General features: G+C 63.3%; 53 protein-coding genes and 2 tRNA genes (1 of these 55 only partly in view). 26 read left to right on the forward strand and 29 right to left on the reverse strand.

All coding sequences use genetic code 11. The features are described 5' to 3' along the window. Nucleotides 1-189: 189 nt before the first annotated feature. The 12 genes from ATJ78_RS02865 to dnaA form a co-directional block, all read right to left on the reverse strand. A complete protein-coding gene (locus ATJ78_RS02865) occupies nt 190-858 on the reverse strand; it encodes a hypothetical protein (protein WP_143741363.1) in 669 nt (222 codons plus the stop codon). Nucleotides 859-919: 61 nt separating this feature from the next. Then, nucleotides 920-1,573 carry a ribonuclease FAU-1 family protein gene (locus ATJ78_RS02870; protein WP_098406222.1) on the reverse strand — a complete coding sequence of 218 codons (654 nt, stop codon included), beginning with the start codon at nt 1,571-1,573 and terminating at the stop codon, nt 920-922. Nucleotides 1,574-2,107: 534 nt separating this feature from the next. Next, nucleotides 2,108-2,180: transfer RNA gene (locus tag ATJ78_RS02875), tRNA-Ala, on the reverse strand. A gap of 36 nt (nt 2,181-2,216) precedes the next feature. Beyond that, nucleotides 2,217-2,290: transfer RNA gene (locus ATJ78_RS02880), tRNA-Ile, on the reverse strand. 84 nt (nt 2,291-2,374) lie between these two features. Further along, complete coding sequence (locus ATJ78_RS02885) at nt 2,375-2,779, reverse strand: DUF3566 domain-containing protein (RefSeq protein ID WP_098406223.1); 405 nt, start codon at nt 2,777-2,779, stop codon at nt 2,375-2,377. A gap of 2 nt (nt 2,780-2,781) precedes the next feature. After that, a complete protein-coding gene (gyrA, locus tag ATJ78_RS02890; RefSeq protein ID WP_245836372.1) occupies nt 2,782-5,367 on the reverse strand; it encodes a DNA gyrase subunit A in 2,586 nt (861 codons plus the stop codon). Nucleotides 5,368-5,374: 7 nt separating this feature from the next. Next, a complete protein-coding gene (gene gyrB, locus ATJ78_RS02895) occupies nt 5,375-7,435 on the reverse strand; it encodes a DNA topoisomerase (ATP-hydrolyzing) subunit B (protein ID WP_098406225.1) in 2,061 nt (686 codons plus the stop codon). A 120-nt stretch (nt 7,436-7,555) separates the two neighbouring features. After that, nucleotides 7,556-8,044, reverse strand: a complete 489-nt coding sequence (locus ATJ78_RS02900; protein ID WP_098406226.1) for a DciA family protein — start codon at nt 8,042-8,044, stop codon at nt 7,556-7,558. Then, complete coding sequence (gene recF, locus ATJ78_RS02905) at nt 8,037-9,197, reverse strand: DNA replication/repair protein RecF (RefSeq protein WP_098409170.1); 1,161 nt, start codon at nt 9,195-9,197, stop codon at nt 8,037-8,039. The genes ATJ78_RS02900 and recF overlap by 8 nt, the downstream gene beginning before the upstream one ends. Nucleotides 9,198-9,256: 59 nt before the next feature. Next, on the reverse strand, nt 9,257-10,147 hold the full coding sequence (gene gnd, locus ATJ78_RS02910) for a phosphogluconate dehydrogenase (NAD(+)-dependent, decarboxylating) (RefSeq protein ID WP_098406227.1): 891 nt from the start codon (nt 10,145-10,147) through the stop codon (nt 9,257-9,259). A gap of 31 nt (nt 10,148-10,178) precedes the next feature. Further along, nucleotides 10,179-11,327, reverse strand: a complete 1,149-nt coding sequence (gene dnaN / locus ATJ78_RS02915; RefSeq protein WP_098406228.1) for a DNA polymerase III subunit beta — start codon at nt 11,325-11,327, stop codon at nt 10,179-10,181. A gap of 372 nt (nt 11,328-11,699) precedes the next feature. Next, nucleotides 11,700-13,124: a chromosomal replication initiator protein DnaA gene (gene dnaA / locus ATJ78_RS02920; protein ID WP_098406229.1), complete on the reverse strand. Its 1,425-nt coding sequence runs from the start codon at nt 13,122-13,124 to the stop codon at nt 11,700-11,702. Nucleotides 13,125-13,462: 338 nt separating this feature from the next. On the opposite strand from dnaA, the gene rpmH reads away from it, so the two are divergent. From rpmH to ATJ78_RS02960, 8 genes are all read left to right on the forward strand, one after another. Continuing rightward, on the forward strand, nt 13,463-13,600 hold the full coding sequence (rpmH, locus tag ATJ78_RS02925) for a 50S ribosomal protein L34 (RefSeq protein WP_098406230.1): 138 nt from the start codon (nt 13,463-13,465) through the stop codon (nt 13,598-13,600). Between the two features lie 17 nt (nt 13,601-13,617). Next, the gene (gene rnpA / locus ATJ78_RS02930) at nt 13,618-13,974 is read left to right on the forward strand and encodes a ribonuclease P protein component (protein WP_098406231.1); all 357 of its coding nucleotides are present in this window, start codon (nt 13,618-13,620) and stop codon (nt 13,972-13,974) included. Then, entirely contained in the window at nt 13,971-14,285 is a 315-nt protein-coding gene (gene yidD / locus ATJ78_RS02935) for a membrane protein insertion efficiency factor YidD (protein ID WP_434061481.1), read from the forward strand. Before rnpA ends, yidD begins: the two co-directional genes overlap by 4 nt. Nucleotides 14,286-14,292: 7 nt before the next feature. Continuing rightward, on the forward strand, nt 14,293-15,330 hold the full coding sequence (gene yidC / locus ATJ78_RS02940; RefSeq protein ID WP_098406232.1) for a membrane protein insertase YidC: 1,038 nt from the start codon (nt 14,293-14,295) through the stop codon (nt 15,328-15,330). A gap of 2 nt (nt 15,331-15,332) precedes the next feature. Further along, nucleotides 15,333-15,818 (forward strand): Jag family protein, encoded by a 486-nt coding sequence (locus ATJ78_RS02945; RefSeq protein ID WP_098406233.1) that lies wholly within the window; start codon nt 15,333-15,335, stop codon nt 15,816-15,818. Between the two features lie 19 nt (nt 15,819-15,837). Continuing rightward, a complete protein-coding gene (gene rsmG, locus ATJ78_RS02950) occupies nt 15,838-16,491 on the forward strand; it encodes a 16S rRNA (guanine(527)-N(7))-methyltransferase RsmG (protein WP_098406234.1) in 654 nt (217 codons plus the stop codon). Between the two features lie 751 nt (nt 16,492-17,242). Further along, nucleotides 17,243-18,157, forward strand: coding sequence for a ParA family protein (locus ATJ78_RS02955; protein ID WP_098406235.1), 915 nt, complete (start codon nt 17,243-17,245; stop codon nt 18,155-18,157). Continuing rightward, a complete protein-coding gene (locus tag ATJ78_RS02960) occupies nt 18,157-19,137 on the forward strand; it encodes a ParB/RepB/Spo0J family partition protein (RefSeq protein WP_098406236.1) in 981 nt (326 codons plus the stop codon). Before ATJ78_RS02955 ends, ATJ78_RS02960 begins: the two co-directional genes overlap by 1 nt. A gap of 81 nt (nt 19,138-19,218) precedes the next feature. Here ATJ78_RS02960 and ATJ78_RS02965 read toward each other — a convergent pair whose 3' ends face one another. The 7 genes from ATJ78_RS02965 to ATJ78_RS02995 form a co-directional block, all read right to left on the reverse strand. Then, a complete protein-coding gene (locus tag ATJ78_RS02965) occupies nt 19,219-20,172 on the reverse strand; it encodes a D-alanine--D-alanine ligase family protein (protein WP_098409172.1) in 954 nt (317 codons plus the stop codon). A gap of 26 nt (nt 20,173-20,198) precedes the next feature. Beyond that, nucleotides 20,199-21,521, reverse strand: coding sequence for an aminotransferase-like domain-containing protein (locus tag ATJ78_RS02970; protein ID WP_098409173.1), 1,323 nt, complete (start codon nt 21,519-21,521; stop codon nt 20,199-20,201). A 128-nt stretch (nt 21,522-21,649) separates the two neighbouring features. Continuing rightward, entirely contained in the window at nt 21,650-21,973 is a 324-nt protein-coding gene (trxA, locus tag ATJ78_RS02975; RefSeq protein WP_098406237.1) for a thioredoxin, read from the reverse strand. A 44-nt stretch (nt 21,974-22,017) separates the two neighbouring features. After that, nucleotides 22,018-22,992, reverse strand: a complete 975-nt coding sequence (gene trxB, locus ATJ78_RS02980; RefSeq protein ID WP_098406238.1) for a thioredoxin-disulfide reductase — start codon at nt 22,990-22,992, stop codon at nt 22,018-22,020. A gap of 146 nt (nt 22,993-23,138) precedes the next feature. Further along, nucleotides 23,139-24,779, reverse strand: coding sequence for a murein biosynthesis integral membrane protein MurJ (murJ, locus tag ATJ78_RS02985; RefSeq protein WP_245836180.1), 1,641 nt, complete (start codon nt 24,777-24,779; stop codon nt 23,139-23,141). Then, complete coding sequence (locus tag ATJ78_RS02990; protein WP_098406240.1) at nt 24,772-26,997, reverse strand: DUF6049 family protein; 2,226 nt, start codon at nt 26,995-26,997, stop codon at nt 24,772-24,774. Before ATJ78_RS02990 ends, murJ begins: the two co-directional genes overlap by 8 nt. 87 nt (nt 26,998-27,084) lie before the next feature. Beyond that, nucleotides 27,085-27,474: a hypothetical protein gene (locus ATJ78_RS02995; protein ID WP_098406241.1), complete on the reverse strand. Its 390-nt coding sequence runs from the start codon at nt 27,472-27,474 to the stop codon at nt 27,085-27,087. A 115-nt stretch (nt 27,475-27,589) separates the two neighbouring features. Here ATJ78_RS02995 and ATJ78_RS03000 point away from each other — a divergent pair, with 115 nt between their 5' ends. Then, nucleotides 27,590-27,970: a TraR/DksA family transcriptional regulator gene (locus ATJ78_RS03000; protein WP_169923369.1), complete on the forward strand. Its 381-nt coding sequence runs from the start codon at nt 27,590-27,592 to the stop codon at nt 27,968-27,970. A gap of 39 nt (nt 27,971-28,009) precedes the next feature. On the opposite strand, the gene ATJ78_RS03005 is transcribed toward ATJ78_RS03000, so the two are convergent. After that, nucleotides 28,010-30,121: a RecQ family ATP-dependent DNA helicase gene (locus tag ATJ78_RS03005; protein ID WP_245836181.1), complete on the reverse strand. Its 2,112-nt coding sequence runs from the start codon at nt 30,119-30,121 to the stop codon at nt 28,010-28,012. A 127-nt stretch (nt 30,122-30,248) separates the two neighbouring features. Here ATJ78_RS03005 and ATJ78_RS03010 point away from each other — a divergent pair, with 127 nt between their 5' ends. The 5 genes from ATJ78_RS03010 (at nt 30,249) to ATJ78_RS03030 (ending at nt 36,659) form a co-directional block, all read left to right on the forward strand. Then, nucleotides 30,249-30,683, forward strand: a complete 435-nt coding sequence (locus ATJ78_RS03010; RefSeq protein WP_098406242.1) for a hypothetical protein — start codon at nt 30,249-30,251, stop codon at nt 30,681-30,683. Nucleotides 30,684-30,744: 61 nt separating this feature from the next. Then, complete coding sequence (locus tag ATJ78_RS03015) at nt 30,745-32,331, forward strand: DUF7059 domain-containing protein (RefSeq protein ID WP_245836182.1); 1,587 nt, start codon at nt 30,745-30,747, stop codon at nt 32,329-32,331. A gap of 76 nt (nt 32,332-32,407) precedes the next feature. Beyond that, nucleotides 32,408-32,704, forward strand: a complete 297-nt coding sequence (locus tag ATJ78_RS03020) for a hypothetical protein (protein WP_143741364.1) — start codon at nt 32,408-32,410, stop codon at nt 32,702-32,704. A gap of 43 nt (nt 32,705-32,747) precedes the next feature. Next, nucleotides 32,748-35,633, forward strand: coding sequence for an ATP-binding protein (locus ATJ78_RS16185; protein ID WP_169923370.1), 2,886 nt, complete (start codon nt 32,748-32,750; stop codon nt 35,631-35,633). A gap of 84 nt (nt 35,634-35,717) precedes the next feature. Further along, on the forward strand, nt 35,718-36,659 hold the full coding sequence (locus ATJ78_RS03030) for a phosphodiesterase (protein WP_098406246.1): 942 nt from the start codon (nt 35,718-35,720) through the stop codon (nt 36,657-36,659). Nucleotides 36,660-36,824: 165 nt separating this feature from the next. On the opposite strand, the gene ATJ78_RS03035 is transcribed toward ATJ78_RS03030, so the two are convergent. The 3 genes from ATJ78_RS03035 to ATJ78_RS03045 form a co-directional block, all read right to left on the reverse strand. After that, nucleotides 36,825-38,336, reverse strand: coding sequence for an HNH endonuclease signature motif containing protein (locus ATJ78_RS03035; protein ID WP_169923371.1), 1,512 nt, complete (start codon nt 38,334-38,336; stop codon nt 36,825-36,827). 279 nt (nt 38,337-38,615) lie between these two features. Beyond that, nucleotides 38,616-40,325, reverse strand: coding sequence for a stealth family protein (locus tag ATJ78_RS03040; RefSeq protein ID WP_098406248.1), 1,710 nt, complete (start codon nt 40,323-40,325; stop codon nt 38,616-38,618). A gap of 107 nt (nt 40,326-40,432) precedes the next feature. After that, a complete protein-coding gene (locus ATJ78_RS03045; protein ID WP_098406249.1) occupies nt 40,433-41,047 on the reverse strand; it encodes an NADPH-dependent F420 reductase in 615 nt (204 codons plus the stop codon). 119 nt (nt 41,048-41,166) lie between these two features. On the opposite strand from ATJ78_RS03045, the gene ATJ78_RS03050 reads away from it, so the two are divergent. Continuing rightward, a complete protein-coding gene (locus ATJ78_RS03050; protein WP_098406250.1) occupies nt 41,167-41,655 on the forward strand; it encodes a MarR family winged helix-turn-helix transcriptional regulator in 489 nt (162 codons plus the stop codon). Between the two features lie 2 nt (nt 41,656-41,657). Here the strand turns inward: ATJ78_RS03050 and ATJ78_RS03055 are convergent, their stop codons facing one another. Continuing rightward, nucleotides 41,658-42,230, reverse strand: a complete 573-nt coding sequence (locus ATJ78_RS03055; protein WP_098406251.1) for an NADPH-dependent FMN reductase — start codon at nt 42,228-42,230, stop codon at nt 41,658-41,660. After that, entirely contained in the window at nt 42,230-43,027 is a 798-nt protein-coding gene (locus ATJ78_RS03060; protein ID WP_098406252.1) for an IclR family transcriptional regulator domain-containing protein, read from the reverse strand. The genes ATJ78_RS03055 and ATJ78_RS03060 overlap by 1 nt, the downstream gene beginning before the upstream one ends. A 160-nt stretch (nt 43,028-43,187) precedes the next feature. On the opposite strand from ATJ78_RS03060, the gene ATJ78_RS03065 reads away from it, so the two are divergent. The 8 genes from ATJ78_RS03065 to ATJ78_RS03100 all read left to right on the forward strand — a co-directional run bounded on the left by ATJ78_RS03065 (nt 43,188) and on the right by ATJ78_RS03100 (nt 49,998). After that, nucleotides 43,188-44,426, forward strand: coding sequence for a CaiB/BaiF CoA transferase family protein (locus ATJ78_RS03065; RefSeq protein ID WP_098406253.1), 1,239 nt, complete (start codon nt 43,188-43,190; stop codon nt 44,424-44,426). Then, nucleotides 44,419-45,222 (forward strand): citryl-CoA lyase, encoded by an 804-nt coding sequence (locus ATJ78_RS03070; RefSeq protein WP_098406254.1) that lies wholly within the window; start codon nt 44,419-44,421, stop codon nt 45,220-45,222. Before ATJ78_RS03065 ends, ATJ78_RS03070 begins: the two co-directional genes overlap by 8 nt. Before the next feature lie 35 nt (nt 45,223-45,257). Further along, nucleotides 45,258-46,121: a DODA-type extradiol aromatic ring-opening family dioxygenase gene (locus tag ATJ78_RS03075; protein WP_098406255.1), complete on the forward strand. Its 864-nt coding sequence runs from the start codon at nt 45,258-45,260 to the stop codon at nt 46,119-46,121. After that, on the forward strand, nt 46,118-46,492 hold the full coding sequence (locus ATJ78_RS03080) for a hypothetical protein (protein ID WP_098406256.1): 375 nt from the start codon (nt 46,118-46,120) through the stop codon (nt 46,490-46,492). The genes ATJ78_RS03075 and ATJ78_RS03080 overlap by 4 nt, the downstream gene beginning before the upstream one ends. 48 nt (nt 46,493-46,540) lie before the next feature. After that, nucleotides 46,541-48,028, forward strand: coding sequence for an amidohydrolase family protein (locus ATJ78_RS03085; protein WP_098406257.1), 1,488 nt, complete (start codon nt 46,541-46,543; stop codon nt 48,026-48,028). Between the two features lie 117 nt (nt 48,029-48,145). Then, nucleotides 48,146-48,586: an Hsp20/alpha crystallin family protein gene (locus tag ATJ78_RS03090; RefSeq protein WP_098406258.1), complete on the forward strand. Its 441-nt coding sequence runs from the start codon at nt 48,146-48,148 to the stop codon at nt 48,584-48,586. 117 nt (nt 48,587-48,703) lie between these two features. Continuing rightward, nucleotides 48,704-49,687: a J domain-containing protein gene (locus ATJ78_RS03095; RefSeq protein ID WP_098406259.1), complete on the forward strand. Its 984-nt coding sequence runs from the start codon at nt 48,704-48,706 to the stop codon at nt 49,685-49,687. 89 nt (nt 49,688-49,776) lie between these two features. Further along, entirely contained in the window at nt 49,777-49,998 is a 222-nt protein-coding gene (locus tag ATJ78_RS03100; protein ID WP_098406260.1) for a glycine zipper domain-containing protein, read from the forward strand. 15 nt (nt 49,999-50,013) lie between these two features. Here ATJ78_RS03100 and ATJ78_RS03105 read toward each other — a convergent pair whose 3' ends face one another. From ATJ78_RS03105 to betC, 4 genes are read right to left on the reverse strand one after another with little or no spacing between them, the layout of a single operon-like run. Then, entirely contained in the window at nt 50,014-50,619 is a 606-nt protein-coding gene (locus ATJ78_RS03105; protein WP_098406261.1) for a YdcF family protein, read from the reverse strand. A gap of 6 nt (nt 50,620-50,625) precedes the next feature. Further along, a complete protein-coding gene (locus tag ATJ78_RS03110; RefSeq protein ID WP_098406262.1) occupies nt 50,626-51,564 on the reverse strand; it encodes a Ppx/GppA phosphatase family protein in 939 nt (312 codons plus the stop codon). Between the two features lie 58 nt (nt 51,565-51,622). Further along, nucleotides 51,623-51,835, reverse strand: coding sequence for a KTSC domain-containing protein (locus ATJ78_RS03115; RefSeq protein ID WP_169923372.1), 213 nt, complete (start codon nt 51,833-51,835; stop codon nt 51,623-51,625). A 34-nt stretch (nt 51,836-51,869) separates the two neighbouring features. Further along, nucleotides 51,870-53,324 (reverse strand): choline-sulfatase, encoded by a 1,455-nt coding sequence (gene betC / locus ATJ78_RS03120; RefSeq protein ID WP_098406264.1) that lies wholly within the window; start codon nt 53,322-53,324, stop codon nt 51,870-51,872. 158 nt (nt 53,325-53,482) lie between these two features. On the opposite strand from betC, the gene iolC reads away from it, so the two are divergent. The 3 genes in view from iolC to ATJ78_RS03135 are tightly spaced (at most 20 nt apart) and all read left to right on the forward strand, a layout consistent with a single transcriptional unit that may run on beyond the window. Then, on the forward strand, nt 53,483-54,451 hold the full coding sequence (gene iolC, locus ATJ78_RS03125; protein WP_098406265.1) for a 5-dehydro-2-deoxygluconokinase: 969 nt from the start codon (nt 53,483-53,485) through the stop codon (nt 54,449-54,451). Beyond that, nucleotides 54,438-55,358 (forward strand): Cgl0159 family (beta/alpha)8-fold protein, encoded by a 921-nt coding sequence (locus tag ATJ78_RS03130; RefSeq protein WP_098406266.1) that lies wholly within the window; start codon nt 54,438-54,440, stop codon nt 55,356-55,358. Before iolC ends, ATJ78_RS03130 begins: the two co-directional genes overlap by 14 nt. Before the next feature lie 20 nt (nt 55,359-55,378). Next, nucleotides 55,379-56,874: the 5' portion of a CoA-acylating methylmalonate-semialdehyde dehydrogenase gene (locus ATJ78_RS03135; protein ID WP_098406267.1), read on the forward strand. Its footprint extends 16 nt past the window's final position; only the first 1,496 of its 1,512 coding nucleotides appear in the window; it begins with the start codon at nt 55,379-55,381; its stop codon lies beyond the right edge, outside the window.

Consider the following 56,874-nt stretch of genomic DNA (forward strand, 5'->3'; position numbering starts at 1 on the left):
ACTCTCAGCTGCCATTTGCGGCCAGACTAGGTATCGCTTTCGAGCATCCTCAACCCGTTGACGGTGATCGTTACCGCATGTGAATGCAACGCCAAGGTCGCGCAGAGGCTCGCATCGCGATCTCGCGCCGGCAAGCGGTCGTTGACGTGGCGCGGAATCCATCGCCGTTTCGGCTGTCCGAGACGGAATTCAGCCGGTACACGCGAGCTTCGGCTCGACTTCAGACCAGGATGCTGGTTGGCTCTCAGTGGCCCACAGGTCGATCTCTGCGCGATTACCGTCCCACTCAAGTGAGTACGTGCCAGCAGAGAACGGCATATAAGCGTCTTTGGCCGAATACTGGCCGCGCCAGTCAACGATCATGGAGCCCGGCTCGAGGATTCCGACGTCTCCCCACGACGTGACAACGAATGTGCTTTCGCGAACGACGACGCGGCACCCGTCGGCGCTCTCGCCGGGGAGCACCGAATATCGCGAGCTGGTGCTGAGCGCGACGCAAACAAGGCTCGCGGGTACTGCGAGTATGAGCGCAGCGGCGAGCACGACACGAGATGCGCGCCATGGCCGTGGGCTCATGGGACCTGCCAGAAGTATGGCTGCCAAAAGCGCGACGTATCCAACGATGGCGAGCACAATGTCAACGAGTAACCACGTCGGTACCCAGTCACCGAACGCGATCGTCAGCGATGTGAGGGAATCGGGAGACCCCGGCCGAATCAGCATGGCGATGAGAGCCACACAGCTCATGGCGATCGGGGTCACCTCGGCAATTAAGAGTGCCGCGCGCTGCCCCTTCTTCCGCACACGATCGTCCCCGTCACCTTGTGCGTCCTGATGTCGACGGGATGGATCAGTCACCAACACGGTGTGACCTCCTCCATCTCGTCGAATTTACGGATAACAATACGAGCAGTCGCCGCTATGGAGTCCATTCCTGAACAGCGGGCTTGCTCGCCCAATCTGCCCCAAAGAACGGAAAGGGCCACGAACCGTCCGGCACCCATTGATCCCATTCATCATCGGTAAAGATCGGCGTCCGTGCATCGAGGTCCGCCACTGCCTGCCATCCCGCGTTCCGAATCCACTGTGCTTGTGCCGAGGAGAGAATGCGTTGTTCGACCGACCATGCGAGGTGGTCCTCATCCTTCCAGCGCCAGGTCGAAAGGTCGCGCTCGGCGACAATGTCGAGGACCAGGTCGCGCGAGTCGAAACCGGCAACGGAGCGCTGCCACGCAAGCTCGAGGTTCACGTACCACCCGTCGAAGCGTTGTGCTGAGGAGTCCCATTGACGAATGACCGCGTAGTGCCGGCCTCGCGGGTGTACCCGAACGCTCGGGCCTCCGTTCCACGGAAGTTCTTGATGCCCTCCGTCCCAACCTCCCCTGAGGATTGACCCCCGTGGTCCTCCACGTGCTCCGGTGCGGAGCCGGATCGGTGCACCATGTGGCTGGTACAGGGCAACGTGGCGGTCGTTAGCTTCGATCACGTTCGCCGCGAAACAGTAGGAAACGGCGTCGTCAGGAACAGAGCGCCAGAGCACGGCCTCACCCCTGAACGGCTCATTTCCCTGCATCGAGTGCCCTCCCGATCCTGCTCAGCGCTGGCGGCTGCGACCTTGCGCCCGACGCTAGCACGCCCCGAAGCCGCGACCAGTCGTTGCGAAAGATCCACCTCGCGCGGATTGCCGACGAAAGAGCATCGGTCTCTCACGCCAGACACGGTGGGCCTGCTGGTCTTGAGATTTCCAGTACTCCGTCACGAGCCTTCTCTGGCGGAGGTAGACGTCCCGCAGCGAGGTCCTCCGTCAAATGGACCGATCCATGCAGCGATAAAGCGTTTCGTGCTCCGCATTCTCCGACCGTTTCGATCGGTATCGTGCGTAGTGCACCGATTGAGGCGTGAGATCGATTCCTCGTAATCACGGGGCCAGCCTGGACACACTGGAGCCAACACGACTACTACCGAACGAGGCCAGATTACTACCGCTAAGTTGATTGCGGATCTCTAGCGCGCGCAAACAGCGGCTTCTGTCGATACCTGCTCTGAACTGGGAGAGAGTCCCAATCTCAATCACAAGCGATTAGCGAGATTAGTGGCAATCGTAGTGTGGAGCCTAGGGGAATCGAACCCCTGACCTCCTGCTTGCAAAGCAGGCGCTCTACCAATTGAGCTAAGGCCCCGAAAAGGGATGAACAGTTTAACGCGTCATCCACAAGTGGGGCTACCAGGACTTGAACCTGGGACCTCTTCGTTATCAGCGAAGCGCTCTAACCGCCTGAGCTATAGCCCCGTTTTTGACCAGATTAGAGATTACCCGAAATGGTCGCGAATTCCCAATCGAAAACCGCCCTCCGGCATGCCGGGAGTGTCACGATCAGTTGTTCGTGAAACCGACGAGCAACCCGCCCGTGATCTTGACAGCCAAGTTGTACAAACCGGCAGCAAGAGCACCAAGGACCGTCACGATCACGAGGTTGAGAATCGCCACAATGAGCGCAAAGCCCATCACGCGACCCAGGCCGATGATCGCTTCGAGGCCCTCCTTCGATCCCGTGACCTCCTTGTAGAGACTCGACACCTGGTCGAAGACACCCGTCGCATCGAGAACTGTGAATACCAGAAAGAAGAAGACCACGGTGATGATGGCGACCGCGATCGCGATCAGGAACGACAGCTTCAACGCCGACCAGAAGTCAATGTAGACGAGCTTCAGTCGCACCTGCTTACTCGACGGCTTTCGCGCTGACTTCTTAGCCAGTTTGTCGGCAACGCTTGTCATTCTTACTCTTCCTGTTTCGGAGCATCAGGAGCCTTGGCTCCGTCAGACTCGACCGTCTCCGCTTCAGCGGATTCGGCGTCGTCTTCTGACTCCTCATTCTCAAGCTGTCTATCGCTGTTCTTGGCCAACGCGAGGATGCGGTCATTGTCGGCGAATCGCGCAAAGACCACTCCCATAGTGTCGCGTCCCTTTGCAGGAACCTCGGCCACGGCAGAGCGTACCACCTTGCCGCTGGCAAGAACCACCAAAACCTCGTCGTCTTCTGCGACGATCAGAGCACCCGCAAGATCGCCCCGATCCTCGTGCAATTTGGCCACCTTGATGCCCAGCCCACCGCGGTTCTGCAGGCGGTACTGGTCGACGTGCGTGCGCTTGGCGTAGCCGCCTTCGGTCGCGACGAACATGAACCAATCGGTGTCATCTTCAACCCAGGATGCTGACAGAAGCTCGTCGCCTTCACGGAACGACATGCCTTTAACACCCGACGTGGAACGACCCATCGGCCGCAGCGCTTCGTCACTCGCGGTGAAGCGGAGTGACATTCCCTGACGCGACACGAGCATGATGTCGGTGTCGGAGTTGACGAGCAGCGCCGACACGAGCTCGTCGCCCTCGCGCAAGTTGATCGCGATGATGCCGCCCGTGCGGTTCGTGTCGTAGTCGGTGAGCTTCGTCTTCTTGACGAGGCCCGAGCGCGTCGCGAGCACAAGGTACTCCGCCGCCTCGTAGTCGGGGATGTCGAGGATCTGCGCGATCTCCTCGTCGGGCTGCAGCGCCAGGAAGTTGGCGACGTGCTGACCCTTGGCGTCGCGGCCGCCCTCTTGAAGCTCGTAGGTCTTCGCGCGGTACACCCGACCCTTGTTCGTGAAGAACAGCAGCCAGTGGTGCGTCGTCGTCACGAAGAAGTGCTCGACGATATCGTCTGCCCGCAACTGGGCTCCGCGAACACCCTTGCCACCGCGGTGCTGCGAGCGATAGTTATCGCTGCGCGTGCGCTTGACGTAACCGCCGCGTGTCACCGAGACCACCATCTCCTCTTCGGGAATGAGGTCTTCGATCGACATGTCGCCGTCGTAGCCGTAGAGAATCTCGGTGCGACGGTCGTCGCCGAAGCGGCCGACGATTTCGTTGAGCTCCTCAGACACGATGGAGCGCTGGCGCCCTTCATCGGCCAAGATCGCCTTGTACTCCGCGATCTCACGCTCGATCTCGGCGAGCCGATCGATGATCTTCTGGCGCTCGAGCGCAGCGAGACGACGCAGCTGCATCGCGAGAATCGCGTCGGCCTGAAGCTGGTCGACGTCGAGCAGCTCAATGAGCCCCTCACGCGCCTCATCGACGGTCGGCGAACGGCGAATGAGCGCAATGACCTCGTCAAGAGCGTCGAGTGCCTTCACGTAGCCGCGCTGAATGTGCGCGTCGGCTTCGGCCTTCTTCAGCCGGTACTGGGTGCGCCGCACGATCACTTCGATCTGGTGCGCGACCCATGCAGAGATGAACCCGTCGAGCGCGAGAGTGCGCGGCACTCCGTCGACGATCGCGAGCATGTTGGCGCCGAAGTTCTCTTGCAGAGGCGTGTGCTTGTACAGGTTGTTCAGCACAACCTTCGCGACAGCATCCCGCTTGAGAACGATCACGAGTCGCTGACCCGTACGACCCGACGTCTCATCGCGCAGGTCGGCGATGCCGCTCAGCCGACCGTCCTTGATCATCTCCGCGATCTTGATCGCAAGGTTGTCGGGGTTCACCTGATAGGGCAGCTCGGTGACGACGAGGCAGGTTCGGCCCTGGATCTCCTCGACGTTGACGACAGCGCGCATCGTGATCGATCCGCGACCGGTTCGGTAGGCGTCACGGATTCCCTTAACGCCGAGAATCTGAGCGCCGGTCGGGAAGTCAGGACCCTTGATGCGCTGCATCAGTGCCTCAAGCAGCTCCTCGCGGGAGGCATCCGGGTTCTCAAGAGACCACAGCGCACCGGCCGCGACCTCGCGAAGGTTGTGCGGCGGAATGTTCGTCGCCATACCGACGGCGATACCGACCGACCCGTTGACGAGAAGGTTCGGAAAACGTGACGGCAGGATCGCAGGCTCTTGCGTGCGACCGTCGTAGTTGTCTTGAAAGTCGACGGTGTCTTCGTCGATGTCCCGCACCATCTCGAGCGCGAGCGGAGCCATCTTGGTCTCGGTGTAACGCGGGGCCGCCGCGCCATCGTTTCCGGGAGACCCGAAGTTGCCCTGCCCCAGCGCGAGCGGGTAGCGCATGCTCCACGGCTGCACCAGACGAACGAGTGCGTCGTAAATGGCGGAGTCGCCGTGCGGGTGAAAGTTTCCCATGACGTCGCCGACCACACGGGCGCACTTCGAGAACGCCTTGTCGGGGCGGTACCCGCCGTCGAACATCGCGTAGATCACACGTCGGTGTACGGGCTTCAATCCGTCGCGCACCTCGGGAAGGGCTCGCCCGACAATGACGCTCATGGCGTAGTCGAGATACGACCTCTGCATCTCGAGTTGAAGGTCTACCTGGTCGATGCGACCGTGCAACCCGAAGGACTCGCCCTCGCTCGCTTCGTTCTCTGGAGTCACGTCGTCGTTAGATGTCAAGGAAGCGCACGTCCTTCGCGTTCTTCTGGATGAAGTTGCGGCGAGACTCGACGTCCTCGCCCATCAGAATGGAGAAAATCTCGTCAGCTGCTGCTGCATCGTCGAGGGTGACCTGGCGAAGCGTTCTCGTCTCCGGGTTCATCGTGGTGTCCCAGAGCTCCTTGTAATCCATCTCGCCGAGACCCTTGTACCGCTGAATCCCATTGTCTTTAGGGATGCGCTTGCCGTTGGCCTGGCCATCGGCCAGCAGAGCGTCACGTTCGGGGTCGGAGTACACGTAGTCGTGCGGAGCGTTCGACCACTTCAGTCGGAACAGCGGCGGCTGCGCGAGATACACGTAGCCCATCTCGATGAGCGGGCGCATGTACCGGAACAGCAGCGTGAGCAGGAGCGTCGTGATGTGCTGTCCGTCGACATCAGCATCCGCCATCAGCACGATCTTGTGGTACCGCGCCTTGTCGCCGTCGAAGTCCTCGCCGATCCCTGTGCCGAACGCGGTGATCATCGCCTGGATCTCGGCGTTGCCGAGTGCACGGTCGAGCCGCGCCTTCTCGACGTTGAGCACCTTTCCGCGCAACGCAAGAATCGCCTGCGTGTCGGGGTTGCGGCCCTGCGTCGCCGAGCCGCCGGCCGAGTCTCCCTCGACGAGGAAGATCTCGCTGACCGTCGGGTCCTTCGACTGGCAGTCCTTGAGCTTGCCCGGCATGCCGCCGCCCTCGAGAAGCCCCTTGCGCCGCGCCGTCTCACGCGCCTTGCGAGCAGCAAGACGAGCGGATGCTGCCTGAATGGCCTTTCGAATGATCTCTTTCGCCGAGATCGGGTTGCGGTCGAGCCAGTCACCGAGCTCGTCCCAGACGACCTTCTGCACGAAAGCCTTTGCCTCGGTGTTGCCGAGCTTCGTCTTCGTCTGGCCCTCGAACTGCGGCTCACCAAGCTTCACCGAGAGCACGGCGGTGAGCCCCTCGCGCACGTCGTCGCCCGAGAGGTTCTCGTCTTTGTCTTTGAGGATGCCCTTGTCGCGCGCGTACCGGTTGATGAGCGTCGTCAACGCGGCACGGAAACCCTCTTCGTGGGTTCCGCCCTCGTGCGTGTTGATGGTGTTCGCGTAGGTATGCACGCTCTCGGTGTACGCCGTGGTCCACTGCATCGCGACCTCAAGCGCGATCTTGCGCTCGCTGTCTTCGCTCTCGAACGAGATGATGTCGTCGTTGACGAGGTCACCGCGCTTCGCCTTGTTGAGAAATTCGACGTAGTCGACCAGACCACGCTCGTAGTAGAAGACCTCGTGCGGAACCTTGCGCTCTTGCGTCGACTCCGACGCAGAATCAACGCCTTCGGCATCATCGTCGGCAACAGAGAAGACGCCGGTGTCGGGATCCGGATCGTCGAGCTCCCTACTCGGTCGCTCATCGCGCAAGCTGATGCGAAGTCCCTTGTTGAGAAACGCCATCTGCTGAAAGCGCGTGCGCAGGGTGTCGTAGTCAAAGTCGGTCGTCTCGAAGATCTCGGCGCTCGGCCAGAACGTGATCGACGTGCCGGTCTCGTCTGTCGCCTCCCCCTTCTCAAGCGGTCCCTGCGGAGCACCATCGTTGTAGGTCTGGCGGTAGACGTTCCCCAGCTGGCTCACAGCGACATCGAGCTGCGTGGACAGCGCGTTCACAACGGAGCTGCCGACACCGTGCAGACCGCCCGAGACCGCGTATGCCCCGCCGCCGAACTTTCCGCCGGCGTGCAGAACGGTCAGAACAAGCTGAACCGTTGAGATGCCTTCGCGTTCGTGGATGCCGACAGGAATGCCGCGCCCATTGTCGACGACGCGCACGCCGCCGTCCTTGAGAATCGTGACATTAATCGTGTCGCAGTACCCGGCGAGTGCCTCGTCAACGGAGTTGTCGACGATCTCGTACACCAGGTGGTGCAGGCCGCGCGGGCCCGTCGATCCGATGTACATTCCCGGACGTTTGCGAACTGCTTCGAGCCCCTCAAGAACCTGAATGGCGTCAGCGCCGTAATCGTTCGTGCCCTCGCCGCTCTTCGGTTCTGATGACATAGAAAATGGACTCCAAACCGTCGCGAATTCGACGTCTGAGTCTACCAAATGAGACTGAGAAAAAGGCGCTCAACGCCCGTTTGAGCGCCTTTCTCGTCAATATCCACCAGATTTGTCACCTTAACCGTAGGTATCGCGCACACCGCGGCCCTGAACCGATCTAGGGCCGCGTTTGAACGATGGGACGTTGGGGCCTTGAAAACGGATGCTGTCGATACCCGCATCGGGAAACGACGTCGCGATGCGATTCATGATCTCGACCCGCATGAGTCGCAGTTGCGTCGCCCACGCCGTCGAATCGCATTTCACCGTGAGCATCCCGCCCTCGATCCCGACCGGCTCGGAGTGTGCTGCAGTGCTCTCTCCAGCCACTTCGGCCCACCTGTTGATGAGCTCTGCTTGAGACAGCGTCGAGTCCCACCCGAGCCTGTCCGTCAGGGTATTCATGACGTCGCCAATCCCTTTGGGATCCCGGCCAGAACCGAACGGGATACTCGACGGACCGTCGTCACCACCGCGCTTTCGCCGGCCGGCGCCGCGACGGCGCCCGCCGAAGATCTCTTTGAAACGCAGGTAGACCCGCGTCGATTCGGTCTCTCTCTCAGCCATCGACGATCGTTCCCGCCGAGATATGAACGGTGTGCGCGGTGAGCTGCTCCGGAATATCTTCGATCACGGCGGCCGTGATCAGCACCTGCTCAAAACCGGCCACGGCTTCGGCCAGGCGCGAGCGACGCCCCTTATCGAGCTCAGCGAAGACGTCGTCGAGCATCAGTACCGGATCGCCCGAGTACGAGTCACGCCGCAGCAGTTCCGCCGACGCCAGCTTGAGCGAGAGCGCGAATGACCACGATTCGCCGTGACTTGCGTAGCCCTTCACGGGAAGATCGTTGAGAGAGAAGAGCACGTCATCCCGATGCGGGCCCACAAGCGTGAGACCACGTTCGAGTTCTTGCGACCTGCGCGCCACGAGAGCTCCTTGGAACGTCTCGGCCGTCGACAGATTTGCGGATGCTGTCGCCGACGCTGCCGCTTGCTCGGCGTCGTCATCTTCAGCATCCCGCCCCGAAATCGAGAGGAGCGGTTCAAGCCCTGGCCTGTGGTCTGCGTCGACAACGTGAGCGTACGCCTCCGCGAGAGGTGCGCGCAGGGCGTCGACGAGAGCGATTCGTTCGTCGATGATCTCGCTTCCGAGCGTGACGAGTTTGTCGTCCCAGACCTCCAGGGTGCTGAGCTGGGCGCCGCGAAGTCCCGAAGCGCGTGCGGACTTCATCAGCGTGTTGCGCTGCTTGAGCGTTCGGTCGTAGTCGGCCAGCACGCTCGCGAGCCTCGGCGATCGCAGCACGAGAAGCTCATCGAGAAAGCGCCGTCGGGCCCCCGGATCACCGCGGACGATGCCCAGGTCTTCAGGCGCAAACAGAACACTCGAGAAGTATCGTGGCAGCTCCCGCGGTTTGATGCTGCCGCGATTCACCTGCGCCCGATTGGGACCAGATCGATTGAGCTGCACTTCGACGAGCATGTCCCTGCCCGCGTGGTGGAGCTTCGCGCGAACGATCGCGGCGTCTTGTCCGGCGCGAATGAGCGCTTTGTCGCTCGATACCCGATGCGATCCCAGTGTCGAGAGGTACCCGAGCGACTCGACGAGGTTGGTCTTTCCCTGCCCGTTCCGCCCGATGAAGAGATTCGCGCCAGGGTGAAGCGCCACATCAGCGGTCGCATAATTGCGAAAATCGCTGAGGTTCAAGTGCGTGACGATCACGCGTTCCATCGTAGGCGGTGCGCCTGACGAAGCTCACGCCACGCAGATGACGGATGCTGTCAGTCCTCGGACTTCTTCACAGCGTGTCCGCCGAACTGGTGACGCAGCGCAGCGACGGCCTTCATGGCGGGCGAGTCGTCCTGGCGCGAGACGAAGCGCGCGAAGATCGACGCCGAGATCGTGGGCACGGGAACGGCATTCATGATCGCCTCCTCAATCGTCCACCGACCTTCTCCGGAGTCCTCGACATAGCCTTCGATCTCCGAAAGATCGTCGTCTTCGTCGAGAGCGCGAACGAGCAGCTCAAGCAGCCATGACCGAACCACGGTTCCGCGCTGCCACGCCTTGAACGTGCCGGGAACGTCCTTGAGAAGATCGCTGCGCTTCTCCAAAAGCTCGAAGCCCTCGGCATATGCCTGCATGAGCGCGTATTCGATGCCGTTGTGGACCATCTTCGCGTAGTGGCCCGCCCCGACCTCGCCCGCGTGAACGAAGCCTTCATCGCGCGGTCCGTCGGGACGCAGCGCATCGAACACCGGCATCACGCGCTCAACCTGGTCCGTCGGCCCGCCGACCATGAGGCCGTACCCGTTGTCGAGTCCCCAGACGCCGCCGGAAACTCCCGCATCGATGTAGTCGATGCCCTTTTCGTCGAGCGCCTTGTCGTGTCGAAGATCATCGGTGAACTTGCTGTTGCCGCCGTCGATGACAAGATCACCCGGCTCGAGCTTCTCGGCAAGCTCCTCGATGACGGTATCCGTGATCTGTCCCGCGGGCACCATCACCCAGACGGTTCTCGGCGTTGGCAGCGCCGCGATCATCTCGTCGACGCTTGTCACGTCACTGACGTCGGGGTTCGGATCGTATCCAGTCACCTCAATGTCGGCGGCGCGCAATCGTGTGCGCATGTTTCCGCCCATGCGGCCGAGTCCGATAAGTCCAATGTGCATGACACTCCCCTTTCGTCAGCCGCTCCGCGAGTCAGCGGAGCAGCAGGTTTGGCTGCAGCAGGTACTTGTAGCTGTCTGCTCCGGGCTGGTCCTTCGATGACTGACTCGTGATCAGCATCGGTCCGGGCTTGTTCGTGTTCTCAGACTTCGTGAACGAGAACCGAACGAATTCGCTGCGCACGGCGTTGAGCCCGTCGATGAGGAACGACGGTTTGAGCGAGAGAACGATGTCTTCTCCGGTCAGCAGGGCGTCGACGGATTCAGATGCCTGAGCCTGCTCTGAGCCGACGGCTTCCATCGTCAATCCGTCGATGCTGAAGGAGAAGCGCAGAGCGGCCTCTCTCTCGAGAACAAGTGAAACGCGACGCACCGCTTCGATCAGTTCAGATGTATTGATGACGGCATAGTTGTCGACGTTCTCAGGAAAGAGACGTCGCACAGGAGGGAAGGAGCCCTTGATCAGCAGCGATGTCACTGTCTTGCGATCGACGGAGAACGAGACGAGCTCGCGGTCGTCCTTGTGAGCGAAGGAAATCGAGATGTTGCCGTTATGACCGAAGGTCTTTCCGACCTCCTGCAGTGTGCGAGCCGGAACGAGCGCCGTGAGGGGCTCATCGCTCGTGATGTCGCTTCCATCCCAGTCGATGGCGCGAACGGCAACGCGATAGCGATCAGTCGCGACCATGCCGAGGCTGTTGTCATTGACTTCGAGCTGCACGCCCGTGATCACCGGAGTGACATCGTCACGGGATGCTGCGACGGCGACTTGTGCGACAGAGGTAGCGAACTCCTCGCCGGGAACAAGTCCGGTGGGGCCTTCGACCTGGGGAACCGTCGGGTACTCTTCGACCGGCATCGAGAGCAGAGTGAAGTTCGCGGAGCCGCACGTGACGAGGATCTTGTTGTCGTCAGTCGTGAAGTTGACTGGAGCATTGGGCAGTCTGCTGGCAATATCGGCGAGAAGACGGCCCGAGACGAGGATCGTTCCCTCTTCGTCGACATCAGCATCGATCTCGGTTTGCGAAGAGACCTCGTAGTCGAAGCTCGACAGACGCAGCCCTGCGTCTGTGGTCTCGATCAGCACGCCGCTGAGAATGGGCAGCGTCGTTCGCTGCGGCAGCAGTTTGACGGCGAATGAGACGGCCTCACTCAAGACATCGCGGTTGACGCTGAATCGCACCTGGTACCCCTGTCGAACTCGATGGACAAGTCGCACACCATGCTAGCCCCACATCGCTCGGGCAAAACGTGTCATTCGCCGAAACGGCGTCGGGCGGCGAAGGTTCCCGCGTGAACGTTCTTTAAGTAATTCTCTTAATCGGCTTAACCGTTGTGGAAACTGTGGATAAGTCCCGACACGCCGCTGTTTCTGTGGGAACTACACGTGTGTGAGTTGTTGAAGCGGTGTGGGATCCGCGTAATTACACGGTTGTGACCTGTCGCGGCCGAGACCCCGTCATTCACAGCTGAGGGCCATTTTTCCCCATGTGAAGAGAAGTTGTCCGGATCTTCTCCACAAGTTATCCACAGGCCGGATTAAAGCCCCGGTGGATCAGCGGTTTCCCTGCTTGATTCTGCTGGTGAGCTCGGTCACCTGGTTATAGATCGAACGACGCTCCTGCATGAGGTCTCCAATCTTCTTGTTCGCGTACATGACCGTGGTGTGGTCGCGCCCGCCGAACAGCTGGCCGATTTTTGGCAGCGAGAGATTCGTGAGCTCGCGGCACAGATACATCGCGATCTGGCGGGACGTCGCGACGGCCTGGGAACGGCTCGAGCCGTAGAGGTCATCGACCGTGAGCTTGAAGTAGGCGGCCGTGGTGTTGATGATGTCGACCGGCGAGATGACGTTGTCTTCGTCGAGCGTGATGATGTCTTTGAGTACCGTCTGCACGAGTGCCATGTCAACCGGGGTGTGATTGAGACTGGCGAACGCCGTGACGCGAATCAGGGTTCCTTCAAGCTCGCGAATGTTGCTCGACACCTTCGAGGCGATGAACTCGAGCACCTCGTCGGGAATCTGCAGGCGCTCGCTTTGCGCCTTCTTGCGCAGAATGGCGATGCGCGTCTCGAGATCGGGAACCTGCACATCGGTGATGAGTCCCCACTCGAAGCGCGACCGCATGCGGTCTTCGAAACCCGTCAGGTGCTTGGGGGGAAGGTCGCTTGTGATCACAACCTGCTTGTTGTGGTCGTGCAACGTGTTGAAGGTATGGAAGAACGCTTCCTGAGTCTCGGCCTTGTTCTGAAGAAACTGAATGTCGTCGATGAGGAGAATGTCGATGTCGCGGTATCGGGCTTGGAACTCTTGCCCTCGGTTGTTTGCGATCGAGTTGATGAAGTCGTTTGTGAACTCTTCGCTCGAGACGTAACGCACGCGAATTCCGGGGTACAGGTTCATGGCGTAGTGGCCGATGGCGTGCAGAAGGTGCGTTTTTCCCAGGCCCGAGTCGCCGTAGATGAAGAGCGGGTTGTACGCCTTTGCGGGTGCTTCTGAAACGGCGACCGCCGCGGCATGGGCGAAGCGGTTGGATTGCCCGATGACGAAATTGTCGAATGAATACTTGGGGTTCAGCCGCGTATCGTTTTGCCTTGCGGGCAGAACCGAGGGCGGCATTGAGTACGACGGCTGCTGCTCTTGTTGTTGCGGTCTGGGGGGCTCTGGCAGCGATTCGGTGTTGTAGTCGTATTCCTGCTCGATGATCTCGGGGTTCACGACGACGGCGAAGGTGGATGCTCCGTGAGACTGTTCGATCGTGTTCGCGAACGCCTGCAGAATCGGCGCCCTCATTCGCGCATTGAGCTGTCCCGCCGTGAACTCGTTGGGAACCTCAAGATAGAAGGTTCCGCCCATGATTCCCTTGGGAACGACGAGACTCAGAAAACCCTGCAGCGGCGGCGTGATCCGCTCATCGTCGGCGAGTGCATCGAGCACGATCTGCCATGTGGCTGCAACATCCTGCTGCTCGTCAGACATAGACTCCCCCGTATTTATCCACAGCGTTATCCACCGATTCAACCCCACCGAAGCGCGTCGTCGCGCCGTCACCTGCAGGGGCTGTGGATAACTAGATCACATCACGGTAGTCTGAGGAAGAGGCCAAGGCAAAATTCCGCGCGGTGACGGTTGGCGCGACTCGGTGTGTCGTTGCGCTGCAGCCTGTGAAAGTTGTGGATAATTGCCCTTTTGGCATCGCGCGGTTTGACCGGGACTGCGCGACAACGTAGTTTTAATCAGTTGACGCCGCCCGATTGCGCTCGGGCATAATCTTTCCCGTTGCACACTGATGCGGCGGGTGTCCTCCAGGAGAAGTGATGAGCAAGAGAACGTTCCAGCCGAACAACCGTCGTCGTGCAAAGGTTCACGGCTTCCGCGCCCGCATGCGTACGCGCGCCGGCCGCGCGATTGTGTCGGCCCGTCGCCGCAAGGGCCGCACAGAGCTCTCCGCGTAAGACGGCCTCGGCCGACAGTGCTCGACAAGGCTCATCGCATCACGAGCGCTGCTGACTATAAGCACGTCGTGCGCCGAGGTCGACGCAGCGCTGGTAGGAGTACCGTGACATACGCAACGAAGAACCCGAATGGTGGCGACCCACGATTCGGGTTCATTGTTGCGAAAACGGTCGGGAATGCCGTCACTCGCAATCGCGTGCGTCGTCGGTTGAAGGCGCTCGCGTACTCGGCACTTCGCGGTGAATTGGTCCCTGAAACCCCGCTTATCGGTCGTGACCTGGTGTTTCGCGCACTACCTTCGGCATCGACAGCATCTTTCGATGATTTGCGAGCCGATGTTTCTCGCGCAATCGCGTCTGTGGCGGCGCGATGATCGTCGACGCGCTGCGGACCGTGCTTCTCATTCCACGCAATCTCGCTGTTGCCCTGCTTCAGGTATACCGGCGCCTTGTTTCGCCGCTGTATGGCGATGTCTGCCGGTACTACCCGTCCTGCTCCGCTTTCACCCTTCGGGCGATTCAGATCCACGGTGTCGTGATCGGGTCCGTGATGGGTGTGCGCCGCATTCTCCGGTGTCATCCGTGGGCGGCAGGCGGTATCGACGACGTGCCTGAAAAGAAGAACTTCCGTTATGCCCTGAACCGTCACGGGTTCGTGGTCTCCCCCACAGACAGAAAGAACTGATCGCTCCATGGACATCATCGGTACGATCCTCTGGCCGCTCAAATGGGCGGTCGAGCTGATCCTTGTTGCCTTCCACGCTCTCTTCACGTTCGTGGGGATGAATCCGGCGGCTGGTCTGACCTGGGTGCTGTCGATCGTGGGCCTCGTTCTCGTCGTGAGGGCCCTTCTCATTCCGCTGTTCGTGAAGCAGATCAAGAATCAGCGAAAGATGATGGAGGTTGCGCCCCAGCTCAAGAAGATCCAGGACAAGTACAAGGGCAAGCGCGACCAGATGTCTCGTGAGGCCATGAGTCGCGAGACCATGGCCTTGTACAAGAACACGGGAACGAACCCGATGGGTTCATGTCTTCCGCTCCTCGTGCAGATGCCGATCTTCTTCGCTCTCTTCTCCGTGCTGCGCGAGGCTGCAAGTGGAAAGCGCGGTGTTGGTCCACTCAACCAAGAGCTCGCGTCTCTGTTCGGTGACGCGTCTCTCTTCGATGTCGCGCCGCTGCACTCGAGTTTCCAAGACGCGATGAACGCGACGCCGCCCGCTGTGGGAGTGATGGTGATCGCGGCAGTCATGGTCGTGCTGATGACGTCATCGCAGTTCTTCACGCAGCTGCAGATCATGTCGAAGAACATCTCTGAGGAGACGAAGGCGTCTCCCATGTTCAAGCAGCAGCGCATTCTGCTGTACCTGCTCCCGTTCGTCTTCCTGTTTTCTGGGTTCGCCTTCCCCCTCGGCGTGATGTTCTACTGGCTCGTCTCCAACATCTGGACGATGGTTCAGCAGTTCATCATCATCCGCAACATGCCCATGCCGGGTACCGAAGCAGCTCGTGAGCGTGAGGCGCGGCTTGCTCGAAAGGGCAAGCTCGACAAGCTGGCAAAAGGCGACGACACGATTGTCGTCGAAGAAAAGAAGCCGGCACAGCGTCAGCAGCCAGTCGGAAAGAACCGCGCCAAGAAGCTGGCACAGCAGGGTAAGCAGGTTCCTCAGGCGAAAGAACAGAAGAAGCCGGGCTCCACTTCGGGCCCACGCGATTCCAAGGGGAAGAAGTAGACATGTCGGAAACGATGAACCAGAAACAGCCGACTGATTCTCTCGACCGTGAGGGCGACGCAGCTGCGGACTATATCGAGGAGCTGCTGGACATCTGCGACCTTGGCGGTGACATCGACATCGATGTGCGCAACGAGCGCGCATACGTCTCAGTGTCGGACCCGGAAGGCGAGCTCTCTCGCCTCGCGAAATCTGACGTTGTGAACGCACTGCAGGAGCTGACGAGACTTGCTGTCCAGAACGAGACGGGTTTGTTCTCCCGAGTGATCCTTGACGTCGCCGGGTCTCGCGATGCTCGTCAGGCAGAGCTGACCCGTCTCGTCGACCAGGCGATCAAGCGCATCGAAGATGGTTCGTCCGAAGCAGACCTCCCGCCGATGTCGAGCTATGAGCGCAAACTGGTGCACGACATCGTGGCGGAGCGCGGCTTTGTTTCTGAGTCGCACGGAGAAGGCCGCGGACGCCACACGGTGATCGCTCGTCGGTGAATGTTTCACGTGAAACACCATGACTGATCACTCGGAATCCCCCTCCCCCACGGTCGAAGCGGAACCGGCATCCGCTGCACGCGTGTTCGGCGATCGTCTTGAGCTCGCTCAGGCGTTCACGGAGAACCTTGCTCGCCATGGCGAGGAGCGCGGGCTGATTGGTCCGCTCGAACTTCCGCGGCTATGGAGTCGGCACGTTCTCAACAGCGGTGTTGTGAGTCCGCTTCTGCGTCCGGGCTATGTTGGTGACGTCGGATCGGGTGCGGGCCTCCCCGGTCTCGTTCTTGCGATCGCACGTCCCGATGTTCATTTGACACTCATCGAACCGATGGAACGACGCGTGACCTGGCTCACCGAGCAGGTTGATGAACTGGAGCTCGACAACGTTTCTGTCTTGCGAGCGCGTGGGGAGGACGCTGTTCTCGATCACGGCCTGGACCAGGTGACCGCTCGTGCCGTCAGCGCACTTCGGAAGTTGCTGAAGATCACAGCCCCCCTCGTGCGTGACGGCGGAGAGCTCGTCCTCATGAAGGGTGCGAACGCGGCGGCAGAGATCGATGCCGCTCACAAGGAAATCCGTAAGTTCAAAGTCTCTGACGTTCGAGTCGAGATCGTCGGCGAGGGAATCGTTGACGATCCCACGCGCGTCGTGAGGGGAAACGTCCGGGCGTAGATCTCCCTTGTGGATATCTCGAACTGTCCACTGCTGTACGGCCCCTTGTGGAATGTGCGGAACTGGCGCGGAATCTCGCGGTTCTCTGACTGACCTCTCCTTGTCCGGGCCGCGGGTTATCCACAGGCAGCGTGAGGGTGTGGAGAAAAGCTGGTGCAATGTTTCACGTGAAACATTCGCGGCAGCGTCCCGCTAGCGCGGGCATTGCAGGGCCGCGCTCTCGTGTTTGCTCCCTGCGACTCAGTCCGGATGCCCAGCGGCGGGTTCCGTCACACTGTTGTACGCGCCGGCGAGGAGGGGCGCTGGATGGCAGGCTGACGGGCCTCGGCTCCGCGAAAACGGTACCGGATTGGCGTCGACTGGCGCCACCGAACGCGTTCCTAGTATATCGACCACAGATTTCCAACCGCGGCGTCCTCTGAGCTCGGAACCACCCCTGTTCTTCGAAGCTGGATATCAAGCTTTACCTGGTCTTTTAAGGTCAGAATTGCACAGGAGCGATTCTGAGCGTTGTGCCGGCGAGAGGCGGTGTTGTCAATAGCGCCTCGGACGCCGAGCATCGCCGCTCACAAGGGGTGCCCGGCAATTTACGCAGCCGAATGTTTCACGTGAAACATCGTCCCGTGTAGCGCTCCTCGTCCGCGGTCCTCGCAGACGAGAATGCGCAGTGAGCGCCGAACGCGTACAGTTGGTAGGTACGGTTTCGACGGAAGGTTTCACGTGAAACATGGGATGAAGCGGTGACTCTCGCATGACCGATGTCTCCTTCGATGAGTCCACTCCCCTGGCCCGTGAGCTGGCAGCGTTGACGAAGCGCCGAAAGTCCATTTCGGAGGTCTCCGTGCGCCGCCCTGACTCGACGAGAATCTTTACGATCTCGAATCAGAAGGGCGGAGTGGGCAAGACCACCACGACCGTCAATATTGCTGCCGCTTTCGCGAAGCACGGTCTCAAGGTTCTGGTCATCGACCTTGATCCTCAGGGGAATGCTTCGACCGCCCTCGGAGTGGACCACACGTCGGAGGTCCCAAGCGTGTACGACGTGCTTATCGATGACTTTCCCATGGAAGATGTGATCCAGAAGAGCCCGGAGTTTGATTCGCTCTACTGTGTTCCGTCAACGATCCATCTTGCGGGCGCGGAGATCGAACTGGTCTCACAGGTGGCCCGCGAGCATCGGCTGCGTACCGCTCTCGACGACTTCGTGAAGCGGGCCGACGCGAATAGCTCGCCCTGGGACTACATCTTCATCGACTGCCCGCCGTCACTTGGACTTCTCACAATAAACGGATTCGTTGCAGCGACAGAGGTCTTGATCCCCATCCAGTGCGAGTACTACGCGCTTGAGGGCCTGAGTCAGCTTCTCAACAGCATCCACCTCATTCAGAAACACCTGAATCCGGTGCTGCATCTGTCGACGATACTTCTGACGATGTTCGACTCACGCACCAATCTCGCGAATCAGGTCGCTGAAGACGTGCGCGCGCACTTCCCCGATGAAGTGCTGGACGCTGTCATTCCGCGCGCGGTGCGGATCTCGGAAGCACCGAGCTTCGGTCAGACTGTCATCAGCCACGATCCCAGCGGCATCGGCGCCGTCTCGTACCTTGAAGCGGCGGCAGAAATAGCGCGACGCGAAGCGACTCAGAAGAAGGAAGACAACTAATGGCAACTCGGCGAACAGGACTGGGTCGAGGTATCGGCGCCCTGATCCCCACGCAGTCGGAGGGTGCGTCAACGGAGCGCCCCGTCGACGTCTTCTTTCCGGACACGGCTCGCTCCATCAACGTCGAGTCGACGGCTCAAGCAGAATCGAACGAGCAGGCGGACCTCAAGGCGGTTCCCGGCGCGCAGCTGGTGGGATTGAGCCCGAGCGACATCATTCCCAACGCCAACCAGCCTCGACGCAACTTCGATCCGGACGACCTCGCTGAACTCGTGCACAGCATCCGCGAGTTCGGTGTGCTCCAACCCATCGTCGTCCGGACTCACGACGCCGAGAAGGGCGTCTACGAGCTGATCATGGGCGAGCGCCGTTTGCGTGCCGCCAAGGAAGCGGGACTCGACAGCATTCCCGCGGTCATCAAGGACACGTCCGACGACGCGATGTTGCGGGACGCACTGCTCGAGAACCTGCATCGGTCAGAGCTCAATCCACTCGAAGAAGCCTCGGCGTATCAGCAGCTGCTCGAGGACTTCGGGATCACGCAGGAGCAGCTCGCCGATCGCATTGGACGATCGCGTCCACAGATCACCAACACGATCCGGCTTCTCCGTCTGCCGACGGCCGTGCAGTCAAAAGTCGCGGCTGGTGTTCTCAGTGCTGGTCACGCCCGTACGATCCTTTCGGTAAGCGAGCCCGACCTGATGGAACGGCTCGCCGCGAAGATCGTGAACGAAGACCTCTCCGTGCGCGCGGCGGAAGAGGCGGCGAAGCGCATGACGGCGAGCAGCCGCCCGAAGCCCAAACCTGGGGCGCGTCGCGGTCAGCTCGACTCGGTCGGCGAACGGCTCGGTGACCGTCTCAATACGCGCGTCAAGGTGACTCTCGGTTCGAAGAAGGGCCAGATCGTCGTTGACTTCGCCACGATCGGCGACCTCAACCGCATTCTGGAAGAGATCGGGGAAGACCCGTATAGTGGCTGACACAGAAACCGGTGCGAGAGCATTGAAAACGGGCGGTGGATCACATCCACCGCCCGTTTTGTATGATGAGCAGGCTGCTTCTCAGTCAGTCATCGCCCTGTGGACGAGCGTGCTGTATACCGCACTCAGTGTGAGCCCCGCAGCCTCGATGGCCTGCGGGACGAGGGAGGTCTCGGTGAGGCCGGGAAGCATGTTCGCTTCGAGGAACCAGACCGTCCCTTCAGCATCCACGATCACATCGATGCGCGAGATGTGTCGCAGACCGAGAAGCTTGTGGATGTTGACGGCCGTCGACGTGGCGAGAGCGGCAAGGTCGTCGTCAACGCGCGCAGGAGCGTAGAACATGGTCTCCCCCGCGTTGTACCGCGCTTCAAAACTGTACACTCCAGAGACCGGCTCGATCTCGACAGCCGGCAATGCCTGGGGGCCGTCGCCCATATCGACGACGGCGATGGCAAGCTCGACCCCGTCAACCTTCTGCTCGACGAGAGCGGTGTCGGAGTAGGTATACGCATCGACCATCGCGCGCGGCAGAACGCTCGAGTCGTCGACAATGGTCACGCCCTGGGCCGATCCACCTTGCGCCGGCTTGACCACAGCTGGTGTGCCGATTCCGGCGAGCACTTCCCCGAGCACGCCTCCCGCACCGAGCTCCCGGAACGTCTCCTGTGGAAGTGAGAGCCACTTAGGCGTTGCGAAACCCGCGCGGTCGACGAGCACTTTCGCCGTCGGCTTGAACCACGCGAGACCCGCTGCCTCGGAGTGCGAGCCGACGTAGCGAATGCCTCGCCCACGGAGCAGGGCCTGGAGCGCGCCGTCCTCTCCGCTTGCGCCGTGCAGTGCGGGCCACACAACGTCGGGAGGGGATGCAGCGAAGTCTTCGAACAGTGTCGCATTCGGCTCACGTACCGTTACCCGGTGACCCGCACGACGCAGCTCGTCGGACAGTCGAGCGCCAGAACGAAGAGAGACGTCGCGCTCGTGGGAGATGCCACCAGCGAGAACAGCGATGTCGAGTGCAGATTTATCCGTCATGATCAGGTATTCTTCCAATCTGAGATTCACGACATGTTGGGCGGAGGGGCATTGTAGTTCGATGATGATGCTCGGCCGGGGAGAGAGCCGGAGCCGCCGAACGTCTGCAGCAAGTCGAGCTCGCCGTTGACGACGTTCGCCAGGCGTCTGATTCCCACGCGGATCTGCTCCGGCGTCGGATAGCAGAACGAGAGCCGCATGTTCTGGGCGCCTCCCCCGTCTCCGTAGAAGGCTGTTCCCGGTGTGTACGCGACGAGCTCCTTCACCGCGCGCGGAAGCATTGCCTTGGAATCAAGCCCCTCGGGCAGCGTCAGCCACACGTAGAACCCGCCGTTCGGATCGGTCCACGTGCACATCGGAAGATGCTCTTCGAGAGCGGCGATCATTGTCTGCTTGCGTTCGCGGTACACGCCGCGGAACGTCTCGATCTGCCCCTTCCAATCCGCGCTGGCCAAGTACTCCGAGATGACGAGCTGGCTGAACGAAGACGGGCAGAGGATGGCCGCCTCGTTCGCCAGAATGAGCTTCTCGCGGATCGCATGCGGTGCGAGAGCCCAGCCGACGCGGAACCCCGGGGCGAGCGTCTTCGAGAAGGTGCCGAGATACACGACGCCGTCTTCGTCGAGAGAACGCAGCGCCTTCGGGGGCTCCTTGTCGAAGTAGAGCAAGCCGTACGGGTTGTCTTCGAGCACGAGAATGTCGTTCTGCTTCGCGATCTCGAGAATCTCCGCGCGCCGGCTCTCCGCGAGGGTTACTCCCGCCGGATTGTGGAACGTGGGGATCGTGTAGAGGAACTTGATGCGCTTTCCCTCGGCCTTGAGTGCCGCAATGCGCTGCCTGAGTGCCTCGGGCTCGAGACCGTCGTCGTCCATAGGAACATGGGAGATCTCGGCCTGATAGCTCTTGAAGATGACCATCGCCGTGACATAGCTCGGTCCCTCTGAAATGACGACGTCGCCGGGGTCGAGGAACAATTTGCTGAACAGCTCGAGGGCGTGCTGGCTTCCGGTCGTGACGACAATGTCAGAGGCGCTGGCAGAAATGCCCTCGAGAGCCATGACGTCAAGGATCTGCTCACGAAGGGCGGGGACGCCCTGCCCCGATCCGTACTGCAGGGCTGTCGGGCCCTGCTCACGCATGACGCGGTCCATCGCACCGGTGACGAGATCTTCGGGAAGTGCAGAGACGTAGGGCATGCCCCCCGCAAGCGACACGACCTCCGGGCGCGAGGCGACAGCGAACAGAGCCCGCACTTCGCTCGCGGCAAGACCGGCGGCGCGCGCGGCGTAGCTGGAATACCAGGGATCGAGGTTGTTTCCGGATGAGCTGGGTCGGCCTTGTTGTGTCACGTGAATCCGTTTCTTCTCTCTGATCATGGTAGTCGCAGGTGCCCCTGGCCACGGGCCGCGTTGCACTCGCGCTTAACCGAAAATCGACCCGCCCGGCGTAGCCGGACGGGTCGATAAGGTCTCGTCGGCTACGCGAGGTAGGCGGCGAGGTCGGCCTCAAGGGCCGGCTTCGGCTTGGCGCCAATGACAGTCGTCGCCACCTCTCCCCCGCTGAAGACCTTCATGGCGGGAATCGAGGTGATCTGGTACTGCATGGCAAGGTTGGGGTTCTCGTCGACATTCACCTTGACGATGTCGATCTTGTCGCTGTTCTCTGTAGCGATCTCGTCGAGAATCGGCGAAACCATGCGACACGGTCCGCACCATTCCGCCCAGAAGTCAACGAGGACGGGCTTCTCAGACTTCAAGACCTCGGCCTCGAAAGTCTGCTCAGTTACTGCGCGAGCGGTCATTGTGTCTCCTTCATCTTGGGTACAGCGGATGCTGTCGGTCGGCGTCAGGCGACGTGACCGGCAAGTTGGTCGACACCGGTGTCAGGTTCACCGGCTTCATCTAAAGACGCGAGGTAATGCTCGGCATCGAGGGCGGCGACCGTTCCGCTGCCCGCCGCGGTCGCTGCCTGGCGGTAGGTGGGGTCGATGACGTCACCCGCGGCGAAAACACCGGCGAGGTTTGTCTTGGAGGACCGTCCGTCAACGGCGATCGTTCCTTCGTCGGTAAGGTCGAGCTGGCCGTGCACGAGGTGGGTGCGGGGATCGTTTCCGATCGCGACGAAGAGACCCTGAACATCGAGGTGAGACTCAGCGCCGTCGACCGTGTTGCGCAGGGTCAGGCCTGTGACAGCATCCTCTCCGCTGATTCCCACCACCTCGTTGTTCCAGACGAACTCGATCTTGGGGTTGCTGAGCGCACGCTCCTGCATGATCTTGGAGGCGCGAAGGCTGTCGCGGCGGTGGACGATGTAGACCTTCTCTGCGAAGCGCGTGAGGAACGTCGCCTCTTCCATGGCGGAGTCTCCCCCGCCGACGACGGCGATGGTCTTGCCTTTGAAGAAGAAACCATCGCACGTGGCGCACCAGCTGACTCCGCGGCCAGAGAGGCGCTCTTCGTCGTCAAGCCCGATCTTGCGGTAGGCCGAGCCGGTCGCAACGATGACGGAACGCGCTTCGTAGGTGTCGCCAAGCATGGTCTTGACAGTCTTGACGGGGCCGTCGAGCTGAACGGAGTCGACGTCGTCGTAGACGACCTGTGCGCCGAAGCGCTCGGCCTGAGCCTGCATCTTGGTCATGAGTTCCGGTCCGAGAATGCCCTCGGGAAAACCGGGGAAGTTCTCAACGTCTGTCGTGTTCATGAGCTCGCCGCCTGCTTCGACAGAACTGGCGATGACGATCGGCTCGAGCTCTGCCCGCGCTGCGTAGATCGCCGCCGTATAGCCGGCGGGGCCGGATCCAATGATGATGACGTTGTGCACCAAGTCTCCTGACGTTGACGTTCTGTCGAATAGAACACAGTGTAGTCAGCAACTATTCCAGGTGAATCTGGGTTGACGTCGAGCGTTCTGCCCCTCTCAGCATCCCGTGTAACCACGTAGCACGGTTACGGATGCGGCGAGAGACGCTATCGACCGAGGCGACGCTTGAGCGGAGCGAGCGCACCCCTGAGATCAGGAGTGCGCAGAGCGATCAGGATGCCGAAATAGACGACGGCCATCGCAGTGGCCACGATCGCCATCGTCGCGATAGCACCGAGCGCGGAGCCGACAGCGAAGCCGCCCTCGACGGTGGCGCCGAGAGCCCACGTGATGAGCCAGCCGACGCCGGCGGCCGGCAGCGCCGCGAGAATGAACCGCAAGATCGCGAGCAGGACAGGCCGGGCACCGAGACCGCCGATCTTGCGACGAAGGAAGAGGTAGCCGACGACGAGCTGTGCCGTACCGGCGACGGAGATCGAAACAGCGAGACCGACGCCGATCCACTCGCGCGGCAGCAGAGAGCACGACAGCGCGAGCGCGATGAACAGCGATGACTGCACCACGGTGGAGAGGAACGGCGTTCGCGTGTCTCCGAGAGCGTAGAACGTGCGTTGCACGACGAAGAGAAGTGTGAAGGGGAGAAGGTCTCCGAGATACGCCAGAATAACGATCGACATCTGGCCTGCCTGCGGCAGAGTTCCGGTGAAGAGGCTCGAGAACGGCAGTGCGACGACCGCGATGACGGCGCCCGCGAGCACGATCAGCAGGGTGATCTGCCTGGCGGCCCGAGCGACATCTTCTTTCATGGTCTCGATGAGGCCCGCGTTCACGTGTTCGGCCATTCGCGTGAAGTACGCGGTGGCGACAGAGACCGCAATGACCGAGTGCGGGAGCATGATGATGAGCCACGAGCTCTGCAGCGTGGCCGTCGACGCGCCATGGCCGGACGCAAGCATCGCCACATTCGTCTGAATGAGACCACCCAGTTGCGTCAGCAGAAGAGAGCCGAACGTCCACCCTGCGAGCTTGCCCGTCGCTCGGAGGCCGATACCGCGCCAGTGGAAGTCCGGCCGATATGAGAGCCCGATGCGGCGCCAGAACAAGAACAAGATGAGGGCCTGAGCGACGATGCCCGCTGTCGCGGATCCCGCGAGAACCAGGATCATGCCGTCGGTCCACTCTGTGACGAGACGCGTTCCCGCAGCATCCGCCCTGAAGATCACCATGAAGGCGATGAGTCCCGCCATCGCAATCACGTTGTTGACCGCTGGTGCCCACGTGAATGGACCGAACAGCTTGTGGGCGTTGAGGATCTCGCCAAGCAGCGAGTAGAGCCCGTAGAACAGCACTTGCGGAAGGCACCAGTACGCGAATGCGGTGGCGAGGGCGCGTGCATCCGGGTCGATATCGCCGCTGCTGAGGTAGAGGTTCACAATGAACGGGGCAGCGAGAGTAACGACGAGCGTCACGGCGATCAGGATGACGAGGGCGACCGTGAGCAGCTTGTTAATGTACGCGCGCCCGCGGTCTTCTCCCACGATGGCTCGCACGATCGTCGGCACCAGAACGGCGCTCAGTACGCCGCCCGCGACGATCGAGTAGATCTGATTGGGAAGCTGGTTTGCGACACCGAACGCGTCGGCGCCAGCGCTGCCAACGCTTCCGATCGCCATGGCGAGCAGCACGGCCTTGGCGAAGCCCAGGAGGCGTGACACCACAGTTCCTGAGGCCAGGAAGATGCTCGCACGGCCGATGGACTCGCGGCCGTCGTTCTCGGCGTCAGTCACTTTCGCGCTCCGTCGGTGGCTCGTCCGGAGCCGGCGCCTCGGGACGAGATGCGTCATCTGCTGCCTGCTCATCGCCGTCCGACGCGCTGTCCTGCGTGTCGGCGGCCGCATGCTCCCGGCGACGTCGCAGAACCGTGCGGATGACGCCGAAGATGAACAGCAGGCTGACCCCGGCAATCAGAATGATCGTGCCGATGCGCTCCCAGTCCGCTCGTACCGTGACGGGGACCGTCGAGCTCTCGGTGAGCGAGACGCCCTCGGCCGTGTACAGATTGAGCCGGAGGTTGACGTCGCCGTTGCCGAGCCGAGCCGTCACGGGAATGGAGATGGCCTGCTGGGTCTCTGCGGGAATCTCGGTGAGCTCTGACGATTCGACAGCGAGCCTCGGATTGTCGGGCGACGCCCTCATGATCACGTGAACGGGCAGGTCGAGGCTGTTGCGCACGGAGATCTTGATCGAGATCTGATCGGCGATCATCAGAATCGGACTCGACTGCACGATCGTCACAGAATTGAGGACGTCGTTCGTGCTCTGCTCGAACTCGGCGACCGCGTCGGACCACCCGTCGAGGTCGGAGCGCCATCCGATGGAGTATGCCGTGAGCTTGGCCGCGTCGTGACGGCCGATCAGGAGGCTCGGATCGGAAAGTGCCGTGGAGAACGCGGCGATGTCGTCGTCAAAGGACGCGATGCGCGTGAATGCCGAGATGCGCTCCTCGGACTGCGGCTTGTCGACGAGCTCGAGGCCGCCGTTCTCGGCGAGCTCAATCGATTCGAGATCGGTCATTGCGACGCCGGGCGTGGATTCCAGCGTCGACAGCACGGCCGACATGCGCTCGGCGTTCGTCGGCCAGGTGCGATCCATGGTGAGAAGGATGCTGCGCTCTCCAGCGCCGGACTCCCCCGCGATGACCGCGAGCTTCGCTTCGAGAGCGGCAAGCGCGTCGCTCTGACCCGTATCGCTCGCCGCGGTCGCCGCGCGCCTCAAGTCATCGGATGCCGCAGAGTCGGCGATGAACGCTGTCGTGTCGCCAAGCGACACCTTTGCGTCGACGGTCGAGTGCGCACCTGCTGACGTGTTCGACGACGAGAGGATCACGGGTCCGAGCTTCGCGTTCTCAAAGCCGGAGAGGTCGGCCTTGGTCACGGTGTCGTCGTCGGGCCAGACGGCGGAGGGGAAGGTGTAGGGAAACTCGAGAAGAGTGTCGAGCGAGGGGATGCCGTCGGGGTCGACGGGCGGTGTCGGAGTAGGCGTCACGGCGGCACCGTTCGGACTCGGTGTTTCTGTGCCGGTCGGCGTGGTCGGCTGATCGGGCTCGTCGTCGGGCACCGGCGTGAAGTTGTTCGGATCGATGCCGAACATGAGCGATGAGGGCTGCTGAAGCGCGGACGCCCCCGACTGCAGCTGGGCGGTCGGATCGGCATCAGCATACTGAAGCGGGAATATGTTGTGTCCCGAGGTCTCGAGCGTGCGGAGCCACTCGACCGCGCTTTCGGGCGCCGCTGAGCCGAGCGCGCGAACGGATGCGATGATTCGCGGGTCGATCGCGATCGCCACGTCGTGGGCGAGCACACCGTTCAGCTGCTGCGTGAGGGAGCCCTCTTCGGACGTGTATGCCGCGAGATCCTCAGCGCTGACGAGGCTCTCGGCCGTGGGCGGGAGCGTGATGGGAACGGCAATGGCGACCGTGACGGGATCGGGAGTCTCTCCTGCCTGAAAGGCGAACGCATCGCGGGACTGCGCTGTCGCGCTGCCCGCGACGTATGTGCCCGAGAACGCATATGCGCCGAACGTCTCGGGCAGATCGAGATCATCGCTCGTCACGGTGACGGGTGTGCTGGTCCACGTGGAGCTCGGGTCGATGGCCGGAACATCCAGGGTGTCGAGCGTGACCGACGACTCCGTGTCAGCCGCCGAAACATCGAGAAACGTCGCGAGCTCGTTGCGCGAGCTGAATGGCTCGTCGCCGGCCGAGAGCACGACGTGGCCAGATGCGAGGGCGTCGTCGGTCGAGTTCGTCACCGTGACGCTCGCCCGCATTTCGCCGTCGGGGACCAGCGGAGTGTCGAGCAGCTCGACGGTGAGCACGACGCCGCCGTCGGCCTGCACGGCCGAGCGAGCGGTCCCCTCGGCGGCCGACGACGGCGTGAGGGCCAGCGACGACAAACCGACGGCCGTGATGACGGCCGCGCGCGCAAGGGTCGTAGGAAGAGTCATAGTGTTGGCGAGCCACCGCGACGGGCGAGGGCTCAGCCGATTCTACGTTGCGCGAGACTCAGCTTCCCTGAGCGCGATCGGAGCGCCCTACTCCTCTGAGCGGCGGCTCGCGGGTTCGGCTGGAGAGATCTGCGCATGGTCGAGGTCGCCCGCGAGGGTCCAGACCGCTCGTGTGAGCTCTGGATGACGGTGCGCAATATCGCGAAGGATGCCGTACTCGAGACGATCTGCTTCGGAGCGCAGCCGCGCAGCATCCGATCGCCCTGTCTTCTGCCCGAGCCGGGCAAGCAGAAACTCGGCGGTCTTGCCGAGCCGGTCGAGCTCTTCGTCTCGCAGAGCGGTGACGACGAGCTGGTCGACGGTCGGGAGGAACTGCAGAAACTCCCACGGATCTTCGCCGTCGCGCGAACGATGTTCGATGAGAACGTCGAGCTCAAGACGCGCGTCGGCTCGCAGGCGGGCGAGGGAGTCGCTCATCTCTGCTCTCTTTCACCGGTTCCGACGTGCCCATCCAGGGTACGTCTTCGGCGCGGCGTCATGCGCTGCCCTCGGAAATACCCGCGTTCGGCGCAACCATATGTCACGATGGTCTATGGCCACTTCACGACTGAGCGACAGCACACTCGAGCACTTCGCCACTGTTCTGCAGCGCCGCAGAGAAGAACTGCTGCACCTGATGCACGCCAACGACGAGGCGCTCGGCCAGGTACGCGAATCGCTCAGCGAGGGGACGAACGACGACGAGCACGACCCCGAGGGCCCGACGATGTCGGATGAGTGGTCGAAGCTCACCGGTTTGCAGGCCGAGGGCGTGACGGAGCTGCGCGAACTCGACGCCGCTCTCGAGCGCATCTCGAATCACGAGTTCGGCATGTGCGCGTCGTGCGGCACCGCGATCGGACGGCCCCGGCTCGAGGCGCGGCCCTATACGACGCTGTGCATCGACTGCGCGCGCAAGGCCGAGACCCACTGACGCGGGCGCGGCTCTGCTGTGCGGCCCCGGACCACGGGCTCACGCCTGCAGCGCTAGCGTGAACGGGAGTACCGAGCCGGCGCCGGCGTTGAGCAGCGCCTGACCGGCGACCGTGAGAGTCCATCTGCTGTCGGCGCGGTCGTCGACGAGCAGAATCGGCGCGCCCGCGTGGGCGGCGAGCCCATGTGCCAGATCGGCGCCGATGCGAAAGCGGCCCCACACCGACGAGAGGCGAAAGACGCTGTTCATGGTTCCCGTCGCAGGCGCGGTCGCCTCGCCATCGAGTGCGCCGAGATATGGCAGTCGGCCGATCGACGAGAGTCCAGCCGCGAGCGAGCCGACAAGCTGCGGGCGGGTGTGCGATGGGACCGACACGATCGCGGCCGGACGCTGCTCCCAGTCCCAGTCGGCGAGAACGCGCACGCACGCATCGAGAACATCGGAGCCGACGGGTGCGTCGGCTGCGTTCGGAGCGAAGATCTCGCGCAAGCGGCCTCCCCATCCCAGGTCGGTGAGCCGCGCAAGTGCTCGACCGGGCTCGAGTCGTCGCTCTGGTGAGATGCGCCCCTTGACGGCAAGCCCGACACGGTCTGATCCTGTCGGCCATTGCGCGCGCGGCTCGATCGGCACGCCGACGCGCGCGAGGCTCTGCGTCGCAGCATCCCTCGAGCCCTCGTCGGCGTCGACCGGATACCACCGTCCTGCGCAGACGTCGCAGCGGCCGCAGTCCTCTGCTGTGTCATCGTCGAGCTGACGCTGCAGAAACGCCATGCGGCACTCGTCGCCGCTCTCATAGCGAATCATGGCGTTCTGCTCGGCAACGCGCTCGGCGGCAATGCGTTCATAGCGCTCGCTGTCGTGCTGCCACGGCACGCCCGTCGTGACCCAGCCGCCCTGAACCCGCTGCACAGCGCCGTCGACGTCGAGCACCTTGAGCAGCAGTTCGAGAGTGCTGCGCTTGAGGTCGACGCGCGACTCGAGCGCCGGGGTCGAGAGCGGCCGATCCGACTCGGCGAGTGCGGCGAGAACACCGTGCGCGGCCTGCTCATCGGGCATGGATGCTGTCGCGAAGTAGCGCCAGATCGCGCGATCTTCTTCACCGGGCAGCAGCAGAACATCTGCGTGCTCGGTCGCACGCCCCGCACGCCCCACCTGCTGATAGTAGGAGACCGGGGAAGACGGCGCGCCGAGGTGCACGACGAAGCCAAGATCGGGCTTGTCGAAGCCCATGCCGAGAGCGCTCGTGGCGACGAGTGCCTTGACGTCGTTCGCCTTGAGCGCCTCTTCGGCCCGCTCTCGGTCGCCCGGGTCGGTGCGCCCCGTGTAGGCGAGCACGTTGTGCCCCGCGTCGCGCAGAAGCCGGGCGGTGTCTTCGGCGGCGGAGACCGTGAGGGCGTAGACGATGCCGCTCCCCGGCAGATCTGCGAGGTGACTGAGCAGCCACGCGAGTCTCGCGGCGCTGTCGGCAAGCTGGAGCACGCCGAGGCGTAACGATCGTCGCGCAAGCGGACCCCTGATGGTCGTCACCGCTTGCCCTCCGGCGCTCAGCTGCTCTTCGACGTCGTCGGCGACGCGCTTGTTCGCCGTCGCGGTGGTCGCGAGAACCGGAACGCCGGCCGGCATGCGCGAGACGAGGTCGCGCAAACGGCGGTAGTCGGGACGAAAATCGTGGCCCCAGTCGGAGATGCAGTGCGCCTCGTCAACGACGAGCAAACCCGTGCGGTCGACAAGCTGCGGCAGCTGCTCGTCGCGGAACGAGGGGTTGTTCAAGCGCTCGGGTGACACGAGCAGCACGTCGATCTCGTCGCGCCCCAGGGCATCGACCACGTCTGCCCACTCGTGCGCGTTGGCAGAGCTGATGGATGCTGCCCGCACGCCGGCCCGCGCAGCGGCAGCGATCTGGTCGCGCATGAGAGCGAGTAGCGGCGAGACCAGGAGCGTCGGTCCCGCACCGGCCTGGCGCAGAAGCAGCGTGGCGACGAAGTAGACGGCGGACTTGCCCCACCCGGTGCGCTGTACGACGAGGGTGCGCTCACGATCGTCGACGAGCGCTGAGATCGCCTCGAACTGTCCGTCGTGAAACTCTGCGTCGTCTCGTCCGACAAGGGTGCGCAGCTTCTCGAGTGCGGCGATTCGGGTTGTGTCAATCACACACCTAGACAATCAGACGCGTATGACAGCGCGGTGGTCGCACCGAGAGCTGTGGAGAACGTCGGGTGTATCCACAGATCGGCGATATGGGCGTCGTGTCGCGACAGCAACCGGGCACCATCGGCGTATGACTATCAGCGCAGAAGAAGCAGCTCACGCGCCGCTCGTGAGCGATGAGCAGATTGAGATGCGAGTGAGCGACCTCGTGGGAAAGGCCATCAAGCGGCAATGGTGGATGTTGTTTCTCGACGAGAACGACGTACAGCTGCCCCACATAGTCCCCGTCGACGGCGCGCCGCTCGTGCCCGACGATGCGGCGACGCAGCACAGTGCCGAGGGAATGGGCGCGATCATGGACGAGCTCGGCGCCGCGCAGGTGATTCTGGTCTGGGAGCGCCCGACCGGACCGACCGTCGCCATGCCCGACCGAGTGTGGGCCAGATCGCTCGCGGAGGCGGCTCGACGCCGCGGCATTCGCGTGCGCGCGCAGCTGATCAGCCACAGCAACGGCGTGCGGTGGCTGGCCCCCGACGATTACCTCGAACACAACCTGCCGTCGTAACCGGTGCAGCCCGTTTCACGGAGCGGATGCTGCCGCGACAGCGTGCTGAGAGAATATGCGAGTGACTCCACCGATCGCTCCGCTGCCAGCGCGTGACGCGCAGCCCGCGCTCCCGCAGAAGCTCAGGGCCGATCTGACGGCCGCAGCCTTCTCGGTCTCGACGCTCACGGCCCTGTGGGGAGACGACGCCGAGCGGGCGCTGCACCGCAATCAGCGCGTGCCGGCGATTCGCCGCCTCGATGAGCAGGCCGTGACGCCCGCGTCGACGCTCGCGCGGCTGTTCGTGCTCGGTCTCGACGTACCCCGCGAGCAGGTTGAGCGCGCGCTGCCGACGCTGGGTATCGACGGCGCTGCCGAGCTTGGTCTCATGAGCGCAGCGGGCGACAGCATCCGTCCCCTCAAAGATCTGCGGCCGTACAGTTTTGTCGACGCAGACGGTGCGGGCAGCTGGTGGATCGTGTCTGACCTCGGCGAGCTCAGTCGCCCTGGTCCGCTCGACGAAGACCACGTGCTCGGCGTTGGCGGGGCATCGATGACGCTCGCGGGCCTCATGCTGCAGGCGAGAGTCGATCGGGTGCTTGACCTGGGCACCGGTTGCGGCATTCAGGCGCTGCACGCCGCTCGGCACGCAAAGCACGTGGTCGCCACGGACATCTCGGATGCGGCGCTGACCACGGCCCGGCTGAACGCCGACCTCAATGCGGTGACCAACATCGAGTTTCGGCACGGCAGTCTGTATGAACCGGTCGCGGGTGAACGGTTCGATCGGATCGTGAGCAATCCGCCGTTCGTCATCACACCGCGGCGGCCGGGTGTGCCGGCGTATGAGTACCGCGACGGCGGGCTCGTGGGCGATGAGATCGTGCGCACCGTGATCGTCGGCAGCGCCGACCACTTGGTACCAGGCGGCACCGTGCAGATGCTGGCGAACTGGGAGTATCGCGCCGGCGAAACAGGCAGTGATCGCGTTGCGCGCTGGCTGCACGACAACGCCGCAGACGCCCTCGATTCGTGGGTCATCGAGCGTGAGGTGCAGTCTCCCGAGGAGTACGCCGAGACGTGGATTCGCGACGGCGGCACGCGCGAAGGGACGGAGAAGTTCAATGCACTCTACGGGGCGTGGCTTGACGACTTTGCCGAGCGCGGAGTGCGTCAGGTGGGCTTCGGCTATGTCTTTCTGAGGCGACGAGACGCGTCGTCGGGCCCCGTGTGGAACCGCCATGAGCGGTTACTGTCCGCGCCGGGGCAGAACGAAGCGGGACTCGGCGTGCACATCGCAGCGTGCGTCGCCGCGCATGATGCGCAAGCCAGGTTGAGCGATGACGACCTCGCCGCTTCGACGCTCGTCGTCGCAGGAGATGTCACTCAGGAGCAGCACCACTGGCCCGGAAGCGACGATCCCACAGCGATCATCGTGCGTCAGGGCGGCGGCTTCGGCCGCAGCATCCCCGTCGATACCGCTCTTGCCGCGCTCGTCGGCGCATGCGACGGCGACCTGTCGGTCGGCGCGATCACAGCAGCGCTCGCTCAGCTTCTCGAGGTCGACGAGCGAGCGCTGAGGGCGCAGCTGCTTCCGCGCGTGCGCGAGTTCGTCGACGACGGCATCCTCTCGTTTGCGCTACCTCAGAAGCCCGATCGCCAAAGATAAGGCACCTGCCCGATGAACGAGGGCTACCTTAGCTTCCACTCTGGGGGTATTGACCGAGATACCGAGAGTGGACATCATGTACGCATCACCAGAGCTGTACTACGACATTGAATATCGTCAGCATGAACGCGCGCTCGAGAACGCTGCCGCCTATCGTCGCGCCGCTGAGTTCAGCCCGGGTCAGGTTTCGCTGAGGACACCCGCGTTCGCGCGCCTCGTAACCTGGCTGAGGGGTGTTGCCACGGCGCGTCGGGAGCGTCGCAGGGGCGGTGGAATTGCGCTCGACAGTGTCGAGACGAGAACTTCTGCCGCACCGGCGCTGCCCGCAGGCCAGTCGGAACCGAATAACACGAGGGTGGATGCTGTCGCCTGAGGTTCCGCCCGTCGATGTCGGTGCTTCGTGGCACGATTGGTGCATGATCGGAACGCCCGTGCGAGCCTCAATGGTGGGGCGCGACGCCGAGCTGTCGGCGTTGAGCGACATTTTCGCGCGCAGCCTCGCCGGGTCGCCTCACGTCGCGCTTGTCGCGGGCGAAGCGGGCATCGGCAAGACGCGGCTTCTGCGCGAGTTTCAGGAGCACGCGCGCACGCGTGCGAACGTCGCCGTGGGCCAGTGCATCGACTATGGCGCGACGCCGGTTCCGTACGCGCCGATCGTCAGCATTCTGCGCACGATCGTCGCCGACATGGGCGCCGAAGCCGCGCGCGAGGTCGCCGGCCCCGGGCGCGATGCTCTGCTGCTTCTGCTTCCTGAACTCGGCGACGGCCCGCTCGACTGGAGCGAGGTGAGCGCGAGCCGTCTGCACGACGTGATCGCGGTGCTCATTGAGGCATACGCGCAGCAGGCGCCGCTTGTCGTCATGATCGAAGACCTGCACTGGGCAGACGACTCGACGCTGACGATGCTGCGTTTTCTCATGCGGGCCATCACGAATGTGCGCGTGCTGATCGTCGTGAGCGTGCGCAGCGAAGACGTGGGTCGTGGTTCCGCCGTGCACACCTTTCTCGCCGAAAGCGAGCGCGCTCGGCTCATGGAGCGGATCGAGCTGACGCGGCTCGATCGTCAGCAGGTGCGTGATCTTGCCGAGACGTTTCGCCGGAGCCCGCTCGATGACGACGCCCTTGACCGCGTCTTCGATCGAACCGAGGGCGTGCCGTTCTTTGTCGAAGAGCTGTCGAGCTGCACTGAAGGCGCCATGCCCGACACCCTTCGAGATCTTCTTCTCGCTCGTTACGACGCGCTCGACGCAACCGCACAGCGCATCGTTCGCGTGCTCTCGGCGTCGAACGGCTGGCTTCCGCACGTGATTCTGCGCGACGTGGTTGACGAGAGTGACGCCGACCTCGACGACGCCGTGCGCGCCGGTGTGCAGGCAAGCATTCTCGAGGTCGATCGCGACGCCTACTGCTTTCGCCATTCGCTGCTGCGTGAGGCCGCACAAGGAGAGCTTCTGCCCGGTGAGCGAGGCCGCGTTCACCTTGCATATGCGCGCGCCTTCGAGCAGCATCCTGAAATCGATGCCGAGTACGAGATTGCGCACCATTGGAACGCCGCCGGTGATTCGCCGCGCGCGCTCGCCTCGGCCGTGACGGCGATGATGAGCGCGAAGAAGGCCTACGCCTACGCGACCGCTTCTCAGCTGGGCGAGCTCGCAATCGAGCTCTGGGAGCGTGTGCCCGATGCGGAGGACTTGACGGGGACAACGCGAGTGCGGCTGCTCTCGACGGTTGCGTCGATGCACAGAAATGCGGGGTCGGGCGAACGCGCGATCGCCGTCGTCAATGCCGCACTCGACGAAGCAGATCGCTCCCCCGTTGAGCCAGCGCTCTTCGTTCGGCTGCTGCGCGATAAAGCGCAGTACCTCGCGAACATCGGAAGACCGGGAGCCGTCGAGCTGCTCATCGACGCGCTTGCGCTCATGGGCGACGTCGACGACGAGCATCCCTCGCACGTTCACGATGAGAAGCTGCGCGCCAACCTGCTCAACATGCTGGCGGCGCGCTACATGCTCGCGGGAAAGGCTCACGAGGCGATCGTCACCGCGGCTACCGCCCACGACGTGGCAATGGCGGCGGGCGAGCGGTCCGAACAGTCAGTCGCCGCGAATCTGCGCGGCATGTCGCGTGCTCAGCTCGGCGACATCGACGAGGCGCTCGCCGATCTCGAGCGTGCGCGCGAGAACGCCATCGACTCGAGTTCGCGCCTGCGCTTCAGTGTCAATTACTCCGACCTCCTCAATCTTCTCGGCCGCTACCAGGAGGCGATCGACGTGGCGCGCGCGGGCCTTGCCCGCGCGATCGAGCTCGGCGTTGAACGCAGCTCGGGGGCCATCATGCTGCACAACCTGATCGATCCGCTCTTCGCCCTCGGCGACATTGATGAAGCCGAGCGGATCATCGACCGCACGCTCTCGCTGGGGAGCCTCACGGTTCCGCAGTCCTACACCCAGAGAACGCGCGTGCAGGCGCTGCTGTGGCGGGGTGACACCGCGACGGCCAAGCGGCTTGCCGAGCAATGGCTTCCGGGATTCGACGTGACAGCGACCGTCGAACGGCAACTGTGGTGGGCGTCGGGCACCCTGCGGGTGGAACTTGCGCTCGCCGATCGCGACTGGACGACGGCGTGGCAGACGGTTACGACGATCCTCGACGATCCGGCAAGCGCCAGTCACGTCGTTCACCGTCGCAACCGGCTGCTCGATGCGGCGGGTATCGTGGCGCGCTTGCGAACCGTGGTCTCTGAGAGTGAAGCGGATGCTGCCGCTGCTACGGTTCTCAACGCATGGCGTGCGCTCCCCGACCCCGTGACGCCCGAACCGCTTTCTGCCATCGTCACGGGGCTCGTTGCCGTGCCCGATGCGTCGGGCGTTGACGTTCTCCGGGCAGCGGCCGACGCAGCTGAGGACCCCACCGTGCCCGCCCTGACCCGTCCGTTCGTGTACATGCAGTACGCGAAGGCGCTTGTCGCCTCGGGCGAGCGTTCGCGCGCAGCATCCACTCTTGCCCATGCTCTTGAGGTGGTGACGGCGCTGGCGCATGCGGGACTACGGGCGGAGCTTGAAGAGTATGCTGACGCTGCGGGACTGCGGTCACCGGCCGATGTCGGGAGTATGCCGATTCTGACGGCGCGTGAGAGCCAGGTTCTCGATCTGATTGCGCAGGGCCTCAGCAACCGTCAGATCGGTGAGCGGCTGTTCATCAGCACCAAGACGGCCAGCGTCCACGTTTCGGCGATTCTGCGCAAACTCGGGGTTTCCACGCGAACAGAAGCGGCCGTCGCTGCGCGCCGCGCCGTCGGTTAGCGGCTCGCCGTCGTCTATTCACCGTCCGTTCGGACTCGTGTGCTGTGATGTGGGTAACCGAAGAAGCCAGCGAATGGATGCGTCGTGACTCCACGAACGGCCGAGTACCCGAGGCCGGACCACTTTCTTCTGCACATCAGCGACACCCACCTGCTCGGTGGGGATCGCAGGCTCTACGGCTCTGTCGACCCGGCGGAGCAGCTGCGTACGCTCTTTGCGGAGCTTGAGGGCTCTGAGGGTCGTCCCGATGCCATTGTGTTCACGGGTGACCTTGCCGATAAGGGCGAGCCCGAGGCCTACGACCTGCTGCGTCGTATTGTCGAGCCCGCAGCCGAGAGACTCGGTGCCCGGGTGATCTGGGCCATGGGCAATCACGACAATCGTGCGGCAGTCAGATCGGAGCTATTGGCCGAGCCGCCGAGCATGCTTCCCATCAATCGGGTGTACGACGTGAATGGCCTGCGGGTCATTACGCTCGACACGAGTGTTCCGGGTGAACACTATGGTGATGTCACGGCAGAGCAGCTTGCGTGGCTTCGGGAACAGCTTGCCGTTCCTGCTCCGCACGGCACGATTCTGGCGATGCATCATCCGCCGATTCCGAGTGTTCTCGACCTGGCGGTGAGTGTCGAGTTGCGTGATCAGGCTGCGCTTGCTGAGGTGCTGAGGGGTACGGATGTGCGCAGCATCCTTGCGGGGCATTTGCACTACTCATCGACAGCGACCTTTGCGGGCATTCCTGTGTCGGTGGCGTCGGCCAGTTGTTATACGCAGGATCTCAATGTGCCTGTCGGCGGAACGCGTGGTCGTGACGGGGCTCGTGCCTTCAACCTTGTACATGTGTATGAGAGCACGGTGTTGCACTCGGTCGTGCCGCTGGGGCAGTATCAGGTGCTTGATTATGTGGATGCTGATGAGACGGCGAGACGTCTGAAGGCAGATGGGGTCGAGATTCCGTTGTCTCGTATGCAGGCGGCGGCAGCTGCTGACGCGGTGGCGAATCGCGAGCCTGCGCCGGTCGGCTAGCTGGCAGTGGTGCCGAAGCAGGGTCTCATCCGTCACTGCGTGTGTGAGATGACCCGACGTCGGGCTGTTGACGGACAGACTTGCGGTCTTTGAGCGTCTGGGCACTCCGAGTAGCGCTTCGAGTGGTTTCACTCGTGCATGTTGTGTCTCGGGGCCGCCGCGTTGTCAGGGACGCGGCCCGGTATCTCGTTCGTCGTCGGGTGGACCGCCGTTTTCACTGGTGGTTGTGCCTTCGAGCGCACTCGTGCCTGGTCTCGTCGCGTTGGTCCCGCGCCGGGGCACGCTCGTCCCTGTCTCGGCCGCGTTTGTTCCTGGTTCTGCCGCAGTCGTATCGCGTCTGGTTGCTTCGCGCTGTCCCAAATAGCGTCTGTTGACATACCAGCCCGGTGGGACCACGCGTGGTCGACCGGTTTCGTCGCGGATGATGGCCCATTCTCCGTGTTCGACAACGCGGTGGTGCCACCAACACAGCAGGACGCCGTTGGACAGGTCTGTTCTTCCGCCGGTTTTCCATCCGTGAATGTGGTGGGCTTCGCACAGCCAGGCGGGAATCTGGCAGTCGGGGACCGCGCAGGTGTTGCCGTCACGTGCGATCAGGGCGAGGCGTTGTTTCGGGGAGAACTCCCGGCTGGCATGTCCCAGGTCAAGCACCTCCCCGTGCTCGTCGATCTGCACGTGCCGGGTATCGCCGTCGCACTGCATCTGGGTCACGAACCTCATTGGCAGCGGCACCGGTGTCCCCGGTGACCACGCTGCCCCGGTTCCGCTGTCGAGGTTGCGTTCATCCACAGTCACCAGCACGGTCGGTCCTCGCCCGTGGAGTTTCGGTGCGGTCTTCTGTTTTCCGGTGCCGCCGATGATCGTCGTGAATACGTCGGCGCGTTCTTGCGGTTTCGACCGCTCCTCCGGTGCTTGCTCGTTGTCGGCTTGCTCGTCGGCATGCATAAACGTTGGGCTGGTGCGTTTGGACATGTATGCGTCAAACACGGGTGTCACTTGTGCTGCCTGTTCCGGGGACAGGGTGCCGGTGATCTTCAGGGTCCCGTTTTCTTGATGCCGAAACACCAGCTTCCTCGCCTCATGCAGTTCCTCCGCGGTGGGTTCGACCCCATCAGGGTCGAGAACGGCGCAGAACGCTCTCGCCTGCTGCCGCAGGTTATCCGCGGACACGGGTGCCTCCCCGTTCGCGCCGGTCGCGTTGCCCAGCAAGGTCGCTTCGGCCCAGTCCATCTGCTCCGGCACCGCCCGCGGCAGGACCGGTGCGAGTGTCGCGGTGATTGCTTCGGCAGCATCCAAACCGATGACACCGTCCCTCAACGCTTGCGCGGTCTGCGCGAACATCGGAGCAAGGGGCAGCCCGGTGTCGGAAACTCTCGGTGTCGTGTGGGTGGCGAGTTTCGTGTATCGGTAGGCGGTCGAGTTCTTCGCCCCCGTGATCTTCTCAAACAGTCCCGTCGCAGAGGACGCCCCATGACGAGCGGCGAGACCGTTGAATCCGGCGTTGGTGTCGGAGCGGCGGGCGATGTCACCGACGTTGCCGACCTGGCGGCCCTCGACAAGACGAGCAATGTTCCCGAGCAGACCGGTTAACTCCAGCAGGGCATCCGCGGAGAGCGTGCTTGGGTCGACATCGGTAAGGTTCGCGACAGTCGACAGCGCTTCTTCAGCGGCACGCACAGCGACAGCATCCGGCCCCTCCGGAGACCCGAATCGTGCTGCTGCCGTGTCTTCCATGCCAAGAGTCTTCCAGGACCCACTGACATTTCCGCCGACAGAAGACCCGGTCACAGCGGTATTGTGGAAAACCGTGGAGACACGTTACTTGTGGACGATGAGTGAGGCCGAAGGGTGGGCGAGTGGTCCACGTCCGACGCGATGGGTAGAGCGCATCTCGAGCGCGCGCGACACTCGAACCGCAATGCCGAGAAGCTGTCGCCCACTCTGCTCACGTACCGGCTAGAGCTCTTCCTTCTCCCACGGCGCCGGGAAGGGGAAGTAGCGATTGAGAAACCCCAGAACAGCCCGGGTTCGCTCCGCGTCGCTCAACTCGGGATTCGAGCCATCATTGAGGCAGAACATGTCTTGGTCACGCTTGCGCAGCAGCCGCTCCAGCGCCGGGATCGAGCTCTTCAGCGTCGTTTCAATGTATTTGACCTTTGCCTGCCGCTGCTCAACGGCTCGACCCGTCATGAGGGCGTAGTAGTGGTAAAACGAGTTCGTTACCGAGATGTCCGTCGCCGACCGGAATCGCGCTGCCGCCGTGCGACGAAACTCGTCAGGAAACTCTCGTTCCATTTCGGCGAGCACGCTCACTCGCAGAGGTGCAGCGCAGTGCTCAAGGTGCCGAGTCGTGACCTTGCCGAACCGTGACCGCAGAACATCACGATTCACCCGAGCCGCATTCTCATGACCACTGCGCGCGGGATCGGTCTCACCTAAACCGATTCGTGTGCGGGCTTCGACGAACTTGGTGACTCCCCCGGGAGAAAAGAACATATCGGGACTCACTGGCCGCCCGAAGAACATGTCGTCGTTGGAATACAAGAAGTGCTCCGCGAGTCCCGGAATGTGGTGAAGCTGGCACTCTACCGCGTGCGAATTGTGGGTCGGCAGTACGCTCGGATCGGCGAAATGCTTCTCGGCAGGCACGAAGGTGACCTTGGGATGCCGCTGGATCCACGCCGGCGCGGGAGAGTCCGTCGCGATGAAAATGCGTCGAATCCACGGGGCGAAAAGGTAGATGCTGCGAAGCGCATACTTCAACTCATCGATTTGACGAAAGCGAGCCACCGAATCGTCGCCCTCCCCCACAACGACGCCGGACATCTGCTCACGGCGCTTCTTCTGGTACTCGGTGCTCGACCCGTCGACCCATGAGAACACCATGTCGATGTCGAAGCCGATATCGCTGGCGAGTTCCGCGAACATATTCTCGAGCGTGGGCCACTCTCGGCCGAAGCGCCGCACTGTCGCGATGACGGCTTCTGAACGGTCGAGCTGCTGTCGAGTAAGTGCGTTGGGCGTTGGAGCAACGATCGTCTGCTCGCCGAAGCTCCAGAACTCCAACTGCGGAGCCGTTTCTGGCCCATAGCGGAGTCGACCGATCGGCTCAACGCGGGGCCGGAACAGGCGAAGGACCTTCGCCTTCGGGTTTGTCGAGAGCCGACCGTCTGCGAGGAGCACCGGGCGCGCTTCTTTATCGACCACGTAAAACGGCGAACCTGAGACGTCGCGATTGTGCTTCTTCTTGAGTGTCAGCGCGTAGAACGGTTCGTTGGCAAACGACTCGGCGAAGGCTGCCTCCACCGCTCGGCGGTCTCGGCGATCGACGGCAATAGTTTCTTGGTCCTCCTCCCCTCGCACGAGGAGGTAGTCAATGCCGGCAGCGTCAAGCGCGTCGCCGATCGCGGTGAGATCCGCGATCATCGCGTCGCGGGGCGTGAACGTTCCGGTCGCGAGTGCATATTGCCCCTTGCGCTGTACGACGTCGTCGCGATCGAACGGGTTTCGCTCGTCGACGCGAATGACGGGTTCGTCGCTCCCCAGGCGCGGTGCGTCGTGGGCCGGTTCTGATGCGACCAGGCCGCTGGACTCGAAGGAGTACTCCTGGGGGCGGAATGCCACCGCAGCATCCGAGTCATATCTGTCGTCGTCTGGACTGGTCATCGCACCCCCCTGGTTTCTTCGTCAGTCTACGGCGACGGTGTGGACCGCACGAGGCCCGAGACCGCTGTGGTGCCCGGGCCCGTGCCGCACCTGCTAAATGACGTGCGCTACTTCTCGAGAGCGAAGCCGGTCGTCCAGCTCGTCTTCTCGTTGGCGGCGAGCGTGAGCTGCAGGAAGCCCAGCCCCTCGAGCTCTCGAGCGCGCTTCAGTGATCCGGCGTCCGTGGCCTGCAGGCCTGCCGACACGATGACGTCCGACAGTGACGCCTTCGCTTCAGCGCTGTCACCCGCGACCAGGACGACAGTCGGCGTCTGGCCGACGGTTCCGCTCGCGAGCGTTGCGGCAAAGTTCGTGTTGAACGCCTTGACGACGTTCGCAGCGGGCAACTTCGCCTGGATCTCAGCCGCAGCCGACGAATCTGCGGGCACAACGAGCGCGTCGAACGTGCTGAAGTCGAGGGGGTTCGTGAGATCCACGACCGTCTTCCCATTGAGCTGGTTTCCGTAGGTGGAGAGCACGTCATCGATTGCAGGGTACGGCAGCGCGAGAATGACGATATCGCCCGTGAGCTCGTCGCCCACGACTCCGGCCGAAACGGCCTCTGAGATGCGAGCCTTCTCGATGTCGCGAGCGATCACCTGTACAGAGTGTCCACCGTTCACGAGTCGGTTCGCGATGGCACTTCCCATGTTTCCCGCGCCAATGATGGAGATAGCGGTCATATGTATCCTCCTGATGTATGTAGTGGGAACTGCACGGCCGGCCGCTCCCAAACTAGTTGTTGCTACAAGTAGATTAGCAAGCCTTTAGTTGTAGCGTCAACTATCGGTAGAATGGGTGCATGACAGAACCGGAATGGCTCTCGCCCGAGCAGCTTGTCGCATGGACTCGGCTCGTCGCCGTCGTCGAGCTGTTGCCCGGGGCTCTCGACACTCAGCTTCAGCGCGACGCAGATCTGACGCATTTCGAATACTTCACCCTTGCGATGCTCTCGGAGGCCGAACACCGATCGTTGCGCATGACCGCGCTCGCGTCGCGCACGAATGCGACGCTTCCTCGCCTGTCTCACGTGGTCTCGCGGCTGGAGCGGCGCGGCTATGTGCGACGCACTCCCGACGTGGATGATCGTCGTGCAATCAACGCCCAGCTCACTGACGAGGGCTGGCAGAAGGTGCTCGCGACGGCTCCCGGGCACGTGGCGACGGTCCGGAGGAACGTCATCGACGCTCTCGACGATCGAGACACGGAAGACCTGCGCCGAATTATGGCAAAGGTGCTTGAGCGGCTTGACCCAGAAGGCCGATTCGGCATGACGACGGGCCCGATGTAGCGCTAGGACTGAGGGCCAGGCGCGACAGCGGAAGCGCGAGCATGGAGATCGGCGAGCTCGTCGAGCTGCCCGGCGAGTGCACGCTCGTGCCGCTCGCTCGCCGCAAAAACGCCGTCCGCGACATGCTCGGCAACCCACGCGATTTCGACGTTGCTGTGCACGCCGATCATTCCGAGGTTCGCAAGGACCGGCTGAAGGGCGACGACGGCCCGGGTTCCCCCGGCAAGGCCGCCGTAACTCACCAGCCCGACCGGCTTGTCGCTCCACTCGCGAAAGAGAAAATCCAGGGCGTTCTTGAGCGGTGCGCTGAAGCTGTGGTTGTACTCGGGCATGACGAACATGAACGCATCCGCGCCGTCGACCTGCCGGCTCCACCGCAGCGTGTGCTCATTGACATACGCGCGAAGCCGAGGGTGCTCCGGCTCGTCGAGGAACGGAAGCTGCAGCTGCGCGAGGTCAGCGACCTCGATCTCAAACCGGCCATGCTCTCGAGCGCGTTCGACAGCCCATTCGCCAACGGCCGCGCCGACGCGGCCCGGTCGCGTGCTCGCGATGACGAGGAGTAGGCGGGGCATCAGCCGACCTCGGCGAGTGGACGGTTCTCGAATCGCGCCCAGTCTCCGCTGATCGCCCCCGCGGCAGTGAGCAGCTTTGGCAGGTACTCATCGATGAGCGTCTCGACGCTCGTCTCAAGCGCGTGCGCGTTCACGTTGACGGCGGCCACAACGTCGCCGGCACCATTGCGAATGGGCGCTGCGATCGAGCGGATCGCGGGAGCGAGCTGCTGATCGGTGACAGCCCAGCCGGCCGCGCGGACCTCTCGTAGGGTCTCCTCAATCTCGTCGGCCTCTGGATGCCAGGTGGGCGTCACGCCCGACAGTGACGGGATCGTGAGAGTGCGCCGAAGCTCGTCAGGAGGCAGCGAGGCGAGCAGCACCTTCCCGAGCGAGGTCGACAGCGCGGGAAAGCGTGTCCCGATCGAGACCGAGAGCGTCACGAGCTTGGGTACGGCTACTCGCGAAACGTAGACGATGTCGGAACCCTCGAGCTGAGCGATCGAACACGATTGTCCGAGTGAGGCGCTCAGATCAACGAGGTGCGGGCGCGTGAGCTCCCAGATGCCGCTCGAGGACACGTAGGCCATGCCGAGGTCGAGGACCCGAGGTGTCAACGAGTAGGCGCCGTCGTCGGAGCGCACGTAACCGAGCTCATCGAGGGTCAGCAGAATGCGGCGCACAGTCGGCCGCGCGAGCCCCGTCTCGCTTGCGAGCTCGCTCAGACTGAGCACATTCCCTCGCGTGCCGAACGCGCGAATGACATCGAGACCTCGTGCTATCGCCTCAATGAATTCGGGACGCGTGCTTTCCCGCATGGTCCTCCTCGGTCAACTGTCCGATTTCCGACTCTACACAGGCTCGAGCACAAACTGCACCCTCCGGACGAAGACGTACGGATGCTTGACGTACAAGCAAAGCGGCGCTTCAATGGAGTATCGCTATACGGACAATTGTCCGAAACGATTGGGAGTAGCAATGACGCCATCCGCTCCGGCACCGAGTGCTGCCGAAGAAGCACTGCGGCAGCTCGCCGCCGAAAGTGCCGAGGGCCCGCTGGCCGGCCTGCTCATCGCGGACTTCTCGCGCGTTCTCGCGGGACCGTACGCCACGCAGCTGATGGCAGATCTCGGTGCGACCGTCGTGAAGGTCGAGAGCCCTGCCGGTGACGAGACCCGTTCCTGGTCCCCGCCGGAGCGCGACGGCGTCTCCACCTACTACCTGGGCATCAATCGCAACAAGTACGATGTGGTTCTCGACTTTCGTGACGAGGGCGATCGGAGTCTCGCGCTGGAACTCGCGCGTCGCGCCGACGTTGTGATCGAGAACTTCAAGCCGGGCGGGCTGCAGAAGTTCGGCCTCGACTACGAGTCCGTGGCCGCGGTGAACCCGGCGGTGATCTACGCCTCGATCAGCGGCTTCGGCTCGAAGAAAGGAGCGACGCTGCCCGGTTACGACCTGATCGTGCAGGCAGCATCCGGTCTCATGAGCCTGACGGGTTCGCCTGACGGCCCCGCCTATCGCAGCGGCGTTTCGGTGTTCGACATCATGACGGGAATGCAGGCCACGATCGGCATCCTCGCGGCGCTGAATCATCGCACTCAGACCGGCGACGGGCAGCACATCGAGGTGAACCTGCTCTCGACGGCTCTTTCCGCCATGGCCAACCACAGCTCGACGTATGTTGCCGGCGGGACGATTCCCTTCCGAATGGGGAACGCCCACCCCAGCCTCTTCCCCTACGAGCCGCTGCCAGCGAGCGACGGGGAGATCATTATCGTCGCCGCCAACGATCGACAGTTTGCGAAGCTCGCGGCTGCCATCGGGCGTTCGCACCTCGCCGACGATGAGCGTTTCACGACCACGGAAGAGCGCAACCGCAACCGAGGAGAGCTGCGGCTTCTGCTTGTCGACGCGCTCGCAGCTCACACCGCCGCAGAGTGGTTCGACATCCTCACCGATGCCGGAATCGCGTGCGGGCCGATCAACACGATCGATGGCGGCGTCGCGCTCGCGGAACGCCTCGGCCTCGACCCCATCGTGCAGGTCGGCGAGGGCGAGCAGTCCGTGCCGATGATCCGCAACCCGATAACGTTCTCGCGCACGCAGCCGCGATATGACTCGCCGCCGCCCGCCCTCGGGCAGGATGACGGCCGCATCAGGGCGTGGCTGAGCGGCACACCCGACCATTCAGACGGAGGATTCGCGAATGACTGAGTACCCAACGGGAATCGGAACGAGTACGCCCGAGTCGATCTCGCTGCTCGGGCAGGACCTCGCTGGCGAGCTCCTCGGCCAGGTCGGCTTCGGCGAACTTGCATATCGACTCGCGACGAAGCGCCAGCCGACGGCGGGCCAGCTCCGCGTATTCGAAGCGGTCCTCGTCTCGCTCGCAGACCACGGCTTCACTCCCACAGCTCTTGCCGCGCGCCTCACGTACTACAGCGCCCCCGATTCGCTGCAAGGCGCTGTTGCCGCGGGACTTCTCGGCGGCGGATCCCGGTTTCTCGGAGTCACCGAAGACACGGGCGCCTACCTCCACGGAATCGTGAAGAATCACGATGACACCGAAGGTTGGGGGAGCGACCGCTGGGACGATATCGCCCGCACCGCGATCACCGAGAGCCGCTCCGCCGGCGAGAAGATCCCGGGGCTTGGCCATCCCGTGCACAAGAACGGAGATCCTCGCACCCCGGTGATCATGAGGATCGCCGAGGAGTCCGGTGTAAAGGGCGCGCACTTGGAACTGTTCGAGGCCATCGGACGCGTGCACCCCGAGCTTCTCGGACGCACGCTCCCCCTCAACGGGGCCGGCGTCGCGGGTGCGGCCCTCGTCGATGCCGGGCTTCCCGTCAGCCTGCTCCGAGGCTTCGCGCTTCTTGCGCGCACGGCGGGACTCATTGGCCACATCGCCGAGGAAGATGAGAACCCCATCGGCCCCGCAATCTACACGCACGTCGACCGCAACGCGGTATACACGCCGCCCGCAGCACCGGGCGAGACGGCTCGCTGACCCCAGCCCTCAATCACCGACTCAAAGGAGAGAACATGGCGACACTGAGTGCGGTGCTCGCGACGACGCACCACCCGTTCTATCTGAAGGCGACCGAACTGACGCCGCCGGAAGAACGCATACCCCAGGCAGCAGAGTGGAAGCGAAAAGTCGAGGCGTACCGCGAGACGCTGACGGCAGCCGATCCAGACATTCTCGTGATGGTCGGCGCTGATCACTTCCATCAGTTCTTCTCCGATAACTATCCGACGTTCCTCATCGGAAAACAGCCCACATACGACGGAACGTTTTACAACGAGGAGCGCGAATTCAGCATCCCGAAATATGTTCTCGACGGGCATGAAGAGCTCTCGGGCTACATGCTCCAGGGCCTGCTCGACCGCGGCTTCGACTTCTCCGTCAGTCACGAGCTCAAGATCGACCATTCGATCATCTGCCCGATCATTACCACTCGACCTCAGGCCGATCTGCCGATCGTGCCCATCTACACAAACATCTTCGCGCCACCGCTTCCGTCCCCGAAGCGGTTCTGGGATCTCGGCCGGGCCATCCGCTCGATCATCGACGAGTACCCGTCCGACGCGAAGATCGCAGCCGTTGGCAGCGGACACCTGTCGCTCGAGCTCGGTGGGCCCCGGCAGTTCGGTGAAACGGGGCCGGATCCCGAGTTCGACAGGCAGGCGATCGAGTGGCTGAGCACGGGCAACGTTGACGCGATTCTCGAGAATGTGACGCACGAAAGCATGGCTGGAGCCGGGAACGCAACACACGGTTTCATGGACCTCATCCTCATGATGGGCATCGCCGGCCCGGAGGCCGCTGCCTACACGGACAGCCTCGATCTCTTCCACACGATGGAGGCCTACATCACCTGGTACCCGAACGGAGATCCGCGATGAGCACGTACTACGTGAACAAGTTTCTCTATCAAGTTGACCGGGATCCCGAGCTCCTCGCGCAATACAAGGCGAACCCTCAGTCGATGGTCGATGACTGGGATGCCGATTTCGGACGTCGCCTCGGTAACGGCGCGACGGTCGAGCGCACGAGTTGGCTCTCGCTTGAACCGGAGGAGCGCCAGGCGCTCGTCGACCACGACTACGTGGCGCTGTTCGAGATGGGTGCCCACTTCTTCCTCACGCTCACCATCTTCATCGCCATCTACGAGGAAGACTATGCCGCCCAGCACGGGCCGCTGTCGTTCCAGCGCGAGTACGCATCGAAGCTCTCCCATTGGCTTGGCACGAGCTACCCGAGCGTCGCGCTCTGAACAGAGCAGCATCCATTCCCCGCCACCCCCAGGCAAAGGAGCCGAACAATGACACAGGAGACAACCCCACTTCCCCGCGACGGTCAGCCGATCGTGTTTCGCAACGGCACGGTGCTGACGATGAACGGCCGACGCGACGTCCTGCACAAGGGCGACGTGCTGGTCTCGAGAGACACCATCGACGCCGTGGGCACGGCGCTCGAGGTGCCAGAAGGCACATTCGAGATCGACGCCGACGGCGGCATCCTCATGCCCGGCATGATCGACACTCACCGGCACATGTGGCAGACCGCCATGCGGGGCTACGGCGCCGATTGGACGCTCACGCAGTACTTCGTCTGGTACTACCTCGAGTATGGCAAGCACTTCCGACCGCAAGACATCTACGCCGGCAACGCGCTTTCGGCCATGGACGCGATCGACGCCGGAGTCACGACGACCGTCGATTGGTCGCACGGGCTGCGGACCATTGAGCACGCGGAAGCAGCACTCGACGCTCTTCGCGCTTCGACGGGACGCTTCGTCTTCGCGCCGGGGAACATCTTCGGCGCACCATGGGAGTGGGCGTCCAACCCCGAGTTCACGCGGTTCATCCGTGACAACAACACCGAGTCGGAGATGCTTCGATTCCAGCTTGCATTCGATGTCACGGGCGATCCTGAATTTCCCGAGCGAGGTGCTTTTGAGACGGCGCGCGAGCTCGGCCTCCCCGTGACGACGCATGCGGGAGTGTGGGGAGCGACGAATGACGACGGCATCCGCCTGATGTATGAAAACGGCTTCATGACGCCCGAGACCGTCTATGTGCACGCGGCGACGCTGAACAACGACTCCTATCAGCGCATCGCGGCAACCGGCGGCTCCGTTTCTCTCTCGACCGAGAGCGAGCAGAGTTGCGGGCAGGGCTACCCACCGTCGTGGGTGCTCCGGACCCACGCGATCCCCATGTCGCTTTCCGTCGACACGAGTGTCTGGTTCTCGAGTGACCTGTTCTCAGCGATGCGAGCCACTCTCGGCGCCGACCGCGCCTGGGAGCACATCAAGGCACACGAGAAGGGAGACACCATCACGCATTCCCACCTGCGCGCCGAACACGTCGTGGAGTGGTCGACGCTGGGTGGCGCGAAGGCTCTCGGAATCGACGATCTCGTCGGAAGTCTGGAGCCTGGAAAGAAGGCCGACGTGGTGCTCGTCAAGAACGATACGTCGCCGACGATGTTCCCGATCATGAATCCGTACGGACACATTGCCCTGCAGGCAGGGCGCGCAGACGTGCACACCGTGCTCGTCAACGGAGCGATCGCAAAGTTCCAGAACGAACTTCTCGATTCCGAGGTCGCGCGCGCGAAGGCAGACGTCGAGCAGACTGTCGATTATCTGCGGAGCACACTCGGCGACGACGTCTGGGAGTCCGGAATGAACCCAGAGATACCCGAGACTAAGGTGCTCGACAATCCGTACATGTACACCGACTACCGCAGTGACGCGACCCATCGGGGAGCGGAGCCCGAGGACGCGGAGCCCGCCGTGAGCTGACGTTGTGAGCGCGCCGTGTTCGCTGTGGGCGAGGCATAAGCGTTAGCACTCGGAATAGGAGAGTGCTAATCTCAGTTGTAGTTGAGTAAGACACACTCAAGTTTTGGAGGAGACCTCATGGCTACAACATTCGACCCGTTCCGGGAGTTCGCGACGCTTGCGGGCGCACTTGCCGATGCACCGTCGGGACCTCGACGGATGCCGATGGATCTGTACCGCGACGGCGACACCTACGTGCTGAACGCCGACCTTCCGGGAATCGACCCGGGCTCGGTCGACATCGACGTGGACGGGCAGCTCCTGACGATCCGCGCCGAGCGCACGGTGAGCAGCGGCGACGGCGTGAAGTGGATCACGCGTGAGCGCGGAACGGCCTCGTACCTGCGCCAGCTCAGCCTCGGCCAGGGAATCGACACCGAGAAGATCAGCGCGACCTACGACAATGGGGTGCTCAGCATCATGATCCCCGTGAGCGAGCGCGCGAAGCCCCGCAAGATCGCTGTGACCTCTGCCGGATCGGACGAATCCGCGGAGCTCAGCGATGCCACCACGGTATAACGCCCCAGTGCAGAAGCGGCCGTCGACCACCCGGTCGGCGGCCGTTTCGCGCATCGGGCAGGCGCAGCACAGCTAATCGCTGTAGGGTTTTTGGTCGTCCCCGATTCGAAAGTGCTTATGTCTGAGAGCCCCCTCGACGAGAGCCCGTACGACGTGCTCGGCGTCGATCGCACCGCGAGCAATGAGGAGCTTCGCCGTGCATACCGTCGGCGTGCGCGGCAGACACATCCTGACCTCGGGGGAAGCGCCGCCACATTCAACGCCGTACAGCTCGCGTGGGAGCAGCTCGGCACTCCCGAATCACGGGCAGCGTACGATCGGGGCGCGTCGGCTCGACCAGCATCCGCCCCCGCATCTGACGAGTCGGAACACGTGTGGGCAACGAGCCGATCGCGATCGACGCAGCGCGATTCACGCCCCAAGGCGCGCATGTACGGACACCCCGGAGGCCGGGCGCGCGATCGATTCACCACGCTGATGCGCGAATGGGTCGGCCGCGGCAGCGAGCCCGTCGACATCTACGACGACGCGCTCATTCGCCGCGCGCCGAGCGAAATCAAGCACGCCCTCGCCGACGCGCTCGCTGAAGAGGCGACGGCCCGCGCGCTCGGCGACCTCGGCATGGGCTACACCGTGTGGCACGGGGTCGCGACCGAGCGCGGAAGCGACACATGGGTCGTTGATGCGGATGCTGCCGCAAGCGACACCCGCAAGATCGACCACGTCGTGCTGGGCCCGAGCGGCCTGTTCGCTGTGCAGTCAGAGGACTGGGGAGCACCTGCACGGCCCCGCCGCGGAGACCTCATCAGCGAGGGGCTGGCAAAGGGGGAGAAGCCGGTGCACGCGCTTGCGACCCGCGCGAAGGCCGTCGCCCGCGCTGCTCGCGTGAAGTTCACGGCCCTCATCGTCGTGCTGCCCGACAACGCCCTCGACGGCGCGATCACGGCACTCGGGCGAACGCGCGGCCTGCCGGCTTTCGCCGTGCAACGCTCCGTGATCGGCCACTTTCTGCGCACCGGGGTTCCGGATGCGCCGCGACCGGCAGGTACGGACATGTTCGAGGTGCGCACACGGCTGCAGAACAGCATCCGTCTGGTCTGATTTCCGTCGCGCGGGGGATGTGTCGCAACTGACCCGCCGCGTACCGTTGTGGCCAGAATCAGTCGAGCGGCGGCCGCGGAGGCGAGAGCATGAGCAAGCGCACCAGAGAGGCGAACATGGGCGCCGGCCTGGCGATCGGTATCGGCGTCGGCATGGCGATGGGTGTCGCATTGGACAACATCGGAACCGGCTTGTCGATCGGTATCGCGATCGGTATTGCGTTCGGCATCGCGTTCAACGCCGAGAAGAAGAGCGACGGGCCGAAGGACGACCCAGAGGACGGCTCCGGCCCCGAGCGGCCGGAGCCGTGACATCGGGTCTCTCGCTCAAACCGGTCGAGGTGCCCCGAGCCGACGGCGATTGCGCAGCGCGATGACGACGGCGATCGGCTTGATCAGCAGGTTCTCGCCGAGGCGATAGTCCTCGCCCCGCACGAGGCGCGCGGCAAGATCCGGTCGTTGCTCGGCGAGAAAAGCGCGACCGAACTCGGCGTGCATGGAGTCGGAGACGACCTTGATGCGGTCGGCATCCTCGACCAGCGGAATCGCATTCTCGATGTTCTGCCACGTTGAACGGCTCTCACCGTCTAGGCGCATCGGCCCGGAGTACCCGCGCTGCTGCGCATAGCGGGCCATGATCTCGGCCTCGGGCGTGCTGCTGGCAACCGGCCCGCCGCAGAGCACGAGAACGCTGCGTGATGCATGCGGGTCGATCGAGCGGATGCCGGCGCGAACGCGACTGCGATTGATGATGTTCGCACGGCTTCCGCGGTTCTTGTAGCCAAGAACGACGACGGCCTCGGTCGCGCCCCGAACGTCGGCATCGCCCAGCTGACGCGTGCTCGCGCGCCAGTGCAGCAGCTCAGCACAGGCAAGGATGCTGCCGGCGGCAGCAAGTGGAAGGGCGATGCCGAGAACCCGCAGTACGCGCATCGTGGCTCAATCGGCGAGCGAGAGGGCGACGCCATCGAGAATGTCGTGCTCGCTCGTGACCACGGAGTCGAGTGAGCCGCCTGCCGCCGCAACCGCGTCGACGGTCCGCGTGAGCACGGTGTGCCACGTGATCGCGCCCGCGGCGATGACATCGACGCGCCCCGGGTGCATGTAGGGGAGCGCCGCACGTTGCTCGCGGGGCATGGCCGCCAGCTCATCGCACGCGGCGAGCATCGCCGACATGCTCGAGCGCGTGCCATTGATCGCACCCGGATCGTAGCGATCGAGGCGGAGAGCGTGCGCCGTGAGCGTCGTGATGGTTCCGGCGACACCGACAACCTCGCGCACGCGACCGAGATCGACGGACGCTGCCGCGCCATCGATTGCGGCGTTGACGTCGCGCACGATGCCCGCCCGGTCGTCGGCCGACGGCGGGTCGCTCGTGACGTTGCGTTCGGTCATGCGCACACAGCCGACGTCCATAGAGAACGACGAGAGGTCGCCGCCGTCGCCGAGCACGAGCTCGGTCGAGCCGCCGCCGAGATCGACGACGAGGCGCCCGGGGCCGGGAGGGAGCACGCTCGTGGCGCCGCGGAACGAGAGCTCGGCCTCTTCGGTGCCCGCGAGCACTTCGGGCTCGACGCCAATGATGTCGCGGACGGCATCGATGAAGACGAGCCGGTTCGCAGCATCCCGAGTCGCCGACGTCGCGACGAAGCGCACACGTTCAACGTCGCTGTCGCGGCATTGTGCGGCGTACTCGCGGGTGGTGTCGAGTGTGCGGTCGAGGGCGGCGTCATCGAAACGGCCCGTGCGGTCGACGCCTTGCCCGAGGCGAACGACCTTGAGCGTGCGCGCGACGTCGGTGAGTTTTCCGTCGGCGACATCGGCGATGAGCAGGCGAATGGAGTTGGTGCCACAGTCGATGGCGGCGACGCGGGTCATGAATACTCCTTCTGAGAGACGCGAGTTTCACTGTAGTCGCCGTGAAGCGCCGAGGTTCTCACGTCAGCTTGCGGTACGAGTGCGCCTTCACGCGCTCGCCGACGACACTCCACGGATGCGGTTGCGCGGCGTACATGTCGTCGACCAGCTGCTGGTCAACGTCGTCGTAGGCGTAGAGACCGCCGGATTCGAATTGCACCAGCAGGGTGCGCGTGCCCGGGTCGTATGCGACAGCATCCAGCGCATCGGACTCGATCGGCTCCAATCTCATGGCATCCATTCCATACCACGGTGGCGCGGTGCCGCTAGGGCGGCGGGTAGAGGCGAATCGCGGTGCGCGACGGGCTGATGTCCCACGAGCGGTCGGGTGGCGTTCCTGCCATCGTTACGTGGCGCTGACGCTGGCTCGCGCGCACATCGGCGTCGAGCGCGTCGATGTCGACGTGGCTGAGCAGACGTTCTCGCAAGCGATCGACGATACCTGCATCGTCGGGCAGCGGCGCGAGGTTGCGCAGCTCATGGGGGTCGGCATCGAGGTCGAAGAGCAGTGCCGGCTGATTGCGGACGTAAACGTACTTGTATCTTCCCGCCCGCAGCGCGAGCAGCGGTTCGAGCGTTCCCTCGGCGAGATACTCGAACTCGGCTTCGTCTCGCCCCGGCGACCGTGGATCATGCAAGACCGGGGCGAGGGATTCCCCGTCGAGCTCGGCGATATGGGCTGCCGCGTCCGGGACATTGCCGATCTCCATGAGCGTTGGCGTCAGGTCAACGAGGGAGACGACGCCGGGGCGTCGTCCTGGTTGAACGCCGGTTCCGCTGACCAGCAGCGGAACTTTTGCTGAGCCCTCACGATAGGTGCGCTTGAACCACATGCCGTGCTCGCCGAGCATCTCGCTGTGGTCGCTCGTGAACACCACGACCGTGTCGTCACGCAGCCCGAGCCGATCCAGTTCTGCGAGCAGGCGGCCAACGAGGTCGTCGACGTACGAGACGACGGCGAAGTACGCTCGCCGTGCCGTCTGTGTCTCTTGCTCGCTCAGGGGGAACCTGTCGGCCTCGTGGTGTATCTGGATCCACTGGTCGAACGGGTGCAGCTCGTCGAACGGAACGGCAGGATCGTTCGGCGGAGGGATCTCGACGTCATCGTAGCGATGCCAGTACTCGGCGGGGACGATGAAGGGGTCGTGCGGGTGCACGAAAGACGAGCACAGCAGAAACGGTACGCTGTCGGCGGCGAGGGCGCGCAAGCGGGTCAGAGACGTGTGCAGAACCTCTTCGTCGTAGGCCAGCTGCTGACTCCACGGCTGAACCGGGTCGCCGCGCAGCCGCGTGACGCTCGTGCCCGGATTCGCAGTGGCACCATCGGTCCAATCGGGTGTGAGCGCATAGGATGCCGGCGCAGAGTCAGAGGTGAGGCGTTCGTCGAAGCCGTGCATCTGGTCGGGTCCCGCGAAATGCATTTTTCCCGAGAGAACGGTCGTGTAGCCCGCGCGGTTGAGGTGATGCGCGAGCGTGGGAACGCGCGCCGGCAGTTCGGATCCGTTGTCGTAAATGCCGAGGTTGCGGCCAAGTCGTCCCGTGAGGAGAGAGGCGCGGGAGGGGAGGCAGATTGGCGACGTGCAGTAGGCGTTCTCGAAAACCGCGCTCTGATCGACAAGCTCGTCGAGATGTGGTGTGACAACGCTCGGATGCCCGAGTGCCGAGATCACGTCGTGGGCCATCTGGTCGACGACAATGAGAAGGATATTGGGACGATCCATGTCGCTCCTTCGCGGCTGACTCCCTCTGACAACGATCCACAGATGTGGTCAGAGCGCACGGGTTCACGCGCGTGGGGCGTGCACTTGACGTGGTATTTGTTAAGACAATAAGATGTAAACAAGCTTGAGCACTTCACGAGAGAGCGATACACCGACGTATGACCACCCAGAACGAACCATTCGACCTGATCACCATCGGCCGGATCGGCACAGACATCTACCCGCTCCAAGACGGCGTGGGTCTCGAAGAGGTCGAGACGTTCGGCAAGTACCTCGGTGGAAGCGCGACGAACGTCGCTGTCGCCGCCGCACGACACGGGCTTCACTCCGCCGTGGTCACCGGCGTTGGTGATGATCCGTTCGGCCGATTCTGCATTCGCGAGGCGGGACGTCTTGGGGTCGACAACCGCTTCATCATGGTCGACGACGAGAACCCCACACCCGTGACATTCTGCGAGATCTTTCCTCCAGACGACTTTCCGCTCTACTTTTACCGCAAGCCGAAGGCCCCCGACCTGAACATCACGCCGGAGCACCTCGACCTCGAAGCGATCCGGCATGCGCGCATCTACTGGTCGACGGTCACGGGACTGTCGGAAGAGCCGAGCCGCGGATCTCACTTTGCCGCATGGGACGCACGCGAGCGCCGAGAGCACACGATTCTCGACCTCGACTACCGTCCCATGTTCTGGGAGTCGGCCGAGGCAGCACGCGAGCAGGTTCAGAAGGCGCTCGAGCATGTGACCGTCGCGGTCGGCAACAAAGAGGAGTGCGAGGTCGCGGTGGGGGAGACAGACCCCGAGCGCGCTGCCGACGCGCTGCTCGAACGCGGCGTCGAGATCGCGATCGTCAAGCAGGGACCCAAGGGTGTTCTCGCGAAGACCCGCGACGAGAGCGTCATCGTTCCGCCGTACTTCGTCGACGTGGTCAACGGGCTCGGAGCCGGCGACAGCTTCGGCGGAGCTCTCGCCTTCGGGCTGCTGAGCGAGTGGTCGCTCGACCGCATCCTGCGCTTCGCCAACGTGGCTGGGGCGATCGTCGCCTCTCGCCGCGAGTGCTCCACGGCGATGCCCGAGACTCACGAGATCGACAAGGTTCTGAAGGAGAGCGACTATGTCGGCAACTGACACCGTGACGGCAGCGCCGATCATTACACCGCAGCAGTTCGAGCAACTGCGCGAGACGCGCGCCTTTCACCCTGAGAAGGTTGCCGCCGCGCATGCCGCTCGCACGCGCCGCCCCCTTCTGACCGACGGCCGCCTCTTCATCGTCGCCGCTGATCACCCGGCTCGTGGGGCGCTCGGCGTGCGCGACGATCAGATGGCGATGGCCGACCGCTACGATCTGCTCAACAGGCTCGCCCTCGCCGTGAGCCGCCCGGGCGTCGACGGCGTGCTCGGAACGCCCGACATCATCGACGATCTCGCCCTGCTCGGCGTTCTCGACGACAAGGTGGTCGTCGGCTCGATGAACCGCGGAGGGCTCAAGGGTGCTGCCTTCGAGATGGACGACCGCGTCACCGCGTACGACATCGACTCGATTGTGCGCGACCGGCTCGACTTCGCGAAGACGCTTCTGCGCGTCAACCTCGACGACGCGGCAACCGAGAACACGCTCGTTGCCAATGCGCACGCGGTGTCGGATGCTGCCGCAGCATCCGTTCCCATCATGGTCGAGCCGTTCATGAGCGACTGGAAGGGTGACGCCGTGGTCAACGACCTCTCGACGGAGGCCGTCATCAGGAGCGTCGCGATCGCGCAGGGCCTCGGCACGAGCTCGGCCTACACGTGGCTCAAGCTTCCCGTCGTCGACGAGATGGAACGCGTCATGGCGTCGACGACGCTTCCGACGCTGCTTCTGGGCGGCGACCCCTCGGGTCAGCCCGAAGAGACCTACCGCCGCTGGGAGAACGCGCTCGCGCTGCCCGGCGTGCGCGGTCTCGTCGTGGGCAGAACCCTCGTGTACCCGCCGGACGGCGACGTGGCGCACGCCGTCGACACCGCTGCCGAACTCGTGCATCAGCGCACGAACTGAGACTTGTCAAAGGAGAGAAAATGACCGAGAACACTGATCGTCCTGTGGTGTCGCATTGGGTTGATGGCGCGGAGTTCACGTCGTCGAGTGGGCGTACGGCGCCTGTGTTCAATCCGGCGACGGGTGAGCAGACGAAGGATCTGGCTCTGGCGAATGATGCGGAGATTCGTGCGGCGATCCGGTCGGCGTCTGATGCGTTTCCGGGGTGGCGCGACCTGTCGATGGCGAAGCGTCAGGCGATCATCTTCAAATTTCGTGAGCTGTTGAACGAGCGCAAGCTCGAGTTGGCCGAGATCATCACGAGCGAGCACGGCAAGGTGGTGTCGGATGCTGCCGGTGAGGTGCAGCGCGGTCTTGAGGTTGTGGACCTGGCGTGCGGTTTCCCGCACCTGATCAAGGGCGATTTCTCGGAGAACGTGTCGACGGGTGTCGATGTGTATTCGATCAAGCAGCCGCTGGGTGTTGTGGGGATCATCAGCCCATTCAATTTTCCGGCGATGGTGCCGTTGTGGTTCTTCCCGATCGCGATCGCGGCGGGTAACACGGTGGTGTTGAAGCCGAGTGAGAAGGATCCGTCGGCTGCGGTGTGGATGGCGAAGCTGTGGAAGGAAGCGGGCCTTCCTGATGGTGTGTTCACGGTGTTGCAGGGGGATAAGCAGGCGGTGGATGGGTTGCTGACGGCGCCGGAGGTGCGGTCGATCTCGTTTGTGGGGTCTACGCCGATCGCGCAGTACATTTACGAGACTGCGGCGAAGCACGGCAAGCGGGTGCAGGCGCTCGGTGGGGCGAATAACCACATGATGGTGTTGCCGGATGCTGATCTGGACCTTGTTGCGGATCAGGCGATCAACTCCGGCTATGGTTCCGCGGGGGAGCGGTGCATGGCACAGTCCGTCGTGATCGCCGTGGAGCCGGTCGCAGACGCGCTGATCGACAAGATCCGTGAGCGCATGGCGAAGCTGACCGTCGGTGACGGGCGCGACAACCCCGACATGGGGCCGCTTGTCACAGCGCAGCATCGCGACAAGGTGCGCGGCTACATCGACATTGCTGAGCAGGACGGTGCCGACATCGTCGTCGACGGGCGTGGTTTCACCGTTGATGGTGCTGAGGACGGGTTCTGGTTGGGCCCGACGCTGATCGACAACATCCCGTTGTCGTCGAAGGCGTACTCGGAGGAGATCTTCGGACCTGTGCTCTCGATCGTGCGGGTGCAGACGTTCCAAGAGGGCATGGACCTGATCAACTCGGGCCAGTTCGGCAACGGCACCGCGATCTTCACCAACGATGGTGGTGCTGCCCGGCGGTTCCAGAACGAGGTCGAGGTCGGCATGATCGGCATCAACGTGCCGATTCCGGTTCCGGTGGCGTATCACTCGTTCGGCGGGTGGAAGCAGTCGCTGTTCGGCAGCGCGAAGGCATACGGTGTGCACGGATTCGACTTCTTCACCCAAGAGAAGGCCATCACCTCACGCTGGCTCGACCCCGCAACCCACGGCGGCATCAACCTCGGATT

The sequence above is a fragment of the Paramicrobacterium agarici genome (genome assembly GCF_002563955.1).
Classification (GTDB): Bacteria; Actinomycetota; Actinomycetes; order Actinomycetales; family Microbacteriaceae; genus Paramicrobacterium; species Paramicrobacterium agarici.

Excerpts from the sequence above, each read along its gene's own strand:
- ATJ78_RS16185 (WP_169923370.1), top strand. The coding sequence starts at position 32,748 with ATGATCGGAACGCCCGTGCGAGCCTCAATGGTGGGGCGCGACGCCGAG.
- ATJ78_RS03000 (WP_169923369.1), top strand. The coding sequence starts at position 27,590 with ATGGCCACTTCACGACTGAGCGACAGCACACTCGAGCACTTCGCCACT.
- ATJ78_RS03045 (WP_098406249.1), bottom strand. The coding sequence starts at position 41,047 with ATGACCGCTATCTCCATCATTGGCGCGGGAAACATGGGAAGTGCCATC.
- ATJ78_RS02900 (WP_098406226.1), bottom strand. The coding sequence starts at position 8,044 with ATGGCTGAGAGAGAGACCGAATCGACGCGGGTCTACCTGCGTTTCAAA.
- ATJ78_RS03070 (WP_098406254.1), top strand. The coding sequence starts at position 44,419 with ATGACTGAGTACCCAACGGGAATCGGAACGAGTACGCCCGAGTCGATC.
- ATJ78_RS03075 (WP_098406255.1), top strand. The coding sequence starts at position 45,258 with ATGGCGACACTGAGTGCGGTGCTCGCGACGACGCACCACCCGTTCTAT.
- ATJ78_RS03115 (WP_169923372.1), bottom strand. The coding sequence starts at position 51,835 with ATGAGATTGGAGCCGATCGAGTCCGATGCGCTGGATGCTGTCGCATAC.
- yidC (WP_098406232.1), top strand. The coding sequence starts at position 14,293 with ATGGACATCATCGGTACGATCCTCTGGCCGCTCAAATGGGCGGTCGAG.
- betC (WP_098406264.1), bottom strand. The coding sequence starts at position 53,324 with ATGGATCGTCCCAATATCCTTCTCATTGTCGTCGACCAGATGGCCCAC.
- ATJ78_RS02870 (WP_098406222.1), bottom strand. The coding sequence starts at position 1,573 with ATGCAGGGAAATGAGCCGTTCAGGGGTGAGGCCGTGCTCTGGCGCTCT.
- ATJ78_RS02995 (WP_098406241.1), bottom strand. The coding sequence starts at position 27,474 with ATGAGCGACTCCCTCGCCCGCCTGCGAGCCGACGCGCGTCTTGAGCTC.
- ATJ78_RS02945 (WP_098406233.1), top strand. The coding sequence starts at position 15,333 with ATGTCGGAAACGATGAACCAGAAACAGCCGACTGATTCTCTCGACCGT.
- ATJ78_RS02990 (WP_098406240.1), bottom strand. The coding sequence starts at position 26,997 with ATGACTCTTCCTACGACCCTTGCGCGCGCGGCCGTCATCACGGCCGTC.
- ATJ78_RS02960 (WP_098406236.1), top strand. The coding sequence starts at position 18,157 with ATGGCAACTCGGCGAACAGGACTGGGTCGAGGTATCGGCGCCCTGATC.
- ATJ78_RS03020 (WP_143741364.1), top strand. The coding sequence starts at position 32,408 with ATGTACGCATCACCAGAGCTGTACTACGACATTGAATATCGTCAGCAT.
- yidD (WP_434061481.1), top strand. The coding sequence starts at position 13,971 with ATGATCGTCGACGCGCTGCGGACCGTGCTTCTCATTCCACGCAATCTC.
- gyrB (WP_098406225.1), bottom strand. The coding sequence starts at position 7,435 with ATGTCATCAGAACCGAAGAGCGGCGAGGGCACGAACGATTACGGCGCT.
- trxA (WP_098406237.1), bottom strand. The coding sequence starts at position 21,973 with ATGACCGCTCGCGCAGTAACTGAGCAGACTTTCGAGGCCGAGGTCTTG.
- ATJ78_RS03010 (WP_098406242.1), top strand. The coding sequence starts at position 30,249 with ATGACTATCAGCGCAGAAGAAGCAGCTCACGCGCCGCTCGTGAGCGAT.
- ATJ78_RS03095 (WP_098406259.1), top strand. The coding sequence starts at position 48,704 with ATGTCTGAGAGCCCCCTCGACGAGAGCCCGTACGACGTGCTCGGCGTC.
- ATJ78_RS02885 (WP_098406223.1), bottom strand. The coding sequence starts at position 2,779 with ATGACAAGCGTTGCCGACAAACTGGCTAAGAAGTCAGCGCGAAAGCCG.
- ATJ78_RS03130 (WP_098406266.1), top strand. The coding sequence starts at position 54,438 with ATGTCGGCAACTGACACCGTGACGGCAGCGCCGATCATTACACCGCAG.
- gnd (WP_098406227.1), bottom strand. The coding sequence starts at position 10,147 with ATGCACATTGGACTTATCGGACTCGGCCGCATGGGCGGAAACATGCGC.
- rpmH (WP_098406230.1), top strand. The coding sequence starts at position 13,463 with ATGAGCAAGAGAACGTTCCAGCCGAACAACCGTCGTCGTGCAAAGGTT.
- dnaA (WP_098406229.1), bottom strand. The coding sequence starts at position 13,124 with ATGTCTGACGAGCAGCAGGATGTTGCAGCCACATGGCAGATCGTGCTC.
- ATJ78_RS03040 (WP_098406248.1), bottom strand. The coding sequence starts at position 40,325 with ATGACCAGTCCAGACGACGACAGATATGACTCGGATGCTGCGGTGGCA.
- iolC (WP_098406265.1), top strand. The coding sequence starts at position 53,483 with ATGACCACCCAGAACGAACCATTCGACCTGATCACCATCGGCCGGATC.
- ATJ78_RS02965 (WP_098409172.1), bottom strand. The coding sequence starts at position 20,172 with ATGACGGATAAATCTGCACTCGACATCGCTGTTCTCGCTGGTGGCATC.
- ATJ78_RS02955 (WP_098406235.1), top strand. The coding sequence starts at position 17,243 with ATGACCGATGTCTCCTTCGATGAGTCCACTCCCCTGGCCCGTGAGCTG.
- ATJ78_RS03105 (WP_098406261.1), bottom strand. The coding sequence starts at position 50,619 with ATGCGCGTACTGCGGGTTCTCGGCATCGCCCTTCCACTTGCTGCCGCC.
- ATJ78_RS03060 (WP_098406252.1), bottom strand. The coding sequence starts at position 43,027 with ATGCGGGAAAGCACGCGTCCCGAATTCATTGAGGCGATAGCACGAGGT.
- ATJ78_RS03080 (WP_098406256.1), top strand. The coding sequence starts at position 46,118 with ATGAGCACGTACTACGTGAACAAGTTTCTCTATCAAGTTGACCGGGAT.
- ATJ78_RS03055 (WP_098406251.1), bottom strand. The coding sequence starts at position 42,230 with ATGCCCCGCCTACTCCTCGTCATCGCGAGCACGCGACCGGGCCGCGTC.
- ATJ78_RS03100 (WP_098406260.1), top strand. The coding sequence starts at position 49,777 with ATGAGCAAGCGCACCAGAGAGGCGAACATGGGCGCCGGCCTGGCGATC.
- ATJ78_RS03090 (WP_098406258.1), top strand. The coding sequence starts at position 48,146 with ATGGCTACAACATTCGACCCGTTCCGGGAGTTCGCGACGCTTGCGGGC.
- ATJ78_RS03065 (WP_098406253.1), top strand. The coding sequence starts at position 43,188 with ATGACGCCATCCGCTCCGGCACCGAGTGCTGCCGAAGAAGCACTGCGG.
- ATJ78_RS03085 (WP_098406257.1), top strand. The coding sequence starts at position 46,541 with ATGACACAGGAGACAACCCCACTTCCCCGCGACGGTCAGCCGATCGTG.
- rsmG (WP_098406234.1), top strand. The coding sequence starts at position 15,838 with ATGACTGATCACTCGGAATCCCCCTCCCCCACGGTCGAAGCGGAACCG.
- ATJ78_RS03110 (WP_098406262.1), bottom strand. The coding sequence starts at position 51,564 with ATGACCCGCGTCGCCGCCATCGACTGTGGCACCAACTCCATTCGCCTG.
- ATJ78_RS03050 (WP_098406250.1), top strand. The coding sequence starts at position 41,167 with ATGACAGAACCGGAATGGCTCTCGCCCGAGCAGCTTGTCGCATGGACT.